Source organism: Caulobacter sp. DWR1-3-2b1, from assembly GCF_049895765.1.
Classification (GTDB): Bacteria; Pseudomonadota; Alphaproteobacteria; order Caulobacterales; family Caulobacteraceae; genus Caulobacter.
This window is the reverse complement of record NZ_JAFCSZ010000003.1, coordinates 56,390-113,421: the sequence shown is the minus strand read 5'-3', so window position 1 is coordinate 113,421 and position 57,032 is coordinate 56,390. Positions and strand designations below refer to the sequence as shown.

The window sequence follows — 57,032 nt, the reverse complement described above, 5'->3', positions numbered from 1 at the left end:
TGATAGGTTGCCGGGGTGTGCGGGCAGTTGACCGAGATGAAGTCCATCCGGGCCAGCATCTGGTCCAGGCTCTCCCAGTAGGTGCAGCCCAGCTCCTCGGCGATGCGCGGGCTGACGGGCTTACGGTTGTGATAGTGCACCTGCATCCCGAAGGCCTTGGCGCGGCGGGCCACGGCCTGGCCGATGCGGCCCATGCCGATAATGCCCAGGCGCTTGCCCCACAGGCGGCGGCCCAGCATCCAGGTCGGGGACCAGCCGTGGAAGCCGCCGGACTTGACCACCTCGGCGCCTTCGACGACGCGGCGGGACGCGGCCATGATCAGGGTCATGGTCAGGTCGGCGGTGTCCTCGGTGAGGACGCCCGGCGTGTTGGTGACGATGATGCCGCGCGCATTGGCGGTGGCGACGTCGATATTGTCGACCCCGGCCCCGAAATTGGCGATGAGCTTGAGCCGGTCGCCGGATCGCGACAGAAGGCGCGAGTCGATGCGATCGGTGATCGTCGGCACGAGCACATCGGCCCGGCTCATGGCGTCGACCAGTTCATCCGCCGTCAACGCTTTGTCGGTGACGTTGAGTTCGGTGTCGAACAGTTCGCACATCCGCGTCTCCACAGGGTCGGGGAGTTTGCGGGTGACGATGACTTTGAGCTTGCGGGCTGCCATGGGCGGTTTGAAAAGCTCTCTCTGACGGGCGTTTGAAAACCTGTAGCAAAGGGGCCCGATGGGGCCAAGCAACATGCCGCCGAATTGCAAACATCGTTCGTTCGGTATCGCGGCAGCACTGGCTCTGGCGAGCCTTGCTTCCAGCGCGGGCGCCGCGGGGCCGCCGCGTGTGACGCCGTCCGGCCTGGAGGTGCCGCGCTACGTCTCGCTGAAGTACGAGAAGGTCAACGCCCGCAATGGTCCGGACGAGGCCCATCGCATGCTGTGGGTGTATCGCGCCAAGGGTCTGCCGGTGCAGGTGGTGGCCGAAACCCGGGAATGGCGGCGCATCTGCGATCCCGAAGGCGGCCTGGCCTGGGTCCACAAGCGCACGACAGACGGCCGCCGCACGGCCATGCGCATCCAGCCCAAGCCGCTGGCCCTGCTGGCCAACCCCAAGGAGGGCTCCAAGATCAACGCTTGGCTGCGCGGCCGCTCGACCGCCGGTCTCGACAAGTGCGACAAGGGTTGGTGCCGGCTGAAGGCCGAGGGAGCGTCGGGCTGGGTCCGCGAAAGCGAGATCTGGGGCGCGGCTCCCCAGGCCCAGTGCAAGCCCTGACCGCCGAAGGGGGCGACCAGGGACCATCGAGCGATCACAAGCGTTACCGAAAGTAACATTGAGGCGTGACCCGGCGTCGTGCTAGGGCGTGACCATGCAACAGAGCTCCTACACCTTCGACGAACTCCTGGCCTGCGGCCGGGGCGAGATGTTTGGCCCCGGCAACGCGCAGCTGCCGGCGCCGCCGATGCTGATGTTCGACCGCATCGTCCGGATCGAATCCGAAGGCGGCAAGTACGGCAAGGGTTACGTCGAGGCCGAATTCGACATCAATCCCGACCTCTGGTTCTTCGCCTGCCACTTCATCGGCGACCCCGTCATGCCGGGCTGCCTGGGCCTGGACGCCATGTGGCAGCTGGTCGGCTTCTTCCTGGGCTGGTCGGGCGGTTCCGGTCGGGGCCGCGCCCTGGGCGTCGGCGAAGTGAAATTCACCGGTCAGGTCACTCAGGACGTCAAAAAAGTCGTCTACAAGATCGACCTGAAGCGGGTGATCATGCGTAAGCTGGTCATGGGCATCGCTGACGGCGTCTTGGAAGCCGACGGCAAGGTCATCTACGAGACCAAGGACCTGAAGGTCGGTTTGTTCACCGCCGAGCAGATGGCGTCCTGATCCAAGTCGCAGGTCGGCCGTTACAGAGCCGACCCCACTGGATCCGGGGGAGAGAAAGAGGAAAGTTCATGCGTCGCGTCGTCGTCACCGGACTGGGGATTGTCTCGTCCATCGGCAACAACGCCAATGAGGTGCTAGCCTCACTGCGTGAAGCCAGATCCGGCGTGGTCGCCGCGCCGGACTATGCGGAGCTAGGATTCCGCTGCCAGGTGCACGCCACGGTCAAGCTCGACTCGTGGGAAGCCCTGGTCGATCGTCGCGCGGCGCGCTTCCTCGCGCCCGGCACGGCCTATGCCCACATCGCCATGGAACAGGCGATCGCGGACTCCGGCCTTGAAGAGGCTGAGATCTCCAACGAGCGCACCGGCCTGATCGTCGGTTCGGGCGGTCCGTCCACCCGGGTGATCGTCGAGGCTGCCGCCACCACTCGGGAAAAGGGTCCCAAGCGCATCGGTCCGTTCGCGGTGCCCAAGGCCATGAGCTCGGGCCCGTCGGCGGTGCTGTCGACCTGGTTCAAGATCCGCGGGATCAACTATTCGATCAGCTCGGCCTGCGCGACCAGCACCCACTGCATCGGCGCGGGCGCCGAGCAGATCCAGATGGGCAAGCAGGACATCGTCTTCGCCGGCGGCTGCGAGGAGCTGGACTGGAGCCTCTCGAACCTGTTCGACGCCATGGGCGCCATGAGCAGCAACTTCAACGATCGTCCCACCGTGGCCAGCCGCGCCTATGACAAGGACCGCGACGGCTTCGTGATCGCCGGCGGGGCCGGCATCGTGGTGCTGGAAGAATATGAGCACGCCAAGGCGCGTGGAGCCAAGATCTATGGCGAAGTGGTCGGCTACGCCGCCAATTCGGACGGCTTCGACATGGTTGCCCCGTCAGGCGAGGGCGCGGCGCGCTGCATGCGCATCGCCATGGCCGAGGCCGGCGGTCGGACCATCGACTATCTGAACCCGCACGGCACCTCGACGCCGGTCGGCGACAGCAAGGAGATGGGCGCGGTCCGCGAGGTGTTCGGCGACAAGGCCCCGCTGATCTCCTCCACCAAGTCGCTGACCGGTCACAGCCTGGGCGCGGCCGGCGCTCAGGAAGCGATCTATTCGATCCTGATGCTGAACAACGATTTTGCCGCCGAGAGCGCCAATATCGAGACCCTGGATCCGGAGTTCGCAGACCTGCCGATCCTGCGCAAGCGCTCCGACAAGCCCCTGACCACCGTGATGTCCAACAGCTTCGGCTTTGGCGGCACCAACGGCACGCTGATCATCAGCAAGGCCGATTGACCCCGACGCTGGAGGGTTTCAGCGGCGCGCGGACCCTGATAGCTAAATTCCGAAGATGACGTGTGACGGCGGCCCGAGCGGGCCGTCCTTCATATCCCAGAGTACGGAGCGCTAACCCATGGCCGACGATTACGCATTTCCCAAGGGCGAGCTGATGCGGGGCAAGAAGGGTCTCGTCATGGGCGTGGCCAATCACAACTCCATCGCCTGGGGCATCGCTTCGCAGCTGGCCGCTCAGGGCGCCGAGATGATCTTCACCTACCAGGGCGAAGCGCTGGAGCGCCGCGTGCGGCCGCTGGCCGAGAGCATCGGCGTCACCACCCTGGTGCCGGCCGACGTCACCGATGACGCCTCGATGGATGCGGCTTTCAAGGCAATTGAAGAGAAGTTCGGCACGATCGACTTCGTGGTTCACTCGGTGGCCTTCGCCAACAAGGACGAGCTGAAGGGCTCGTTCGTCGACAACACCACCCGCGAGGGTTTCCTGCTGGCCTTGAACATCTCGGCCTTCAGCTTTGTGGACGTCGCCAAGCGCGCCGCCAAGCTGATGCCGAACGGCGGTTCGTTGATCACCATGACCTATCTAGGGTCGGAGCGGACCATCCCGAACTACAACACCATGGGTGTGGCCAAAGCGGCGCTGGAAGCGGCGACGCGCTATATCGCCCGCGATCTGGGCCCCAAGGGCATCCGCTGCAACGCCATTTCGGCCGGCGCCATGCGAACCCTGGCCCTGGCGGGCATCGCCGGCGGACGGGGCATGATCGCCCAGGGCCGGGCTTTCAGCGCCATGAAGGAAGACACCTCGATGGAAGGCGTCGCCGGCGCCGCCCTGTGGCTGGTCTCCGATCTTGGCCGCTCGACCACTGGCGAAGTCGTCCACGTCGACGCCGGCTTCCACATGATGGGCATGCCGGACGAAGTCGAAGCCTAAAAGCCTGAAGGGCCTATGCGCTAAGGCGCGTAGGCCCGCAGGAACCGTTCGGCGGCCTCGCTGGCGTGCCGGTCGAACTGGAGCTGCGTCTTGTCTGCGGGCAGACGCAGCAGGGTCCGCAGCTGGTTGTGGCCCATAACCATGCCCGAGAAGAACTCGGCGGCCTGGTCGAAATTTTCGACCTTCAGGCGACCCAGGCGCGTCTCGGTCTCCAGGAAGGCGGCCAGTTGCCGTCGCGCGTGGCGCGGACCGGCCTCGAACACCTCGTGGGCGACATCGGGCATTTCTCCGGCGCCCTGGATGATCACCCGCATCACCGAATAGCCGTTGGGGCTGGTCACTGTCTCCAGGATCGAGCGCGCATAGGCTTCCAGCGCCTCGCGGGGGTTTTCCTCGGCGCCGGGCAGACGTAGCGGCGCGGTGATCTGGGCCACCCGCCGGGCCATCAGGGCGCGGACCAGCTCAGCCTTCGACCCATAGTGATTATAGACCGTCTGCTTGGAGACCCCGGCCCGGCGGGCGATCTCCTCCATGGGGGCCGACAGGCCGCGCTGGCCGATCACCTCGACGGCGGCGTCAAGAATGGCCTCGGTCTTGGCGACGTCGATCTGTCCGGGAATCCTGGGCATCAGTGGGCGTCCGAAGGGGGCGGGGCGGCGCTGACCACCGGCTTGGCCAGCAGAGAGACGCCGGCGGCGATGAAGCAGCCGATGGCCAGCAGGGTGAAACTGTCGCCAAAGGCCAGAACCGTAGCCTGCTGCTGCATGAAGCCAGAGAAGGCCTTGCGGGCCGCGCCGTCGGGGTCGGACACGCCCAGCTGCGCCATGCGCGCGGCCAGGCCCGCCATCATGCTCTGGGCCTCCACATTGCCGTTCTGCAGCCTGGAGGTCATGTCGCTGTAATAGAGCGCGGTCTGTTGGGTGATGCTGGTGGCCAGCACGGCCAGACCCATGGCGCCGCCCGTATTGCGCGAGAGGTTCACGAGGCCGGAGGCGTTCTTGATCATGTGCGGCGGCAAGCTGCTCATCGTGATCTGCTGCGTCGCGATCATGGCGATCATGACGCCGACCCCACGGCAAGCCTGAACGCCGGCGAATTCCCAGAAACCCCATTCCTTGGTCACGCCGTGGGCCATGTACATGCCCCAACCGGCCAGAAGGAAGCCGATGAACAGCGGCAGGCGCGGATCGACCTTGCGCACCAGCCGCCCGGCGAGGGGGCCGGTGACGAACATCGACAGACCCGAAACGATCATGGTGGTGCCGACCTCGGACGCCGAATAGTGGCGCACCCGGCTCAGGAACTGCGGCAACAGGAAGGTGCCGCCAAACAGGCTGGCGCCCGACATGGCGGTCATGGCCACGCCGATGGAGAAGTTGCGGTTAGCGAAGGCCTTCAGCTCGACGATGGGGTTTCTGTAGGTCAGTTGCCGCCAGACAAAGACCACGCCGGTGACGGCGGCCAGAACCGCCAGGCCCAGGATGAGGTCGTCCTGCAACCAGCTGTTCTTGGCGCCTTCTTCCAACACGAACTGCAGGCTCATCAGGAAGGCGGCCATCACGCCAAGGCCGAGCCAGTCGAAGCCCTTTTTCAGGCTGGGATCCCCCTTGTCGAAATCACCCCAGCGGGCGACGCCGAACAGCACGATCAGGCCCAGCGGGACATTGATGAAGAATAGCCAGCGCCAGCTGAGCCACTCGGTCAGATGGCCGCCCAGGGTTGGGCCGACCGTCGGCGCCAGGGTGACGATCAGGCCCATGATGACGCTGGCGGTGATCCGGCGCTCAGGAGGAAAGGCGGTGAAGGCGACGGCGAACACCGTCGGGATCATTGCGCCGCCGATGAAGCCCTGCAGGGCGCGGGTGATGATCATCATGTCGATCGACGAGGACAGGCCCGTCAACACGCTCATGATCATGAAGCCGGCGCACGAGGCCAGATAGACCTTCTGGGTGCCCCACAGGCGCGAGAGGTATCCCGACAGCGGGATCATCACCACTTCGGGGATCAGATAGGCGGTCTGGATCCAGCTGACCTGATCGGCGCTGGCGCCAACGCCAGCCTGAATCTGCGGCAAGGAGGCTGCGACAATCTGGATGTCGAGAATGGCCATGAACTGGCCGATGACCATGGCGCCGAAGCCGAGGAACAGCTTGGTCCAGTCAGCCTGGCTCATGGCCTGGGCGGGTGCCGCCGGAGCGGCGATTGCGGCGTCGGTCATGGCCGCCGCCTAGCGCGCTGCGCCCTGGCGGGCCACCTGGGTCGGCGCCTGGCCCGCGTCGGCGAAGGACGCGCCCGAGCGGTCGCGCACATCGACCTTGACCTCGACCGACAGGCCCGGCCGCAGGGCGGCGCCCAGCCTGGAGGTGTCGACCACGATCTTCACGGGCAGGCGCTGGGTGATCTTGGTGAAATTCCCGACCGCGTTCTCGACCGGGATCAAGGCGAACTCCTGGCCGGTGGCCGGGGCGAAGCTGTCGACCTTGCCGTGGATGGTTTCCTTGCCGAAGGCGTCGGCCTTGATCTCGACGACCTGACCAACCCGCAGTCGCGAGACCTGGGTCTCCTTGAAATTGGCGACGACATAGCTCTGGCCCAGGGGCACGACCGACATCAGCGAGACGCCGGGTTGGACCAGTTGACCGGGCCGCGCCGAGCGGGCGCCGATCACGCCGGCGACCGGCGCGCGCAGGATGGTGCGGTCGAGATCGAGGCGGGCCTGGGCCACGGCGGCGTGGGCGCCGGCAGCCTGGGCCAGGACCTGGGCCTTGGCCGAGCCCAGCGACTGGGCGGCCCGGCGCTCGGCTTCGAGAGCTGCCTGGGCGCTGGCCACGGCCGCGGCCGACTGCGTGGCGCCGGCCCGGGTGGTCTGGACCTTCTGTTGCGAGACCCAGCCCTGGTGGGCCAGGCTGTCATAGCGTTCGAGATCGGCCCTGGCGCGGCCGGCGTCGGCCTGGGCGGCCGAGACGCCCGCCGCCTTCTGGGCGATCAGGGCTTGTTCTAGCGAGGCCTTGTCATCGACGGCGCGAACGGCGGCGTCCAGAGCCTGGGCGTTGGCGATGGCCTGGTCCAGGCGAGCCTGGAACGTGGCGGGGTCAATTCGCGCCACCACCTGGCCGACCTCGACGCGCTGGTTGTCGGCGACCAGGATCTCGGTGATCGCACCGGAAACCTGCGGGCTGATCTGCACCGTGTCGGCCTGGACGAAGGCGTTGTCAGTGGCTTCGAAACGCTGCTTGTCGATGAACCAGAGCACTCCGCCCACGGTGATCGCCACCGCGGCGACGCCGCCGACGATCATCGGAATGAGTTTCTTCTTTTCCGGCGCAGCCATGACCAACCCTGACTAATCCAACAGTCCGATCAGCCGGATAGAAGGGTCTGGGCGTCTCGGCAAGTGATAAATGGACGCATTAGTCCAAAAATCAACGCCTAGTGGATAAGAGGCTGACGGGTTCGAGGATCAGGCCGCACGGCTGGTCGAACGGACCCCGTTGTCGGGCGCCAGACGGAAGCGACCGACCAGCCGCGACAGTTCGGCCGCCTCGTTGGAGAGGGCGTGGCTGGCGGCGGTTGATTGCTCGACCATGGCGGCGTTCTGCTGGGTGGCCTGGTCCATCTGGTTCACAGCCGTGTTGATCTGGGCCAGGCCCGTGGCCTGCTCCTCGGCCGATGCGGCGATCTCGGCGACAGTGCGATTGATCTCGACGACACCGGCGGTGATGCGGCGCAGGGCCTCGCCCGTCTCGCCGACCAAGCTGACGCCCTGATCGACCTGCTGGGTCGAGGCGCTGATCAGGGCCTTGATGTCTTTGGCCGCTTTGGCCGAGCGCTGGGCCAGGGCCCGGACTTCCTGAGCCACGACCGCGAAACCACGACCGGCTTCACCGGCCCGAGCCGCTTCGACGCCGGCATTGAGGGCCAGAAGGTTGGTCTGGAAGGCGATCTCGTCGATCACCCCGATGATGTTGCCGATTTCGCGCGACGAGCCTTCGATCTGCCCCATGGCGGCGACGGCGCGGGCCACAACCTGACCGCCGGTCTCGGCGTCCTTGCGCGCAGCCTCGACCGAGCGGCGGGCTTCCCCCGCGCCCTCGGCGGCGCGGCGGCGCGGCGGCGCGGCGGACGGTGGCGACGATCTCGTCGAGGGCGGCGGCGGTTTCTTCCAGGCTGGCGGCCTGTTGCTCGGTGCGGCGCGACAGGTCGTCGGCGGCGTGGCTGATCTCGCCCGAGCCGGCGCTGATGCCGCCGACCGCGCCATTGATTACGGCCATGGTCTCGGCCAGCCGGTCCATGGCGGCGTTGAAGTCGCTCTGCAGCTTGCGATAGCTTTCGGGGAACACCTCATCGAGGCGGAAGGTCAGGTCGCCCTTGGCCAGGCATTCCAGGCCTTCGCCCAGGCGGGTGACCACGCCGGACTGCTCGCGCGCCGAGGCGCTGCGGCCGGCCTCGTTGGACTGGCGCTCCTGCTCGACCTGACGGCGCTGGCCCTCTGCTTCGTCGGCCAGGCGCAGTTTTTCGAGGGCGGCCTGCTTGAAGGTCAGGACGGCGGCGGCCATGCCGCCGATCTCGTCCTTGCGTCCGACGGCCGGCACGGCGACTTCGTTGTCGCCGTCGGCCAGGCGGCGCATGGCGGAGGTCATGGCGGTGACGGGCGCGGCGATGCTGGTCGACAGCAGCCAGCCCATCAACACCGCGATGCCCACTGCGACAGCGTCGCCGATCAACAGGGTGATGGTCGCCGAGGCGAAAGCCTTGCTCTGCTCTGCCGAGCGGATCGCCAGCTGGCGGTCTTCATCGGCGGCTATGTCCTTCAGAATCTTGCGGATATTGGTCAGGCGGCCGCCGGTTCCGATCTCGGCGCGGGCCTGTTCGAGGGTGAGCGGATCGCCTGCATTGGCAATCTGCTTGCTGGTCTCCTCGCGAATCACCGCGACAGCGGTGGCCAGCGCGTCGGTGCGGGTCTTTTCGTCGGCGTCCTCGATACCGGCGACCAGCTTCTTGAAGCCCTTGTCATAGTCGGCGCCGTACTTGCCGTACTTCTCGACGAACGAGGGATCCAGGCTGGCGACGAAGCCGCGGGTGGCGTTCTGTTGTTCGACCAGGGCGGCGGTCGTGTCATCCAGGGTGTTGATATAGACGTGGCCGTGATCGTTCAGCCGGGTGATCTTCTGGATCGAGGACAGGCTTCCGCCCACCATGGCGCCGGCCGTGGCGACGGCGGCGACAAGAATGGCGAACGCCAGCAAGAGCTTGTGCACAACCTTGAGGTTAGACATTCTAGAGTCCCGATCCCGATTCCGGGGAACTCTCTGCGCTCGCAAGTTTAACAAAGCGATAGGACAGTTTTCGCGATTAATGTTCGGCGAGGTAATCGGCCCTGAACACGCTTCCCTGTAAAGGGAACTGGCCATATCTGCACTTGCTGCGGCGTTTTGACGCTCAAACTGTACATGCAAGATAGCTACGGCAAGCAAGTCCGTGCTCGGACAAATTTTGATTACTGGCCGCGTCGCCCGCCGGACAACAACGCGGCTCGAATCGGGCGTGTGACATCCGGTCGCAATTTCGTCTTGCGCTAGAATCAATAGAGACTAAAAGCCGTCCCCCAATGCAACCAAGCACGGGGGAGCGCGTATCTCCCGTGCAGTCACAGTTCGCCGCGCTCGCTACGCCCGCGCCAGAGGATGCGCCGATGAACGTCCAACCGCCGCTTGGTCAGTCGCCTTTGGGTCAGTCGCCCCTCGCACAGTCGCCTCTGGGCATGTTCCGTCCCGTCCTGTGGCTCGCCGCCGCAGCTTTCGCCGCTGGCTTCGGCGGTTACATGGTCTTGGGCCTGCGCGCCATCAACAGCTAAGCGACTAGCTCGACACGCCGGTCGAGCCAAACCCGCCGGCGCCCCGGTCGGTGGCCTCAAGGTCGTCGGCCTCGACCAGGATCCATTGGGGCGCGGCCGCAATAATCCCTTGGGCGATGCGGTCGCCCCGGCGGATAGTGAAGTCTTCTTCGCCCAAATTGATCAGCAGCACGCAGACCTGGCCGCGATAGTCGCTGTCGATGGTCCCCGGCGCGTTGGTTACCGTGACGCCGTTCTTGAACGCCAGACCCGAGCGTGGGCGGACCTGCATCTCGTAACCATCGGGGATCGCCACCGAAAAGCCGGTGGGCGCCATGCAGCGCGAGCCCGGCTTGAGTACGATGGGCTCGTCTTCCGGCACATGGGCTCGAAGGTCGAAGCCGGCGGCGCCAGCGGTGGCATAGGTCGGGACCGGCAGGTCGCCATTGCCGTCCCAGCGCTTGAAGCGGATCGTTTGAGCGGTCATGCGGTGCTTCCTGCCATTGCCGTGCTTGAGGGCGGTCTAAAAGTCGAGCGAGCGGCTTTAGCTGATTTGGTCGCTGATGGGCCAGAGGCTCAGGCCAGGGCCTGGACGATCCTTTGGGCGATGGCGCGGGCCACCTCGTCCTTGGGCGCGCGCTCCCAGCGCTCGGTCTGCTCGCGGGTAACCAGCAGCACGGCGTTGTCCTCGCCGCCCATGACGCCGGGCTCAGTCACATCGTTGGCGATGATCCAGTCGCAGCCCTTGCGCGACAGCTTGGCCCGGGCGTGCATCTCGACATCGTTGGTTTCGGCCGCGAAGCCGACCACCAGTTTCGGCCGCATCGGACCCGTGGCCGAGACGGTGGCCAGGATGTCGGGGTTCTCCACGAAGGTCAGGGCCGGCGGTCCGCCCTTTTCCTTCTTCAGCTTGGTTCCAAAGGCCTCGTCCACCCGCCAGTCGGCGACGGCGGCCACGAACACCCCCACATCGGCGGGCAAGGCGGCCTGGCTTGCGGCCAGCATCTGACGCGCGGTCTCGACATCGACGCGCGTCACGCCGGGCGGTGTGGGCAGGAATACCGGGCCGGCGATCAGGGTGACCTCGGCGCCCAGCTCGGCCAGCGCCTGGGCAATGGCGAAGCCCTGCTTGCCGCTGGAGCGGTTTGTGATGCCGCGCACCGGATCGATCGGCTCGAAGGTCGGGCCGGCGGTGACCAGGGCGCGCTTACCGGTCAGCGGCTTGGCGGCGGGACCGTTCAGGGCATCCATGATGGCCGCCAAGATCGCTTCGGGTTTGGCCAGGCGTCCGGGTCCGAACTCGCCGCACGCCATGGCGCCCTCGTCAGGCCCCACGAAGCTGACGCCATCGGCCTTCAGGGTCGCGATATTGCGCTGAGTGGCGGGGTGCAGCCACATCCGCACGTTCATGGCGGGCGCCATCAGCACCGGCTTGTCGGTGGCGAGCAGGGTGGTGGAGGCCAGGTCTCCGGCCAGGCCATTGGCCGCCTTGGCGATCAGGTCGGCCGTCGCCGGGGCCACCACCACGAGGTCGGCAGAGCGCGACAGCTGGATGTGGCCCATCTCGGCCTCGTCGGTCAGGGAGAAGAGGTCGTCATAGACCTTGTCCTCGGCAAGAGAGCCCAGCGAAAGCGGCGTGACGAACTCGGCGCCGGCCTTGGTCAGGATCGGTCGCACGCCGATCCCCGCCTTGCGCAGCAGGCGCGTCAGCTCCAGCGCCTTGTAGGCCGCGATGCCGCCGCCGACGATCAGAAGAACCCGCTTGTCGCTCACGCCGGTCGGTCTCCATCCAGTTCGAGGTCCTTATGACCCATGCGCGGCGATCCGACAAAGGACAAGCTGATGACAGACTCGACTCTCGTTCCGCTTTCGTTCATTAAACGGAAAGGTTGATAAAACGGGGTGACGAGATCATGGGGTTGAGCAAACTTCACGGAGCCGGTGTGGCTCTACTGGCGACTGGCGCGCTATTCCTGGCTGCTTGTGATGGCGGGGCTTCCGCTGTGCCCGCGCCCAAGGCCGGTGAGCGCAGGGCTTCAGCCGAGACGACAGAGGCGCCCACGTCGTCCTCATCGTCCGCGCGTCGAGACGATCCGCGCGACGCGCCGGTTCGTCAGGTCTCGGGCAAGCCGTTCTGGGCGGCCAATCGCACGCGCACCGCCGAGGAAAACGCCGAGCGCGCCTTCGAACGCAATGGCGAGGCCTTCGGGGCCGTCACGGTCGATGACTATGTTGAGGTGGCGCATAAGTTCGTCGGCAATCCGCCCAAGGGCGTGGAAACGCTGAAGCGCGCCAATGGCGACACGCTGATCTACGACCCCAAGGGCAATGTCTTCGCGGTGGTCTCCCGGGAGGGCGCGCCTCGGGCGCTGTTCAAGCCGGATGATGGCGCAGCCTATTGGGATACGCAGAAGACCCGGGAAAGCCGTCGGTCAACAGCGGCGCGGGAGCGGGGGCAGGCCAACAGCGGGTGAGGCCGACGCCTAGCCGAACGCCAGCGCCCCGGCCGCGAAGGCCAGAACCGCCACGGCGGCTCCCGCCGCGAACCACGCCAGCGGACGGGGTTTCGGCGCGACCACCACCGCGACCGTCGCCGGCGGCGCCCCGGCCAGCCGCGCGATAGCCCGCAGCGCCTTCAGGGCCTCGTCGGCGAAATCGCGGACCTTGGCGACGGGGGACAGCTCGCGGGTGATCCAGCGACGGACCACCGGGTCGGCGGCGGCCCAGATGTCGTGAGCCGGGTCGATGCGGCGGGCCACGCCCTCGACCGTGACCATGGTCTTCTGCAGCAGCACCAGTTCTGGCCGCAGGGCCATGTCGAACAGGGCGGTGATCTCGAACAGCTGGGCCAGCAGCCTGCCCATCGAGATGTCGCGTGCATCCAGGCCGAACACCGGCTCGCCGACCGCGCGCAGGGCCTGGGCGAAGGCGTCGACGTCCTGGTGAGCGGGCACATAGCCGGCGTCGAAATGGATCCTGGCCACGCGCGGGTAGTCGCGGTTGAGAAAGCCGTAGAGGATCTCGGCCAGATATTTACGCTCGCCGGGACCCAGGCGTCCGATGATGCCGTAGTCGACGGCGACCACCTTGGCCGGAGCGGCGACGAACAGGTTGCCCTCGTGCAGGTCGGCGTGAAACAGGCCGTGGTCCAGAGCCTGGGCCAGGAAGCCCCGGGTGATGTTCTCGGCCAGCGCCTTGCGGTCCAGGCCCGGCAGGTCCAGCGCCTCGGGGTCCGACAGCGGTTGGCCCTCGGCCCAGGCCAGGGTCAGGACCCGCTTGCCGACGCCCTCCCAAACCACGACCGGGGCGGTCATGAAGGCGTCCTTGGCCATCACTTCACCCAGCTCGGCGCAGCCGGCGGCCTCGAAGCGCAGGTCCATTTCCAGATCCAGTGCCCGGATCACCACCTCGACAAAGTCACGCGGCTTCAGGCGGCGCGCCTCCGGGACCAGACGTTCGGCCAGATCGGCGGCCAGCCGCAGCACGGCGCTGTCTTGGGCGACCTGGCGCTCGATGCCGGGGCGTAGCACCTTCACCGCCACCTTGCGGCCGTCAAGCAACCAGGCGGGATGGGCCTGGGCGAGGGAGGCGGCGGCGACGGGCTCTTCCAGAGCTGAGAACAGGGTCTCGATCGGCCGGCCCAGATTACGCTCGATTTCGTCGCGGGCCTGGCTGAGCGGGAAGGGCGACAGGCGATCCTTCAGGCGCGACAGATCTTCGGCGAACGGCGTGCCGAAGATGTCGGCCCGGGTCGACAGGAACTGACCCATCTTGATCGCGGCGGGGCCGAGGCCCTCAAGGGCGGCTGCCAGTCGCTGGCCGGGGCGGCCCAGCCTGGCGCGGGGACCGGAAAACAGCCGCAGCGTCCGGGCCGCCAGCCGGGCCGAGGGTGGCAGGATCGGATCCAGCTCGCGTGGGACCAGGGCGTCGGCTCGGATCAAAACCCAGCCTGCGCCGACCAGGCGCCAGAACGCAGACATCTGTCCCATGGACTAGACGGCCCAGCCCTGGTGCATCGCCGCGACGCCGCCGGTGAAGTTGGTGATGGTCACCCGCTTGAAGCCGGCGGTCTCCATCATGGTCGCGAAGGTGCGCTGGTCGGGGAAGCGGCGGATGCTCTCGACCAGATACTGATAGGCCTCGCGATCCTTAGCCACCCACTCGCCGACCTGGGGGATGACCTTGAAGCTGTAGGCGTCATAGGCTTTCGCAAGCGCCTCGGTGACGGGGCGTGAAAACTCCAGGCAGAGAAAACGGCCGCCGGGCTTCAAGACACGCCGCGCCTCGCGCAGGGCCGCGTCGATGTCGGTGACATTGCGAATGCCGAACGAGATCACATAGGCGTCGGCATAGGCGTCCGGCAGCGGCAGGGCTTGCGCGTCGCCGACCGTCCAGGTGATCTCCGGCTCGCCGCCCTTCTCGATGCCGGCGGCGATCATCTCGGCATTGTAGTCGATGATATTGACCACGGCGTCGGGGCCGCCCCGGCGCTCCTGCGCGCGGCGCGCCATCTTGGCGAAGCGACGGGCCATGTCGCCCGTACCGCCGGCGCAGTCGATTATGATCTCGCCCGGCTGCGGGTTCAGGCGCGCGGCCACGGCGTCCTTCCACAGCCGGTGGACGCCCCCGCTCATCAGGTCGTTCATCAGGTCGTAGTTCTTGGCGACGCGGTCGAAGACCCCGCGCACCAGGCCGGCCTTCACCGAGGGATCGACGTCCTTGAAACCGAATGTGGCGGCGGGCTTGCTCATGACGTCTTTCGACCAGGCTCTCTATATGCTGGATCGCTCTTAGACCGCTGACTGCGTCGCGTCATCACCTTGAGGTCCGTCTTGCCTGAATTGCCCGAAGTCGAGACCGTCCGGCGCGGCCTGGAGCCCGTTCTAAGCGGCGCGCGCCTGAGCCGCGTGCGCGCCAACCGACCCGACCTGCGCTTTCCGTTGCCCGAGGGTTTCGTCCAGAGGCTGACCGGCGCGAAGATCCTGCGGCTGGACCGCCGGGCCAAATATCTGCTGGCCCCGTTGGATCGCGGCGACACCCTGGTGATGCACCTGGGCATGACCGGGCGTTTTGAGATTGCGTCGCCGGTGGGCTCGATACGCCCCGGCGACTTCGCCCGCGAGGTCAAACCGGACGACAAGCACGCCCACGTCGTCTTCGAGACCGAAGCGGCCGCGGTGGTCACCTATCACGATCCCCGGCGGTTCGGGTTCATGGACCTGATCGCCACCGACCGGGTCGACTGCCATCCCTGGTTCGCGACCATGGGTCCCGAGCCCCTGGGCGACGGCTTCGACGCCAGAACGCTGGTGAAAGCCTTCGCCGGCCGCAAACAGGGTCCCAAGACCCTGCTACTGGACCAGAAGACCGTCGCGGGTCTGGGCAATATCTATGTGTGCGAGGCACTGCACCGGGCGGGGATTTCGCCATTCAAGCCCTCGGGCATGATCGCCGGCAAGCGGCTGGAGCCTCTGACCCGGATCATCAAGGAGGTCCTGGCCGAGGCCGTCGAGGTCGGCGGTTCCACCCTCAAGGACTTCGCCGCCGCCGACGGCGCTCTGGGCTATTTTCAGCACCGCTTCCGGGTCTATGACCGCGAGGGCGAGCCGTGTCCGACCAAGGCCTGCAAGGGCGTCATCGCTCGCGAGGTCCAGGCGGGACGGTCGACGTTCTTCTGCCCGGTGTGCCAGGTTTAGGATCCCTCACCGCATCAGGCCGGCCGCGCGCAGGGCCTTTTCGATGACGTCCCGTACGCCGGGCGATACGTGGCTGGAAACCGCGTTCAGAACCTGAGCCGCGACGCCCGTCGGATTCTCATCGGTGGGAGGCCTAGACTTTGCCTCGCCGCTCTTTGGCGCGACGAGAGCGGTCGGCGTCGTGACCTTGGCCGGCGCGCTCTCCGCGCCCAGCCCCCAGAAGCCGGCGATCTCCAGTGTCGAGGACAGGCCCGCTTCAAGCATATAGGGCGCGGGCTGGCCCACATCGCCTTCGCCCTTGGTGGCGAGCGGCGTCCCGTGGCCAAGGCCGTGGACGATGTTCAGCTCGATGATCGAGCTGTTGGCGTCGTCTCTCCAGACTGAACGCGTTCTGGCGCCCAGCCGGACGACCTCGCTCGGGGCCTCTGACAGGCCAGTGGCGGACGTCCACTGCCGGGTCAGGTCCTGCGCGTTGGCGGCGTTGACCGTATAGTCCGCGTCGCCATGCCAGATCGCCAGCCGCAGGGCCGTTGCATCGCCGCGCTGAACCAGATCTCCCAGAGCTTCGGCGCCGCGACCATCGCCGCGTCCCATCACCCTGAGGGCGTCGGGCACCCCGCGCGCCACGCCATGCGCAAGGCCGGCGATGACAGCTCCGCCTGCGAACAGGTCTGGATAGGTCGCCAGCATGGCCGCCGTCATCGCGCCGCCGGCCGAGAGACCGGTGATGAAGACGCGGCGCGGATCGCAATCGTGAGCCTGAATGGCCGCGGCGACCATGGCCGCGATCGAGGCGGCTTCGCCCCTTCCGCGAGCGGTGTCGCCCGGCTCGAACCAGTTGAAGCACCGGTTGGGATTGTTGGTCGCGACCTGTTCAGGGGCCAGGACGGCGAAGCCCAGGCGGTCGGCCAGGGCGATCCAGCCACCGTTGACGGCATAGCTCTCGGCGGTCTGGGCGCATCCGTGCAGCACCACGACCAGCGGAGCCCCCGACGCTAGGCCTTTGGGCGCATGGGACAGCATTTTCAGCGCGCCCAGGTTTTCCCCGAACCCAACGGTCTCGACGAGTGTTCGATTGCCCGCCGTCATCAAGGGTGACGGTCCCGAGGCTTTGCGCAGGCGCGCCAGCATCGCGGTGGTTTCGGCCAGGCCAGGCATGTCCATACTCGCTACGGCCGCTACCCGGCCCGACGCGATAATGCTGCACTGCAGCATAGAGCTGCATCACGTTTGATTGCATCGTCGCGAAAGCCGGCCCGGTTCGCGATCAAACGGATGCTCGCGAAAGGGTTCTCTCAAACCACACCGCTCAGGGCTCCCCTTCGCCGCAGCGCGTTCTATAAAGCGAGCCGTTATTAAGGAGAGACCGCCGATGGCCTATCAGACCCTGATCGTCGAGACCGCCCCGGAAGGCGCCGCCGGCGTCGTCCTGATCCGGCTGAACCGCCCCGAGGCGCTGAACGCCCTGAACGCACTGCTGCTGGGCGAGCTGGCCCAGGTGCTGGAAAGCGCCCAGGTCGACGACGGCGTGGGCTGCATTGTCCTGACCGGCTCGGCCAAGGCCTTCGCCGCCGGCGCCGACATCAAGGAGATGTCGGACAAATCCTACGCGGAAATGTTCAAGGCCGACTTCTTCACCGCCGGCGCGCGCGCCATCGAGCAGTGTCGCAAGCCGATTATCGCCGCCGTGTCCGGCTACGCCCTGGGCGGCGGCTGCGAGCTGGCGATGATGTGCGATTTCATCATCGCCGCCGACACCGCCAAGTTCGGCCAGCCCGAGATCAATCTGGGCGTCGCGCCAGGCATCGGCGGCACCCAGCGCCTGACCCGCTTTGTCGGCAAGTCCAAGGCCATGGACATGATCCTGACCGGCCGGATGATGGGGGCCGAGGAAGCCGAGCGCGCTGGCCTGGTATCGCGGATCTTCCCAGCCGACATGCTGCTGGCCGAGGTTCTGGCCATGGCCGCCAAGGTCGCCAGCCAGTCGCCCCTGGCGGTGGCCATGAACAAGGAACTGGTCCTGGCCGCCTATGAGACGACCCTGACCACGGGCGTCGCCCTGGAGCGGCGCCTGTTCCACTCGCTGTTCGCCTTCGAGGATCAGAAGGAGGGGATGGCGGCCTTCGTCGAGAAGCGCAAACCCGACTTCAAGGGGCGCTGACCGGAAGATACGGGATTCCGTCTCCGGGCCGTTGACCACGGCCAAGGGTTCCCGTATATCCGCGCGCTCAAGATTTTCCCTGCTTCGCGGCTGTCCCGCGCGGCTGTCCGTTTGAAGGTCCTACCTATGGCCAATAATCCCGGCGCCAAGAAAGCGATCCGCAAGATCGCCCGTCGCACCGAGGTGAACACCGCCCGCCGTTCGCGCGTGCGTACGTTCCTCCGCAAATTCGAAGACGCGCTGGCGGCCGGCGATGCCGCCGTCGCCAAGACCGCCTTTATCGAGGCTCAATCGGAGCTGATGCGCGCCGTTTCCAAGGGCGTGGTTCATCCGAACACGGGTTCTCGCAAGGTCTCGCGCCTTGCCGCCCGCCTGAAGAAGCTGGATAAGGCCGCCGCCTAGTCCAGATTCAGGACGAACGCCGTTCGTTCAGCAAATTCAAGTATTTACAGTAGCCGGTTGGAGCAATCCAACCGGCTTTTGCTTTGCGCTCAAACGCACGCTTTACTAAAATAACAGTGTCCGAAAAATAGCTGACTTAACTATTCCCTTGCCAGGCGAGGGGCTCTCGCGAGTCAACAGAAATATCCGATCCCGGACGCAAGTTTTCCGTTTGACCAGCAGGGGCGGCTGGCTAGTTTAGGCGTCTCAGCGCTCTTCCAGTCTTTGGAAAAAACGGCGGCGGCAGAACCATGCGTTCTGTTGACTAAGCCCCCGTGTGCGTTGAGAAAACCGGTCGTTTGCCATTGGGGGGCGTGCGGCAGGCTTACGGGCGCGTTTTATCTATGAGGCGGTGGACTAATGACAATCAAGGGTGGGATGGCGAGCCAGGATTTTTCGGCTGCGATTCCAGCGGTTGCCTGTGAGCCAGCCGGCGGCGTCTGGCACAAGGTCTGCGTGGCGCTGAAGCGGGAACTGGGCGATGCGTCCTTCGGGTCGTGGATCGCTCCGGCTCTGCTGCGTGAAGGTCCCTCTGGCGATGTGGTTCTGGTCACGCCGACCGGGATCGCCCGCGACTGGATCCGTCGCAGCGCCTGGCGCCGTATCGGCGAGCTGTGGACCGCCAACGATCCGATGGCGCGTCGCATCGACCTGAAGTCGCGTCTGGAATTCGAAGCCTCGGCCGGCGCCTATGTCGACGCCGCCAAGGCCGAGCCTATCGAGATCGTCCTGCCCGTCTCCACCGATGCCCCCAGCGTGGCGCCGGTGTCGACAGGCAAGCCTTCGCGGACCCAGGGTCTGCAGGAACGCTTCACCTTCGAGACCTTCGTCCCGGGTCCCGCCAATGAATTCGCCCACGCCGTGGCGCGCCGGGTGTCGAGCTGGGCCGATGGCCACTTCAACCCGGTTCTGTTCCACGGCCCCTATGGCTTTGGAAAGACCCACCTGCTCAACGCCCTGGCCTGGGAGGCCATGCGTCAGGCCCCGACCAAGCGTGTGGTCTATCTGACGGCCGAGCGCTTCCTGTCGACCTTCGTGCGCGCCGTGATGGATCGCCAGACGGCGGCCTTCAAGGAAGAGCTACGGGCTGCCGACCTGCTGATCATCGACGACGTGCACTTCATCGCCGGCAAGCAATCCACGCAGGAAGAGCTGTTCCACACCCTGACCGCGCTGGTCGAGGAGGGCCGCCGAGTCGTGTTCTCGTCGGATCGTCCGCCGTCGGCCATGACCGAGATGGACGCTCATCTGCGCTCGCACCTTTCGGCGGGCCTGGTCTGCGGCCTGGAGCCGGCCGACCGCTCGCTGCGCCTTGGCATTCTGGAGCGCAAGATCCAGACCCTATCGGGCGCGCAGGGCTTCGAGCCGACCATGCGTCCCGAGGTTCTGCAGTTCCTGGCCGACCGCTTCACCGACAGCGTCCGCGAGCTGGAAGGCGCGCTCAACACCCTGTCGGCCCGGGCCGGCGAGGGCCTGTCGCGTCTGACCCTCGATGAGGTCCACGCGATCCTGCGTCCGCACCTGCGGTCGGGCGAGAAGCGCATCACCATCGACGACATCCAGAAGGCCACCGCCGACCACTACGGCATGAAACAGGCCGATCTGCTGAGCGAGCGTCGCAACCGCGCCATCGCCCGTCCGCGCCAGGCAGCCATGTGGCTGGCCAAGCAGCTGACCACCCGTTCGCTGCCCGACATCGGCCGCCGCTTTGGCGGCCGCGACCACACCACCGTCCTGCACGCCGTGCGCCGCATCGAGGCCCTGCGCGTCGACGACAGCGCCCTGAACCACGACCTGGAGGTCCTGGCGCGCAAGCTGCGCGGCTAGGCCGGGGGCGGGACGGGTCACCGGTTTCTGCTGTGTCAGGTTCGAGGTTGAGGGGGGTCGTCCGATGGGGCGGCCCCCTTTTCTTTTGACGCCCGCGATGTGCGACCCCTTGTAGGCGTCGAGCGTTGTGAGGTGAAAATCCAAAATAGCTCCGTCATCCCGGGGCTTGTCCCCGGGACCCGTCTCTCCGCCGCAGGTGCGAGAGGGGAGAGATGCGGCGCATCTCGCCGTCGCTTCACATGAAAGCTGAACCATGGGTCCCGGGGACAAGCCCCGGGATGACCGGATTTTATCGGGAAGGTGGGTGTGCCGGCCGCGCCCGCCGCAGCGTCAGATTGATCCGCCCCCCATCCGTGACAAGGCCAGAGGAACCAGCGAGGATCCGGTCCACGCCGTGAAAGGCCAGTCGCGCCGGCCCCGACAGGCGGCAGACATCGCCCGAAGCCAGTTTCAGGCTGCGGGTCGGGTCTTTGCGCGAGGTCCCGCCGATCCGGAACACCGCCGTGTCGCCTAGCGAGATCGACAGCACCGGAAAGCGCGGATCGGCCTCGTCCCGATCCTGGTGCGGACCCATGCGGGCGTCGCCGCGATAGAGGTTGATCAGGCAAGCGTCGGGCGGCGTGTCCGGGTCGCCCAGCTCCGCCCAGAGATTCAGCAGCGCCCGGGGCATGGCCGGCCAGGGCTGAACCGTGCCCGGGTGGGCCTCGGCATAGCGATAGCCGCTCGCGTCGCTGGTCCAGCCCAGAGGTCCGAAACTGGTCATGCCGACGCTCATCGTCTTTCCATAGGCGGTGGCGTAGTTGGTGAAGGGCGCGGTTTCGGCGGCTTCGAACACGGCGGCGACCAACTCCGCCTGGGCTCCAGGCGAAAGGAAGCCTGGCCAGAGATCGAAACCCGGAACGACAGAGAGCGGATTGATCATTACGTATATTTAACGCGCCGGATGCGGACGAAAGGTGTTGGTTTGCGCCCTTGGCCGATCTGGTCGATGAAATTTTCCACCTCAGGGCCGTTCATGCGTCGTCTCTTGTCTTCCGCGGCCGTCGCCGTGCTTCTTCTCGCCGCCACTGGAGCCACGAGCAGCGCTTTCGCAGCGCCCGCCAGCAAGACCCCGGGCGCGACCGCCCAGACCGTCACTACCCAGTTGCCGCGCACGGTCGTCCCTTCGCACTATGACGTGAACTTCACGCCCGACATCGCCAACCTGACCTTCACCGGCTCGGTCCGGATCACGGTCGCGGTGCTTGAGCCCACGACGACCATCGTCCTGCAGGCCAACGAGCTGACCTTCTCCAAGGCCTCGGTCAAGGGCGCCGGCGCGGCGACCATCGCGACGGACGAAAAGGCCCAGACCGCCAGCTTCACCTTCGCAAAGCCCCTGACCAAGGGCCGCCATGTGTTGTCGATCGACTATGCGGGCAAGATCAACACCCGGGCCACCGGCCTGTTCGCCCTCGACTACGAGACCGGCGCCGGCAAGAAGCGCGCGATCTACACCCAGTTCGAAGCGCCTGACGCTCGCCGGTTCATCCCTTCGTGGGACGAGCCCTTCTATAAGGCCATCTTCAAGCTGACGGCCACCGTGCCCACCGGTCAGATGGCGATCAGCAACATGCCGGTCGAGAAGACGGTCGATCTCCCCGGCGGCAAGAGCCGGGTGACCTTCGCCGCGTCGCCCAAGATGTCGACCTACCTGCTGTTCTTCGGCCTGGGCGAGTTCGAGCGTGCGACGACCACCGCCGCCGGCGCCGAGATTGGCGTGATCACCAAGAAGGGCGACCTGGCCCAGGCGCAGTTCGCCCTGAAGTCGGCCGGCCCGATCCTGGAGTGGTACAACGACTATTTCGGCGTGAACTATCCGCTGCCGAAGCTGGATCACATCGCCGCCCCGGGCCAGAGCCAGTTCTTCGCCGCGATGGAGAACTGGGGCGCGATCTTCTATTTCGAATACGCCCTGCTGCTGGATCCGGCCCTGTCGACCCAGGAAGATCGCGAAGGCGTCTACACTACCGTCGCCCACGAGACCGCCCACCAGTGGTTCGGCAATCTGGTCACCATGGCCTGGTGGGACGACCTGTGGCTGAACGAGGGTTTCGCGACCTGGCTTGAGGGCCGCACGACCGAGAAGTTCTTCCCCGAGTGGAACAGCGCCCTGAACGCCATCGCCGGCCGTGAATACGCCATGGGCCTGGACGCCCTGGTCACCACCCACCCGGTGGTGCAGCCGATGAAGACCGTCGAGGAGGCCAGCGAGGCCTTTGACGGGATCACCTACCAGAAGGGCCAGGCCGTCATCGGCATGCTGGAGGCCTATGCCGGCGCCGACGCCTGGCGCGACGGCGTGCGCAGCTACATCAAGGCCAACACCTATGGCAGCACCGTCACCGACGACCTGTGGGGCGCCGTCGAGACTGCGGCAGGCAAGCCGATCAAGGCCATCGCCCGCGACTTCACCCTGCAGCCCGGCGTGCCGCTGATCACCGTCTCCGGCGGGGCCTGCGTCAATGGCGCCTCGCAGCTGACCCTCACCCAGGGCGAGTTCACCAAGGATCGTCCGGGCAAGACGCCGTTGCGCTGGGGCGTGCCGGTCGCCTCGCGCGCCGTCTCGGGCGGCGCGCCGGTCCAGGCCCTGGTCGAGAATGGCGAGGCGAGGGTGGCCGTGCCGGGCTGCGGCCCCGTGGTCGTCAATGCCGGCCAGGCCGGCTATTTCCGCACTCTCTACACGCCGGAACTGTTCAAGGGTCTGGCGGGCAGCTTCGGCAGCCTGCAGCCGATCGACCAGCTTGGCCTGCTCAGCGACGTCTACGCCCTGGGCCTGGCCGGCTTGCAGCCGGCTACCGACGCCCTGGACCTGTCCATCGCCACGCCGATTTCGGCCGATCCGAAGATCTGGAGCCGCGTCACGTCCATCTACGGCGCCATCGACGGCTACTATGACGGCATGCCGACCGAGCAGGCCAGGTTCCGCAAGGTGGCCCTGGCCAGGCTGTCGCCGCTGATGACCCGGGTCGGCTGGACCGCCAAGCCGGATGAAAGCGGTCCGGAAGCCACCCTGCGCGGCGACGTGATCGCTGTCCTGGGCCGCTTGGGTGATCCGGCTGTCGCAGCCGAGGCCAAGCGCCGCTACGCCGCCGACAAGACCGACCCCGCCGCCGTGCCCGGCCCGCTGCGCAAGACCATCCTGGGCATCGTTGCGGCCCAGGCCGACACCGCCGGCTGGGACGCCATGCGCGCCCAGGCCAAGGCCGAGACCAACGCCCTGTTGCGTACCGAGCTCTACACGTTGCTGGGCGCCGCCCGCGATCCGGCCCTGGCCAAGCGGGCGCTGGATCTGGCCATGACCGACGAGCCCGGCGCGACGACCTCGCCCAACATCATCAGCAAGGTCGCCGGCGTGCATCCCGACCTGGCCTTCGACTTCGCCGTGGTCAACAAGGCGGCGGTGGAGGCCAAGGTCGACGCTTCGGGCCGTACCGGCTACCTGGCCTCGCTGGGTGCTCGCTCGTCGGATCGGGCCATGCTCGCCAAGCTTGACGCCTTGACCGCATCGGATCCGACCTTGGCGCGGGAAGTCGAGAAGGCCAAGGCGGCGGTGTCCTACCGCCTTTCGGTGCGCGAGGGCCAGTTGCCGCAGATCACCACCTGGGTGAAAAAGACCGGCGGCTGAACGCCACAGCGTCTCTGACCTGACGATGGCTGCGTCCGCTCAAGACCTTGGGCGCGCAGCCATTTTCCATTGCACAGCTTGCAGATTCCCCTTCGTAAGATGAGGGAATGGGCTTGCGGGGCGGTATGCATCCCCCATATCGGCTTCCAAGCGGGGTTGACGGGCTCGTCAACTTCGAGGAACGCACCTCTGCCCGCTCGACTTTCGTCGAGATGGGGAGGATTGGATCAACCGTTAGAGAGTTCGACCAGACGGGGACGGAGCGAGAAAAACCGGGGCGCTTGCGTCTAAGGCCCTTGTCACCGCCGTCCGCCAGCAGGAGCGACAGGTTTAATATGAGCAAGATTATCGGTATCGACCTTGGCACCACGAATTCGTGCGTGGCCATCATGGACGGCAAGACCCCCAAGGTGATCGAGAACGCCGAAGGCGCTCGCACCACCCCGTCGGTGGTCGCTTTCCTCGAGGACGGCGAGCGCCTGGTTGGCCAGCCCGCCAAGCGTCAGGCCGTCACCAACCCGACCAACACGCTGTTCGCGATCAAGCGCCTGATCGGCCGCAACTTCGCCGACCCCGTCGTGGCCAAGGACAAGGCCATGGTCCCCTATGACATCGTCAAGGGTCCGACCGGCGACGCCTGGGTCAAGGCCCAGGGCAAGGACTACAGCCCGCAGGAAGTTTCCGCCTTCATCCTGCAGAAGATGAAGGAAGCCGCCGAGAGCCACCTGGGCGAACCGGTCACCCGGGCCGTGATCACCGTCCCGGCCTATTTCAACGACGCCCAGCGTCAGGCGACCAAGGACGCCGGCAAGATCGCCGGCCTGGAAGTCCTGCGCATCATCAACGAGCCGACCGCGGCCGCCCTAGCCTACGGCCTGGACATGAACGAAGGCAAGAAGATCGCCGTCTACGACCTTGGCGGCGGCACCTTCGACGTTTCGGTCCTGGAAATCGGCGACGGCGTCTTCGAGGTGAAGTCGACCAACGGCGACACCTTCCTGGGCGGCGAGGACTTCGACCTGAGGATCGTCGATTACCTGGCCGACGAGTTCAAGAAGGAGCAGGGCGTCGACCTGCGCAAGGACAAGCTGGCCCTGCAGCGCCTTCGCGAGGAGGCCGAAAAGGCCAAGAAGGAACTGTCGAGCACCGCTCAGTACGAAGTGAACCTGCCCTTCATCTCGATGAACGCTTCGGGTCCGCTGCACCTGAACATCAAGCTGTCGCGCTCCAAGCTGGAAGCCCTGGTCGAAGACCTGATCACGCGCACCATCGGTCCGTGCGAACAGGCCCTGAAGGACGCCGGTCTCAAGAAGAGCGACATCGACGAAGTGATCCTGGTCGGGGGCATGAGCCGCATGCCCAAGGTCCAGCAGGCGGTGCAGGACTTCTTTGGCCGCGAGCCGCACAAGGGCGTCAATCCTGACGAAGTCGTGGCCCTGGGCGCCGCCGTTCAGGCCGGCGTTCTGCAAGGCGACGTCAAGGACGTGCTGCTGCTGGACGTGACCCCTCTGACCCTGGGCATCGAGACCCTGGGCGGCGTGTTCACCCCGCTGATCGAGCGCAACACCACCATCCCGACCAAGCGCTCGCAGACCTTTTCGACCGCCGACGACAACCAGTCGGCCGTGACGATCCGCGCCTTCCAGGGCGAGCGTCCCATGGCTGTCGACAACAAGTTCCTCGGTCAGTTCGACCTGCAGGGCATTCCGCCGGCCCCGCGCGGCATCCCGCAGATCGAGGTCACCTTCGACATCGACGCCAACGGCATCGTCAATGTCCACGCCAAGGACAAGGCCACCAACAAGGAGCACTCGATCCGCATCCAGGCCAATGGCGGCCTGAGCGATGCTGACATCGAGCGCATGGTCAAGGAAGCCGAGGCCAACAAGGCCGGCGACGAGAAGAAGAAGGCGCTGGTCGAGGCCAAGAACCAGGGCGAGGCCACCGTGCACGCCACGGAAAAGGCCATGGCCGAGCACGGCGACAAGGTCTCGGGCGACGACAAGACCGCCATCGAGACCGGCCTGACCGACCTGAAGACCGCTCTTGAAGGCGAAGACGTCGATCTGATCAAGGCCAAGACCGACGCCCTGCGTCAGGCCTCGATGAAGCTGGGCGAGGCCATGTACGCCGCCCAGTCGGACTCGACGGATGACGAGAGCCCCGCCGCGGACGATGGCGTCGTCGACGCCGAGTTCGAGGAAGTCGACGAAAACAAGCCGGCGAACTAGTTCGCCATGCGCGCGCCGCGGAACGTCTTCACCATGATCGTTCCGCGGCCGCGATCGCTTGATCCGCGCACTCGTGACGCCTTGCGTCGCGCGGCGGAAAACACCACCTCTCTTCCTATCAACGCCTCTCCCGTGGGCCTTTTGGGCGCCAGACGCTGACGATGCGCGACTATTACGAAATCCTGGGCGTGACCCGGACCGCCGACGACGCGGGCCTGAAGGCCGCGTTCCGCAAGCTGGCGATGGAACACCACCCCGACCGCAATGGCGGCTGCGAGGATGCGTCCGGCCGGTTCAAGGAAATCAACGAGGCCTACAGCGTCCTCTCCGATCCCCAGAAGCGCGCGGCCTATGACCGGTTCGGCCATGCCGGCGTCAATGGCGCGCAAGGCGGCGGCAATGGCGGCTTCGGCGGCGATCCCAGCGATATCTTCAACGACGTCTTCGGCGACGTGTTCGGCGAAATGTTCGGCGGCGGTCGTCGCCAGTCGAACGGTCCCCAGCGCGGCCAGGACCTGCGCTACGATCTGGAGATCTCCCTGGAGCAGGCCTATGCCGGCGCCGAGGTCGAGATCAAGGTTCCCGCCGCCATCACCTGCGAGGTCTGCGACGGCTCGGGCGCCAAGGTGGGCACCAGTCCTACGGTCTGCGGCACCTGCGGCGGTCATGGCCGCGTGCGGGCTACTCAAGGCTTCTTCGCGGTCGAGCGCGGCTGCCCCCGCTGCGGCGGTTCGGGCCGGCTGGTGCTGGATCCCTGCCAGAACTGCAATGGCCATGGCCAGGTGCGCCGCGAGCGCATCCTGTCGGTGCGCATTCCCGCTGGCGTCGATGACGGCGCCCGCATCCGCCTGTCGGGCGAAGGCGACGCCGGAGCCCGCAGCGGCCCGCGCGGCGACCTCTACATTTTCCTGTCGGTGATCCCGCACGAGCTGTTCGAGCGCGACGGCCTGGACTTGCTCTGCACCGTGCCGGTGCCGATGACCGTGGCCGCCCTGGGCGGCGACATCGACGCCCCCTGCCTGATGGGCGGCGAAGCCTGCGACGGCAATTGCAAGATCGCCGTCAAGGTTCCCGAAGGCGCCCAGACCGGCAAGACCGTCCGCCTCAAGGGCCGGGGCATGCCCTCCCTGCGCAGCCGCCAGCGCGGCGACCTGGTGGTGGAGCTGTTCGTCGAAACCCCGACCCACCTCTCGGCCCGTCAGAAGGAGCTCCTCAAGGAGCTGGCCGATCTGTGCGGCGAGAAACAGAACCCCAAGTCAGCCAACTTCGTCGGCAAGGCCAAGCGGTTCTGGGATGAGGTCACGGGGAGCTAGGGGTCGCTAGGCGGCCTATGGTTGAATTCAGAATCGTTCTATCATTGTTCTGAATTTGATCTGGAGGTGCATTTTGGCTGACGAAAATTCCAAATCTGGAAAGCTCGCGGGCATCGCCTTTGAGAGCGCGCTCGGGCAGATGGGTGATGATCCCATAGAACGTCTCATATCGAGCTTTGAAGACGCCGCTCAGGTTGATGATGGCGGGGTCGAGTTCTGGGATGCTCGCGATCTCCAGGAGCTTCTTGGCTATGCCAAATGGGACAGCTTTCTTGACGTGGTCGAGAAGGCAAAGGAATCCTGCCGCTCCAGCGGACAATCCGTCACAGACCATTTTGCGGACGTGCGGAAAATGGTCCCTATCGGTTCTGGCGCGGAGCGCGAGATCGATGACATGCGCCTCACCAGATACGCTTGTTATCTAGTCGCCCAAAATGGGGACTCGCGGAAAAAGCCCATCGCGTTTGCGCAAACGTACTTCGCAATACAGACGCGAAAGCAAGAAATCAGAGAAGAGGAAGAGAGCGACTATATCCCGCTTTCTGAAGATCAAAAGCGATTGCTTCTTCGAGACGAGATCAAAGAACACAATAGAAATCTTGCTAGCGCGGCGAAAGGTGCCGGTGTTGTTCAGCCACTGGATTTCGCGATATTTCAAACATTTGGCTATAGGGGTCTGTATGGAGGCCTCGATCGCTTAGGCATTCAGCGTAAGAGGGGGCTTAGAGCCAAGCAAAACATTCTTGACCACATGGGCAGCACCGAATTGGCCGCAAACCTCTTCCGCGCAACCCAAACCGAAGAAAAACTTCGGCGCGACGGGACTAAGGGCAAGGATGCCGCAAATGCGGTTCACTTCGAGGTGGGTAAAAAGGTCCGCGACGCCATTCGAGATATCGGCGGGACCATGCCGGAAAACCTGCCGCCATCTGAGGATATCGTAAAGGTCGAACGCAGGCTCAAAAAGGCCCTTGGCGGGGGCACGAAGAGTATCAAATAGTGTAGAGAAGGCCGCGCAGTCCATCGACTTGATCGTCTAGAAATTTGCCTGAATTGCAAATTGCTCTCTAACGCCTTTGCGAGAATCGCTCTTAACGCGGACCGCGACGCTCTGTAGTTTCCCGGGCGATGAACGCCCCCGCCGCTCCCCCCATCCAGACCTACGACGCCACCGGCGCGACGCCGGTGATGCAGCAGTTCTTCGAGATGAAGGCGCGGCAGCCGGACGCCCTGATCTTCTTCCGGATGGGCGATTTCTACGAGTTGTTCTTCGACGACGCGATCCGGGCGGCGGCGGCCTTGGGCATCTCCCAGACCTTCCGGGGCACCCATGCGGGCGAGCCGATCCCGATGGCCGGTGTGCCGCAGCACGCGGCCGAGGCCTATCTCTCCAAGCTGATCCGCCTGGGCTTCAAGGTCGCCGTCTGCGAGCAGATGGAAGACCCGGCCGAGGCCAGGAAGCGCGGCTCCAAGTCGATCGTCCGCCGCGACATCGTGCGGGTGGTCACCCCCGGCACCCTGACCGAGGACGGCCTGCTGGACGCGCGGGGCGCCAACCGCCTGGCGGCCGTGGCCGTGCGCGCGGGGCAGGCCGCCGTGGCCTCGGTCGAGCTGTCGACCGGCGAGGTCGAGGTGTTCTCGGTCACCAAGGACGGGGTGGCCGCGATTCTGGCGGCCTTGGCCCCGTCCGAGACCCTGGTCGCCGACCGATTGCTGTCCGACGACCAGCTGTCCCAGACCCTGAAGATCTGCGGCGGGCTGGTTCAGCCCATGCCGTCGGCCCTGTCCGAACCCCAGGCGTCCGAGGCGCGGGTCAAGCGGCTCTATGGCGTTGACACCCTCGATGGCTTTGGCGGTCTGTCGCCGGCCGAGATCGGGGCTCTGGGCCTGATCGCCGCCCATCTGGAAATGACCCAGGCGGGACGCCTGCCGGCGCTGCGGGCGCCGCGTCGGGCGGCCGACGCCGACGTCATGGCCATCGACCCCGCCACACGGGGCAGTCTGGAGATCGACCGCACCCAGACCGGCGCGCGGGACGGATCCCTGCTGGCCGCCATCGACCGCACCATCACGTCCGGCGGCGCGCGCCTGCTGGCCTCGCGGCTGGCGCGCCCGCTGCTCGACCCCGCCGCCATCGACCAGCGCCTGGACGCCGTCGAATGGTTCGTCGAGCATCGCTCGCTGCGCCAGCGTCTGCGCGAGGGCCTGAAGGGTTCGGGCGACATGGCTCGCGCCCTGTCGCGTCTGGCGCTGGGCCGGGGCGGGCCGCGCGACCTGGGCTGCATCCGCGACACGCTGAAGGTGGGCGAGCAGTTGGCCGCCATGGTCGCCAGCTCCGGCGACGCCCTATCGTCGCCGCCGTTCGAGCTGGAGCACGCTTTCCGCGCCCTGACGCCCGACCTGCATGAGGGGCTCGGCGGTTTTCTGGCGGCGCTGGAGGCGGGGCTAGGCCCTGACCTGCCGGCCCTGGCCCGCGACGGCGGCTTCGTCGCCTCCGGGGTCCGTGAGGAACTGGACGAGGCCCGCGCCCTGCGCGACGACAGCCGCAAGGTGATCATCGCCCTGGAGGCCCAGCTGGTCATGGACAGCGGAGTACCGCTGAAGATCCGCCATAACGGGGTGCTGGGCTATTTCGTCGAGGCCACGGCCGGCAAGGCCGACCCGCTGTTCCAGCCGCCGCTGAACGCCACCTTCATCCACCGCCAAACGCTCGCCAACCAGGTGCGCTTCACCACTGTGGAGCTGGCCGATCTGGACGCCCGCATCGCCCAGGCCGGCGAGCGAGTGCTGGCCATGGAGATCGCCGCCTTCGAGACCTGGCGCGAGGTCGCCCGCCTGCTGGCCGACGCGATCCAGATCGCCGCCGAGGCCTTGGCCCGGCTCGATGTCGCCGCCGCGCTGGCGGAGTGGGCGCAGGACGGCGGGGCCACGCGCCCCATCGTCGACCGCTCTCTGACCTTTGACGCCCAGGCCGCCCGCCACCCGGTGGTCGAGGCCGCGGTGAAGCGGGCGGGCGATCCCTATACGCCCAACAATTGCTGTCTGGACGCCTCGGGCGAATTTGGCCCGCGCCTGTCCATCGTCACCGGCCCCAACATGGCCGGCAAGTCGACCTTCCTGCGCCAGAACGCCCTGCTGGCGATCCTGGCCCAGTCCGGCTGCTTCGTGCCCGCCGCCCATTTCCGGCTGGGCGTGGTGGACCGGCTGTTCAGCCGCGTCGGCGCGGGCGATGATCTGGCCCGGGGCCGCTCGACCTTCATGATGGAGATGGTCGAGACCGCCGCCATCCTCACCCAGGCCACGCCGCGCAGCCTGGTGATCCTGGACGAGATCGGCCGGGGCACGGCCACCTATGACGGCCTGGCCATAGCCTGGGCTTGCGCTGAGGCTCTGCACGACACCAACCGCTGCCGCGCCCTGTTCGCCACCCACTATCACGAGCTGGCGACGCTGGAGGAGCGGCTGGACCACGTCTCCAACCTGTCCCTGCGGGCCAAGGAGTGGAACGGCGATCTGGTGTTCCTGCACGAGGCTGCCGCCGGTCCAGCCGACCGTTCTTACGGGGTGCAGGTGGCCAAGCTGGCCGGCGTGCCGGCGCCCGTTGTGGCGCGCGCCCGCGAGGTGCTGGATCGCCTGGAGACCAAGGACGAGTCACCGGCCAAGCTCGACGATCTGCCGCTGTTCGCGATGAGTCAGGCCATGCAGGCGCCCGCGAAGGCGGCGCCCAGTGTCATCGATACGGCGTTGAAGGACCTGGATGTCGATGGAATGTCGCCGCGCGAGGCGCTCGAGGCGCTATATCGCCTTAAGGGTCTCCTCAGGACCTGAGATTCTATAGTGAACGCGTGATGGTCGCCAAAAACCGGCCTCCACTTTTGGCTATCACGCTTGGGAAGACCATATCCCCATCATGCCCCGTCGCCTTCGCCCCACCCCGCTGGAACACGTCGTCGACGGACACGCCCTGCGCGCCCGTCTGTCCGCCGCCGCCCTCGACAGTCTTGGCGATGAGGCCGCCCAGCGGACCCGCGCCATCGAGATCCTGAAACAGGCGCTGTTTCGCGGCCGGATGATCGCCAAGGAGCGTCTGGAGAACGGGGCCGGGGGTCTTGAGACCTCGCGCCTGCTCAGCGGCGTCACCGACGAGGTGATCACCGCGCTCTATGATTTCACCACCGTCCACGTGTTCCGGGCCAGAAACCCGACCGAGGGCGAGCGGCTATGTCTGCTGGCTGTCGGCGGCTATGGCCGTCGGACTCTCGCGCCCTACAGCGACATCGACCTGCTGTTCCTGCGGCCCTACAAGACCACGCCGCACGCCGAGAGCGTGATCGAGTTCATGCTCTATGCGCTGTGGGACCTGGGCTTCAAGGTCGGCCACGCCTCGCGCACCATCGAGGAATGCGTGCGGCTATCGCGCGAGGATTTCACGATCCGCACCACCATCCTGGAGGCCCGCCGCCTGACCGGTGACGAGCGCCTGGGCGCCGAGCTGAAGAAGCGGTTCCAGGACGATGTGATGAAGGGCACCGGCGCCCAGTTCGTCGCCGCCAAGCTGAAGGAGCGCGACGACCGCCAGGCTCGGGCCGGGGCCAGCCGCTACATGGTCGAACCCAACGTCAAGGAGGGCAAGGGCGGGCTGCGCGACCTGCACACCCTGATGTGGATCGCAGAATATCTGCACCCGGTGGACCGCCCGGAAGACGTCTTCAAGCTGGCGGTGTTCGACCGCCGCGAGGCCAAGGCCTTCATCCGCGCCTTCGACTTCCTGCACGCCGTGCGCGCCCACCTGCACTTCACCACCGGCCGCCCCGAAGAGCGCCTGACCTTCGACCTGCAGCCCGAGATCGCCCGCCGCATGGGCTATGGCGATCGGGGCGACGCGCCGGCGGTCGAGCGTTTCATGCGTCGCTACTTCCTGATCGCCAAGGAGGTCGGGGCCCTGACCCGCGCCTTCTCGGCCAAGCTGGAAGCCGAGCATTTCAAGAACGAGCCCAAGGGCATTTCCCGCTTCCTGCCCGGCGGCGGTCGCCCCAAGCGCAAGGCGCTGGATGTCGACGGCTTCTATGAGGACGGCGGCCGCCTCAATATCGACGGGCCGGAGGTCTTCGAGGCCGACCCGGTCAACCTGATCCGGCTGTTCAAGATCGCCGACGAGCGGGACCTCGATCTGCACCCCGACGCCTTCACGGCCGTCACCCGCAGCCTTGGCCTGATCACCTCGCGCCTGCGCCGCGACCCTGAGGCCTGCGAGGCGTTCCTGCACCTGCTGGCCCGGGGCAAACGGTCCTACCGCACCCTGACCCTGATGAACGACGCCGGGGTGCTGGGCCGGTTCGTCCCGGAATTTGGCCGCATCGTCGCCCAGATGCAGTTCAACATGTACCACTCCTACACGGTGGACGAGCACACCCTGCGGGCCGTGGGGGTGATCGGCGACATCGCCGCCGGCCGCCTCGCCGACGAGCATCCGCTGGCCGTGTCGATCATGCCGCTGATCGAGGACCGCGAGGCCCTGTTCCTGGCCATGCTGCTGCACGACACCGGCAAGGGCGGAGTGGGCGGCCAGGAAAAGGCCGGGGCCCGCAGCGCCCGCAGCGCCTGCGAGCGCCTGGGCGTCGACCGGCTGAAGGTCGAGCTGGTGGCCTGGCTGGTCGAGAACCACCTGGTCATGAGCGACTTCGCCCAGAAGCGCGACGTTTCCGATCCCGGCACCGTCGCCGCCTTTGCGCGCATCGTCGAAAACCCCGAGCGCCTGCGTCTGCTCCTTGTCATCACCGTCGCCGACATCCGCGCCGTGGGGCCGGGCGTCTGGAACGGCTGGAAGGGCCAGCTGCTGCGCGAGCTCTATAACGCCACCGAGGCGGTTTTCCGGGGTGGCCGGGGCAGTGACGCCGCCGCCAGCGTCCAGCGCCATCAGGAGGCCGCCGCCGAGGCCGCGCGCGAGGCCCTGGTCGCCGACGACCCCGCCGCCAAGGGCTGGGCCTCGGCCATGGAGGACGCCTATTTCGGGGCCTTCAACATCCAGGAACTGAAGGACCACGCGGCTCTCGCCCGCCGCGCGGCCATCCAGGGCGGAGCCGCCGCCGAGGGCCAGGTGACCCCGGGCTCCAACGCCGCCGAGATCGTGGTCGCCGCCAAGGACCGTCGCGGCCTGTTCGCCGACTTGGCCCTGGCCATCTCATCGCTGGGCGGCAATGTGGTCGGCGCGCGGGTGTTCACCTCGCGCCAGGGCCAGGCTCTGGACGTCTTCTATGTGCAGGACGTCACCGGCGCCCCGATGGGCTGCGAGAACCCCCGCGCCCTGCGCCGCATGGCCGACGCCCTGGAAGCCGCCAGCCGAGGCGAGACCATGAGCTTCGAGCCCCGTCGCGGCGCCGAGCAGTCGCGCACGGCGGCCTTCACGATCGCCCCCAGCGTGGTGGTCGACAACGACGCCTCCAACGACGCTACCGTGGTGGAAGCCTCGGGCCGGGATCGCCCGGGTTTGCTGCACGCTTTGGCCCAGACTCTGGCCCAGAGCGGCCTGTCGATCCAGTCGGCCCATATCGACGGCTATGGCGAACGCGCGGTCGACGCGTTTTATGTGCAGACGTCCGAGGGCGGGAAGCTGACCGAGACGCGCAAGGTCTCGGCGCTGAAGGCGGATCTGCTGTCGGCGCTGGAGGCGAACGAGGCCGGGGCGCCGAATACGCGGCCGGGGCTGAAGCGGGCGCGGGCCAGTGTGGCGCGGTAGGAGGAGCGAGGCGAGGTCCCTCTCCTGATTGTTCATTCGCATAGCCAACACTTGCAGACTCATGCAGCTATTGTAACGACTAGCTTGAGTTGGGGCGCTGACTGATGAGCAACGATCAAGGGTCGAGGTTAATCTGGGCGCCGTTAATCGGAAATGGATTTGCTTTGATCACTCTTGGAGGGATCGTTGGCAACGTGCCCAGTCCCGACACGGCCTTGAAGGCCCTGGCACCTGCTCTCGCATTGTTCGCCGCGGGTCTACTCGCCGGGGCTTGGGCAGCGTCCATAGAGTCGGATATCCAGTCGCACTGGGAGCGTTTGCCGGACTTCAGATCGACTACGTATCAAATCGGTGAGCGCAACGCGAAGGTGGCTAGTGAGCTCGCCGAACTCAGATGGCGGGATCAGCATAATATAACAATCCGAGACAAAGTTCTTCTTGATGCAAGGATTGCTATACTTGGTAATGAAATGTCGACCTTAATTTCTATGTCGAACAAATTAGATAGAGACGCTTCTCATTCTGAAAGGACAATTACCCCAATTTATTTGTCTTTCTCTACATTTATCAAAAATGTCGCTCTTGTATGTTTCGCAATGGGCGTAATTTCTATCGTCGTTCCTGTTAGCCAGGAAGGGCTGCATTTGGAACGCAATGCTGTTTCAGCCGAAATTGGGCCTCCGCCACGAGTACTACATAACTCGCGCGTAGCTCATCCAGAGATGTAGTTTACCCGAGGCGCCCTCGCGCAGAGCCAGCCATTCATCTCTTGGAGGCTGCAGCGTGCCGGGCTGGACAGGTCTCTCAAGGACCGGTCTGCGACCGGCCGCGCCGCGGCGGCCCGGAGGGCCGTCCTTGAGAGACCTGTCCAGCCCGGCGATCGTCTCGCCGTGAGATGAAGGGATGGCTCCCTTCGGCGCGAAGGTGGGCGGGACGCCCTTCCAATAAATCACCGTCATCCCGGGCCTTGTGCCCGGGATCCCTTTGTCCGCCGCAGGTGCGGAAGGGGCGACGTGCCCGCGCACGTCGCTGGCGCTTCACGTGCAAACTGAACGAGGGGTCCCGGGCACAAGGCCCGGAATGACGGAGTTTAAAAGAGGAGTATGGGGATTGGCTGCCCTCTATCCCCGCTGTTTTCGCAAGAAAGGCCAGCAACGTCAGAGCGATGTAAAAAACTTCATCGCCCCAATCCTCGGCGCTCAAACCACCCGCATACTGATCTCACCTGACAGCACGGGAAGGGCGTCCGGCCGGCGACCAGCGACGGCTGTCAGGGGTGATCGAGCGGGGTTTGCCGGAGTCGCGAGAGCGGGGCTGGCAGGCTTAAAGGAGGACAGGGGACGTAAACCTGTCCATCGGGGATCTGCCAGGGTCCCCGCCCGTCCGAAGGTCCGCTCCGGGTCCGCCGGGAGAGCCGAGGCTCAGCCAAGCGCTGGGTCCGGTTCCGAAGGAGGGTAAGCCCGGGTGGGGCAAAAGGCTGAAAAGGCCTGCGCACCCCGGCCAGAGGGATAACGATCACGCGGAGCGTTCGTCTTCGTCGAAACGGTATTCAGCTACTCACACATCCGGGCGAGGCCCGGACGCTCCGCGACCCTTCCCACCAACTCGGCGGTTTTCCGCGCGGGGCTGCGAGGTTGTGTGGGCATGGCTCGGCGCGACTCGGCCCGGCCCAGATTGCCGTTACCCCGCCTTCGCGTTACGGGTGGCGCGCACAAGGACAAACACGGTGTCTAGACCCAAGGGCTCCAAGGACGCCGATCACGAGACCAAGCGGCGTGATCTGCTGACCAAGATGACCACCCGCCTGATGCAGCGGCAGGCGGCGCGTCCGAGCCTGCGCGATCTGGCCGGGGCCGCCGAAGTAACGGTCCCGACCCTGCGCCACTATTTCGGTGGCCGTCAGGCCGTGATCGACGCCGTGCTGGCTGACTGTCTGCGAGTGGGCCGCGACGGCCTCGATGCCCAGCGCACCTCCGACAAGCCTTTCAGCGAGTCGATCCGGGGCTATGCCGACGCCCTGATCCGGGCCTTGCAGGCGCCGCGTCCGGTCAAGCTGGGCGACATCTTCGCCATCAGTCTGGCCGAAGGCTTTCTGGACCCGGACATCGGCGTCTCGACGCTGAACCATATCGTCGAACCGACTCTCCAGGTGCTGGAGGCGCGGCTGGAAGAGCATATGCGACGCGGCGACATGATCCAGGCCGACGCCCGCGCGGCGGGGCTGATGTTGCTGTCGCCGCTTCTGATGGCCTGCCTCCATCAGGATCAGCTGAACGGAACCCACGTGCGGCCCCTGTCGACCGAAGCCCTGGCCCAGACCGTGAGCGAGGCTTTCGTGCGCGCCTATGCCGTCAGGGTTCCGGCCTGACCGCCCAATTGGGCAGCCGATGAACTCTCTGCTTTTCTATATCTCAAGTGAGATATAGAACGCTTGGCGACGCCGGGTAGCGGCGTGGAGAACGGGCATGGCGAGTCAAATTCAAGGCAACTCCTCCCTTCGCGACTGTTCGGTGGCCCATCGCCCCAGCCAGGCCCAGGCCGAGGCGGCGGTCCGCGTGCTGATCGAATGGGCCGGCGATGACCCCTCGCGCGAAGGCCTTGCCGATACGCCGGCCCGCGTGGCGCGCTCCTATGCCGAGCTGTTCAGCGGCTATGGCGAGGACCCGCGCAGCCACCTGGAACGCACCTTCGAAGAGGTCGGCGGCTATGACGACCTGATCGTTCTTTCCAATATTCGGGTGGTCAGTTTCTGCGAGCACCACATGCTGCCGGTGATCGGTCGGGCCCATGTGGGCTATCTGCCGCGCAATCGCGTGGTGGGCATTTCCAAGCTGGCCCGGGTGGTGCGCGGCTTCGCCAAGCGTTTGCAGATCCAGGAAAAGCTGACCGCCGACATCGCCCAGGCCATTCAGGATGTTCTCGATCCCCTCGGCGTCGGCGTGGTGATCGAGGCCGAGCACAGCTGCATGACCCTGCGCGGTGTCGATACGCAGGGTTCGGTGCTGTCGACCAGCCGCATGCTGGGCGTCATCCGCGACGACGCCCGCACGCGCGACGAGTTCCTGCGCATGGTTCGGCAGGCCTGAATCCGGTGACGGGCGCGCCTGCCTCCATGCCGCCGCCCGCCGTCACTGTATGGTTCGATGGCGACTGTCCGCTATGCGTCCGCGAGATCGCCCTGATGCGCCGGCTGGATCGCCGGGGCGCCATCGCTTTTGTCGACCTGGCGGGCGGCGGCGGATGTCCGGCGGACCGCGCCGCTCTGCTCGAGCGATTTCACGCGCAGGAATCTGGTGGAGAGATGGTCTCGGGCGCCGCGGCCTTCGCCGCCCTGTGGCGAGCTATTCCTGTGCTGGCGCCGTTTGGTCGCATGGCGCGCAACCCCGTTCTGCTCTGGGGGCTGGAGCGAGCCTATCGTGGCTTCCTCAGAATAAGGCCCAGGCTGCAGGCTCTTGCCCGCCGATTTTCGAAGATCCCGCCGGGAGAGCGCGCGTGACGCTGACTCATGGAACGCCGCGCGTGGTGCTGGTCTATGGCCTGCTGGGTCTGATCCCTTTCCTGGCTCTACCGGTGATCGGCGTTTTGCTTCCGGGCTATGCCGCCCTGTCGGCGCGGGGGCTGGCTGTCTATGGCGCCCTGATCCTGTCCTTTCTAGGCGGCGCGCGCTGGGCGCTGGCGGTGAGAAGAACAACGATCGACGCCGGGGTCGTATCATTGGCGATGACCCCGACCCTGGTCGCCCTGGCGCTGTTGCTGCTGCCGAGCGATCTGAGAGCAACGCAGTTGGCGATCCTGGCCTTGGCCCTGCTGGTTCACGGCGCCTGGGATATCTGGTCCACGGGTTTGCCTGACTGGTATCCACGCCTGAGACTGATCCTGACGCTGGGCGGTACGGGCGGTTTGTCGGCTGGAGCCCTGTTGCTGCATGGATGAGCCTGTTTCGACGCCGGCGAGGCTGGCTGTGGTGGTCGGCGGCTCGGGGGGCGTTGGCGGCGCCTTGGCCAGAGCCCTGGTCGAGAACCCGGCCTATGACCAGATTGTCGTCCTGTCGCGCCAGCGACCCGCTTACTGCTCCGCGCCGGAAAGTCAGGGCCGCCTGGTCTGGATCGCGGCCGATATCCTCGATGAAGACAGTCTTGCCGAGGCCGCGCGGCGCATCGGCCTGCTGGGGGCGCCTGCGCTCATTCTCATCGCGACAGGCATTCTGCACGACGAGAGGCTGACGCCCGAGAAGACGATGCGAACACTGAACGCCGAGGCCCTGTCGCGCATTTTTCTGGTCAACGCCGTGGGCCCCGCGCTGGCGGCAAAGCATCTGCTGCCGCTGACCCCGCGCGACCAGCCCAGTGTTCTGGCGGCCCTGTCGGCCCGGGTAGGCAGCATCGGCGACAACCAGTTGGGCGGCTGGTACGGCTATCGCGCCTCCAAGGCTGCGCTGAACATGCTGATCCACACCCTGGCGATCGAGCACCGGCGCACACGGCCGCTCGGTATCTGCGTCGCCCTGCACCCCGGCACTGTCGACACCGCCCTGAGCGCGCCGTTCCAGGGCCCCGGCATGGCGCAAAGACTTTTCACGCCCGAGCGCTCGGCCGCCGCGCTTCTGGCGGTGGTTGACGGCCTGGGTCCCGACGCCAATGGCGGCTTCTATGCCTGGGATGGAGCGCCCATACCATGGTGATCAGGCCCCGCACCGCTGTGATCGGCGCCGGCATGGCCGGCCTGACCTGCGCCACCGACCTGCGGGCGGCCGGTCATTCCGTCGTGGTGTTTGACAAGGCGCGGGGTCCAGGTGGGCGGATGTCGACGCGCCGGCTGGCCCTGGAGACCGGCGAGGCCGCCTTTGATCATGGCGCATCCAGCTTCACGGCGGCGGGAGCCGACTTCCGGGCTCAGGTCGAGGCCTGGATGCTGCAGGGCCTGGCTGCGCCATGGGCTGCCGCCGGTCCTGGCTGCTTCGTCGGCCTTCCGGCCATGAACACTCCGCTCAAGGCGATGGCGGCGGAGTTGGAGACACGCTGGACCTGTCCCGTCGCCGGCCTGTCGCGCGAAGGATCCGCCTGGCGCCTGGAAGGTGCGGCAGAGGTCGAGGGGCTGTTCGACCGCGTGGTTCTGGCCATCCCCGCTGAACAGGCCGCGGTGCTGCTGGCGACGGTACAGCCCGCCTTCGCTGCTCTGGCCCAGGCTTCGCCGTCTGCGCCCTGCTGGAGCCTGATGGTGGTCTTTGAACGACCCGTTGAGAGCCCCCTCGCGGTGCTGACGGGCGGCGAGGTCGTTGCATGGGCGGGGCGCGAAGCCAGCAAGCCGGGGCGCGCAGGTCCGGAGGCATGGGTGATCCAGGCCTGCCCCATCTGGTCGCGGGAGAACCTGGAGATCACCGCCGAGGAGGCTGCGTCCCGACTGCTGCGCGGTTTTGAGGTCCTGCTTGGACGGGCCTCGCCGCGGTCCGTGTCAACCGTGGCCCATCGCTGGCGGTATGCGCGACCCGAGGGCCCGCCCCGTGACGTTCTCTGGGACCCAGAGACGGGCCTTGGCGTTTGCGGCGACTGGCTCGGCGGCGGTTCGGTGGAAGGGGCGTGGCGTTCCGGTCGCCAGTTGGCGAGCCTGTTGACGGAACGCTGAGAGAACCCAGCGGCCGGGCTCCCTTGACGCTTCCCGCTCAAGCCCCCAGAAGCCGCTGGTGACCGACACCTCGCCCCCCGCCGCCGCCCCGAAAAAAGCCCCCGGCATGATCCGGTCGTCGGCGATCTATTCGGGCCTCACTCTGATCAGCCGGCTGATGGGGTTCGTGCGCGATCTGGTGATCTCGTACTTCCTGGGGGCCAGCGCCAATTTCGCGGCCGACGCCTTCAACACCGCCCAGATGTTCCCCAACCTGTTCCGGCGGATCTTCGCCGAGGGCGCCTTCGCGGCGGCCTTTGTGCCGGCCTATTCCAAGACCCTGGACCGCGACGGCGCCGCCGTGGCCGACAAGCTGGCCGCCGACGCCATGGCCACCATCGCCGCCTTCACCGTGGTCCTGACCCTGATCTCGCAAGCGGCCATGCCGTGGCTGATGATGGTGATCAGCCCGGGCTTTGGTTTCGGCACTGACAAGTACAAGCTGGCCGTGATCCTGACCCAGATCACCATGCCCTACCTGCCCTGCATGGCCATCGTCGCGCTACTGTCGGGCGTATTGAACGCCCGGGGCAAGTTCATCGTCTCGGCCGCCGCGCCGATCCTGCTGAATCTCGTGACCCTGATCGCCGTAATCCCGACCCGCAACGCCCACGACGCGGCAGTGGCGGCCTCGTGGGGGATATTGGCGGCTGGCGTCTGCCAGGTGCTGCTGCTGGTCTGGGCGGTCCGCAAGGCGGGCGCCACGATCCGCTGGCGGCTTCCGCGCCTGACGCCGGAGATCAAGGCCCTGATCGCCCTGGCTGTGCCCGGGGCCATCGCCGCCAGCGCCAGCCAGATCAACATCACCATCTCGGGCGTGCTGGCCAGCCATGTGAACGGCGCGCGGACCTGGCTGGCCTATGCCGACCGCCTGTACCAACTGCCGCTGGGTCTGGTGGGCGTAGCCATCGGCGTGGCTTTGCTGCCGCGCCTGTCGCGGGCCGTGGCGGCCGAGGATCGTCGCGAGGCCCAGACCGCCATGGACCAGGCCATCGTTTTCGCCCTCGCCCTGACCCTGCCGGCCGCCGCAGCCCTGTTCAGCATCCCGTTCTTCCTGATCGACGGCCTGTTCACCCGGGGCGAGTTCACGGTGTTCGACGCCCGCCAGACCGCCAACGCGCTGATGCACTATGGCTGGGGCACGCCTGCCTTTGTGCTGGCCCGCATCCTGTCGCCGGCCTTTTTTGCGCGGGGCGACACCAAGAGCCCGATGCGGTTTGCTTTGGTTTCGGTGGCCGTGAACATCGGCCTCGGTCTGGCTCTGTTCCCGTTCATGGGCGTGCCCGGTCTCGCCGCCGCGACCAGCGCCGCCTCGTGGATCAATGTGCTGCAGATGGTGCTGACCCTGGGCAAGCGCGGCGACTACACGCCCAGCAAGGTTGCCTGGGGCAAGATCTTCAGGGTGCTGGCGGCCAGCGTCGCCCTGGGCATGATCCTGGCGGCCCTGTCCCACTTGCGCGCCGCCATCGAGGCGCCGATCCTTGGCCTGGGTCTCGGCTCGGCCAAGGAGCTAGCCATTCTGGCGACCTGCGCCCTGGCGGCCGGGCTCTATCCGCTGCTGCTGCTACTCTCCGGCGGGGTGACCATCGCCGAGGCCAAGACCGTGCTGCGGCGCGGGCGAGGTCGCTGAGCCGGCTTGCCCTGCGATGCGCGGAGCGGTAACCAGCGTCCATGGCTTCGATCGGTCCCTTCGCGCCGCGATGGCGCGGCTCCCGCTGACCCTGATCGCCGCATCTCCAGATGCGGTTGGCGCTCCCGCGCTCGCCATTCCAAGTTTCGATATCCCCTTTCCTGAGTTTCAGGGCTGAAGCCATGACTGACCAAACCGTCGCCGCCCCCCCTTGCGCCTATGCGGGCCCCGCCCGCGTGCTCTCCGGCGTGCAACCCTCCGGCGCCCTGCACCTGGGCAACTATCTGGGGGCGCTGGTGAAGTTCGCCCGCCTGCAGCACGAGATCGACACCTTCATTTTCGTGGCCGACCTGCACGCCATCACCGTGTGGCAGGAGCCCGCCGCCCTGGCCCAGCAGACCCGCGAGATCGCCGCCGCCTATCTGGCCGCCGGTCTCGATCCGGCCAAGGCGACGATCTTCCCGCAATCGGCCGTGCCCGAGCACGCCGAACTGGCCTGGATCTTCCAGTGTGTCGCCCGCCTGGGCTGGCTGGACCGCATGACCCAGTTCAAGGAGAAGAGCGGCAAGAACAAGGAGCGCAGTTCGGTGGGGCTCTACACCTATCCGGTGCTGCAGGCCGCCGACATCCTGATTTACAAGGCCACCCATGTGCCGGTCGGCGAGGACCAGAAGCAGCACCTGGAACTGACCCGCGACATCGCCGCCAAGTTCAACCACGACTTCGGCATTCCGGGCGGCGCGCCCAACTTCTTCCCGCAGCCCGACCCGCTGATCCAAGGTCCTGGCGCCCGGATCATGAGCCTGCGCGACGGCTCGGCCAAGATGAGCAAGTCCGATCCGTCGGACTATAGCCGCATCAACCTGACCGACGACGCCGACGCCATCGCGACCAAGGTCAAGAAGGCTCGCACCGATCCCGAGCCGCTACCCGAAACCCTGGAAGAGCTGGCTACCCGCGCCGAGGCCGACAATCTGGTCGGCATCTTCGCGGCGCTGGACGGGCGGACCAAGGCCGAGGTCCTGGCCGAATATGCCGGCAAGGGCTTTGGCGCCTTCAAGCCGGCCCTGGCCGAGCTGGCCGTCGAGAAGCTGGCCCCGGTTGGCGAGCGGATGCGGACCCTGCTGGCCGATCCGGCCGAGATCGACCGCATCCTGGCCAAGGGCGCGGAGCGGGCACGCGAAGTCGCCGCTCCGACCGTGGCCGAGGTGAAGAAGCTGGTCGGGTTCTGGGGGGCTTAGCCTCAATCTGAAAGCGGAGGGCGGCCATGTCCAAGTCGCAGCGTGACTACACCCAGCAAGCTACGGAGCTGTTTGGGCGTTTCGCCGACCGTCACGGCCTTCGGTACGAGATCGGTTCAGATGCACCGGTCGAGGTCTGGTGGTCGTTTCCGCGACAGGACAAACTTTCAGAGGAGCTCACGCTCGCTCTGCAGAACAATGATGAACTAAACTTCGGCGTCGGAAAATTCTGGTCCTATTTTTTCCCGTTCGACAGCGTGTGCTCAGATTTCGAGGCGTTGCTGGATGATTGGATCGCAGGCCAAGCACGAATTCAGGATTACGCCTTTGGGACGAGCGTCTTGGAACACCGGCGTGACGGATCTTGGCTTGAAATCTATAGCGCACATTCGCTCTGGCCTTTCCGGGGGAGGCTCGTGAGAACCCTTCAGAACAGAGCCGCTTAAACCCGCTCGGGGATCCGCACCGTCAGGGTCTCATAGCCCTTCACGAAGCTGGAATGGACCCGGCGGGGTTCGTCCAGCACCTCGATCTTCGGGAAGCGCTTGAGGATCTCCTCCCAGACGATCTTCAGCTGCATCTCGGCCAGGCGGTTGCCCACGCAGCGGTGGATGCCGAAGCCGAACGACAGATGGCGGCGGGGGTTTTCGCGGTCGATGATGAAGGCGTCGGCGTTCTCGATCACCGTGTCGTCGCGGTTGCCCGAGACGTACCACATCACGACCTTGTCGCCCTTCTTGATGGTCTTGCCGCCCAGTTCCACGTCTTGTAACGCCGTGCGGCGCATATGGGCCAGCGGCGTTTGCCAGCGGATGATCTCCGACACCATCGACGGGATCAGTTCGGGATTGGCCCGCAGCTTGGCTTCCTGCTCCGGATTTTTGGACAGGGCGTAGAGGCCGCCGGTCAGGGAGTTGCGGGTCGTGTCATTGCCGCCGACGATCAGCAGGATGATGTTCCCCAGATACTCCATGGGCGGCATGTTCTTGGTCGCCTCGCCCTGGGCCAGCATCGAGATCAGGTCGCCGCCCGGCTCCTCGGCATTGACCCGCTCGTTCCAGAGATTGGTGAAATAGCCCAGGCATTCCAGCAGCTCGGCCCGGCGGGCGTCCTCGCTCTCGACGATGCCGCTTTCCGGCGAGGCGGTGGCGACGTCGGACCAGCGGGTCAGCTTGCGGCGCTCTTCCCAAGGGAAGTCGAACAGGGTGGCCAGCATCTGGGTGGTCAGCTCGATGGAAACCCGGTCGACCCAGTCGAAGGGCTCGCCAATCGGCAGCTCATCGAGGATCTGGCCGGCCCGCTCGCGGATCACACCTTCCAGCTTGGCCAAGTTCACCGGCGAGACGATGGGGCTGACGGTCTTGCGCTGGATGTCGTGCTTGGGCGGATCCATGGCGATGAACATCGGCAGGACGAAGTCCTCGTCGAAGTTTCGGATCGTGATCCCGCCCAGATGGGCGTCGCTGGAGAACACCGCGTGGTTGGTGTCGACCGCCATGATGTCGTTGTACTTGGTGATCGACCAGTAGGGGCCGGTCTCCTCGTCGCCCTTGGAGAAGTGGACCGGGTCTTCCTTCCGGAGGCGCTCGAAATACGGCCACATGGCGTCGGCCTTGAACAGGGCCGGGTCGGCGACGTGATAGTCCTCCAGCGGAATGGACCAGGCCTTGGCGCGCGCTTCGTCGCCCAGATCAATCGAGCCGTCGCTCATGATAGTCTCCCGCGGATCATTGTTTTCCGTATGACGCCAGAAAATGACGCCTGTGTCACCTTTCTTTGTGGCGATGCGGCGCACTTGCGCGGCGAGGTCCCCGGGTCCATTTATTCGCCATGTTCATCCAGACCGAAACCACCCCCAACCCTGAGGTCCTGAAGTTCCTGCCCGGCCGCGAAGTGCTGGGTGAAGGCGCGCGGGAGTTCAAGACGGCGGAGGAGGGCGAGTCCTCGCCGCTGGCCAAGGCCCTGTTCCAGCTGAGCGATGTGATGCGGGTCTTTTTCGGTCCCGATTTCCTGACCGTGACCAAGAACGGCGACGCCGAGTGGCCGCACCTGAAGGCGCCGATCCTGGCCGCCATCATGGACCACTTCACTAGCGGTCGGCCCCTGCTGCTGGACGCCACTGAGAGCGGTCACGACGACGACGGCGTCTATGACGAGGAAAACAGCCAGATCGTCGCCGAGATCAAGGAACTGCTCGACACCCGCATCCGCCCTGCCGTGGCCCAGGACGGCGGCGACATCGTCTTCAGCAAGTTCGAGCCCGCCACCGGCGTGGTCTGGCTGCACATGCGCGGCGCCTGTTCGGGTTGTCCGTCCTCGTCGGCGACCCTGAAAGCCGGCGTCGAGAACATGCTCAAGCACTATGTGCCCGAGGTCACCCGGGTCGAGCAGACGCTCTAGCTTTTCCACGCCGGCCGGGTTGCGCGCCCAGTCTGAAAGGCTATATTGCAACCCTACAAGTTGCTAATAGACCGCTTGAGGATCCCCAATGGCCAAGCTCGACGCTCCGGCGCTCGCCCAATTGTTCACGCAGGCGCGCACGCGCAATGGCTGGAAGACCGATCCGCTTCCCGAAAGCCTGATGCGCGAGCTGTATGATCTGGTGAAGTTTGGCCCAACCGCCGCCAACTCGACGCCGGCTCGCTTCGTCTTCGTAACCAGTCCGGAAGCCAAGGCCAGGCTGGCGGCGCTGTCGTCGGGCTCGAACGGTCCGAAGATCCTTCAGGCCCCGGTCACGGTGATCATCGGCTACGATCTGGATTTCCCCGAGACCCTCGACAAGCTGTTCCCGCACGCCCCCGGCGCCAAGAACTGGTTCGGCGACCCCGTGGCCAAGGAGTGGAGCGCATTCCGCAACAGCTCGCTGCAGGGCGGCTATTTCATCCTCGCCGCCCGGGCGCTCGGCCTGGACGTCGGCGCGATGTCGGGCTTCGACAATGCCGGGGTCGACGCGGAGTTTTTCGTCGGGACCAAGATAAAGTCCAATTTCATCGCTTCGATTGGCTATGGCACTGAAGACGGCCTCTTCCCGCGCAGCCCTCGTCTCGACTTCGAGGAAGCCGCGAAGATCATCTGACTTCAGGCCCACTTGCTTGGAGCGTGACGGGCGCCGAAACCGGCATCCACTTTCGGCTGTCACGCTCTCGAAGTTTCACCCGGTCCGCGTGAGTAGGGATCGCTCCGAACCTGAGCCTCCGGTCGTTTCGCGTCCGGAGGCGACGGTGGCTTTGTGCATCCCGCGCGCACGCGCTAAAACAAGCCCATGACCCAGCACCTCGCCCTCATCGCTCTGCCCTTCCTGCTGCTCGCCGCCTGCGGCCCGGTGGAAAAGAAAGCCGATCAGGCCGGGACCGCCCCGCCGCCGGCCGAGGAAGGTCACAGCGGCTCGGTCGCCGTCGCCGTGACGCCCTACACAGAAGGCCCGCTGACCATCACCGCCCAGAGCGTTGGCCCGATCACCAGCGGCACGGCCTTTGACCCGCCGACTCTGGCGGCCCTGTTTCCCAAGGCCATGGTCAAGAGCGCGTTCCTGCACTCGGGCCCCGGCCCCGCCGCGCCGATCATCACCGTGGAGCAGAACCAGATCCCGCTGATGGAGATCTCCAAGAGCGAGGATGGCGACCTGGGCTCGATCCGCCTCGAAGGCGGCGACGTGCGCGGTCCAAAGGACGAGACCCTGCTGACCAAATGGTCGGCTCTGGGTCTGGATATCACCAATTGCCGGGCCGGCGAGGGCCGCGACGTCAACACCTTGGTCTGCGTCCGTCCTGAGGCGCCCAATGTCACCTACTTGATAGGTGTGCCCGGCTGGACCAAGGGTGGCCTGCCGTCGGCGGAGATCCTCAACGCCAAGGGGCAGTTGAACGGCTTTGTCTGGCGTCCTGTCGAAGGCGCGGCCGTCGGTTCGGCCTGAGGTCGCATGATCCTGGCCATCGACACCTGTCTGGGCGCGAGCTCCGTCGCGATCCTGGACGGCGACCGCGTGCTGGCCGCCCGCAGCGAGCCCATGACCCGCGGCCACCAGGAACGCATCGGCATTCTGGCCCGCGAGGTCGCGCTGGAAGCCGGTGTGAAGTTCCCTGACCTGACCCGGATCGGTGTCACCGTGGGTCCGGGTTCGTTCACCGGCCTGCGCGTGGGCCTGGCCTTCGCCAAGGGTCTGGCCACCGCGCTGTCGATCCCTTGCGTCGGGGTCAGCACGCTGGAAGCTCTGGCTTTTGGCTCGCCTGGCTTCGTCGCGGCCGCGCTCGATGCGCGGATGAGCCAAGTCTATCTGCAGGTTTTTGATAATGGGACCGCCCTGATGGCGCCGGACGCTCTGGACCTGGGAGCGGCGGCCGCGCGGCTGGCTGAGCTGCATGGCGGTCAGGCTGTCTCGCTGGTCGGCTCGGGCGCGCCGCTGCTGGCTGAGACCTTCCCGAACGCGACTGTCCTTACTCCTGTCTCGCCTGACCCGGTCGCCGTGGCGAAATTGGCGGCCGCCAAGCCCGCGCCCACCTATTCGCCGCGGCCGCTCTATCTGCGCGCGCCCTACGCCACCCTGGCTGCCGCCCAATCCGCAACATGATCCTGCGTCCTGTCGGCCTCGAGGCCTGTTTTATCCTGGCCGACCTTCACGACCGCGCCTTTCGGGCGCGGGGCGACAGGCCGTGGGACGCCATAGCCTTCGAAGAGTTGCTGAAATCGCCCGGCGTTTTCGCCGTGCTGGGCGAGGCGGGTGAGCCGGCCGTCGAAAAGGGCTTCATTCTGTGCCGGTCCATCGCCGGCGAGGCCGAGGTTCTGACCATCGGCGTCGATCCCGCCGCTCGCCGTCGCGGCTGGGGCGGCGCTCTGGTCGAAATGGCAGCTGGAATCGCGACCGAGACCGGCTCCGAAGCGATGTTCCTGGAGGTCGCGGCCGACAACGCCGCCGCCATCGCCCTCTATGCGGCCACGGGCTTCGCCAAGGTCGGGCTGCGCAAGGGCTATTATCCCCGTCCGGATGGCGCTAGGGACGCGGTTGTCATGCGTCGGGCGCTTAACAGCTAGGGTCCGACCGCCTATCTTGCCATCGACTCAGACGGAGGCGCCGCCTTGGATCGACTTGAAAAGCTCTGCATCGAAAAGGGTATGCGCATGACCGACCAGCGCCGCGTCATCGCGCGCGTGCTGTCGGGCGCCGATGACCACCCGGACGTCGAGGAGCTGCACCGCCGCGCCCACGCCGTCGATCCGCACATCTCCATCGCCACGGTCTATCGAACGGTTCGCCTGTTCGAGGAGAGTGGCATCATCGAACGCCACGACTTCCGCGATGGCCGCTCGCGCTACGAAGAGACGCCCGACCATCATCACGACCACCTGATCGACATGAAGACCGGCAAGGTCGTCGAGTTCGTGGACGAGGAGATCGAGGCCCTGCAGAACGCCATCGCCCAGCGGCTGGGCTACAAGCTGATCGACCACCGGCTGGAGCTTTACGGGGTTCCGCTGGAGGAGTGAGCGGATGGAAAGATCCTCCCCCTAACGGGGCAGGCGGCCGAAGGCCGGAGGGGGAAGTCGGCAATGATTGAGCCGATACTTCCCCCTCCGTCGGCTTCGCCGACACCTCCCCAGCTAGGGGAGGATTTACCCAGCGATCTTGCGCCCGCGTCCCCGCGCGCTCATAACCTCGCCCGATGAGCGAGACCCCGCAAAAGCGCCTCTACATCAAGACCTACGGCTGTCAGATGAACGTCTATGACAGCGAGCGCATGGCCGATGTCCTGCGCCCCCTGGGCTATGGCGTCGTCAGTGACCCGGAGGGCGCCGATCTGGTGGTGCTCAACACCTGCCACATTCGCGAGAAGGCCACCGAGAAGGTCTATTCGGAGCTGGGCCAGATCAAGCTGATGAAGGAGCGCAAGGCGGCGGGCGGCGGTCGGATGACCATCGCCGTGGCCGGCTGCGTCGCCCAGGCCGAAGGCAAGGAGATCATGGCCCGCCAGAAGGCGGTCGATCTGGTCGTCGGTCCGCAATCCTATCACCAGCTGCCCGAGCTGATCGCCCGCGCCCACAGGGCGACCGGCGAACGCCTCGCGACCAGCTTCGCCGCCGACGAGAAGTTCGACGCCCTGCCGGCCGAACGCCAGGTCAATGGCGTCACCGCGTTCCTGACCGTGCAGGAAGGCTGCGACAAGTTCTGCACCTTCTGCGTGGTGCCCTATACGCGCGGCGGCGAGTGGTCGCGGCCGGTGAACGACATCGTCGAGGAGGCCCGGCGCCTGGCCGACCAGGGCGTACGCGAGGTCACCCTGCTGGGCCAGAACGTCAACGCCTACGACGGCGGCGGCTCGACACTGGCCAAGCTGGTCCGCCAGCTGGCCAAGATCGATGGCCTCGACCGCATCCGCTACACCACCAGCCATCCGCGCGACATGGGCGATGATTTGATCGAGGCTCATGGCGAGCTGCCGGAGCTGATGCCCTATCTGCACCTGCCGGTGCAGGCGGGCAGCGACAAGATCCTCAAGGCCATGAACCGCGATCACACGGCCGAAAGCTATGTGCGCCTGGTCGAGCGCATCCGCGCCGCGCGGCCGGATATCGCCATGAGCGGCGACTTCATCGTCGGCTTCCCCGGCGAGCGCGACGGCGATTTCGAGAAGACGTTGGAGCTGGTCCGCGAGGTCGGCTTCGCCAGCGCCTTCTCGTTCAAATATTCCCGCCGCCCCGGCACCCCGGCCTCGGCCATGACCGGCCAGGTCGACGAGGCGGTGAAGGCCGAGCGCCTGGAGCGTCTCAACCAGCTGCTCGACGAACAACAAAAGATGTTCAACGCCGGCCAGGTCGGCAAGACCATGCCGGTGCTGTTCGAAAAGAGCGGCCGCCACGCCGGTCAGATCGTCGGCCGCAGTCCCTATCTGCAGGCCGTCCATGCCGAGGGCGCGGAACAGCTGATCGGAACCGTCGTTCCGGTTCGTATCGTAAGCGCCGCCAAGATGAGCCTGGGCGGCGTTCTGGAAGCCTCTGTCGTTCTGGAGACCGCTTGAGCCGCTCCCCTGAGTTCCTGCCGCTGTCGGATGACGCCGTTCACGCCGTCTCCGGCCCTAGCGGCCGCCACGCCGCCCTGATCGAGGACGCCTTCAGGGTGCTCATCGAAACCCCCGGCGGCGGCGTCACCATCACCGGCGACGTCAAGGGACGCACCGGCGCCAAGCGGGCGCTGAATGATCTGGCCAGCCGCGCCGACGCGGGCGAGGAAGTGGTCGAAGCCGATGTGCGGATCGCCGTCGGCGAGGCCCAGAGCACAGGCGGCCAGGCCTCGGCCCGCACGGTGCGCAAAGGCAACGTCTCGCCCAAGACCAAGGGTCAGGCCCGCTACATGGAGGCCATGGGCAACCATCCGCTGTCCTTTGGCCTGGGTCCCGCCGGCACCGGCAAGACCTTCCTGGCTGTGGCTCACGGGGCAGGCATGCTGCTGCGCGGCGAGGTCGATCGCCTGATCGTCACCCGTCCCGCCGTCGAGGCCGGCGAAAAACTCGGATTTCTTCCGGGCGACCTGAATGAGAAGGTCGATCCTTATATGGCGCCCGTCTGGGAGGCGCTGACCGACATCATGGGCGCCGACCAGCTGCGGCGTCGTCGCGAGAAGCTGGAGATCGAGGTCGCCCCGATCGCCTTCATGCGCGGCCGAACCCTGGCCCACGCCTTCGTCATCGTGGACGAGGCCCAGAACTGCTCGCGCCTGCAGATGAAGATGGTCCTGACCCGGCTGGGCGAGGGCTCGCGCATGGTGGTGACGGGCGATCCGACCCAGATCGACCTGCTTAACCCCCGGGATTCCGGCCTGGCTCACGCCGTGTCGATCCTGGAAGGCGTCGAAGGCGTGTCGGTCTCGCGCTTCACCGCCGCTGACGTCGTCCGCCATCCTCTGGTCGAGCGCATCGTCAGGGCCTATGACGCCGACGCCCTGCAGACGACGACCCGCTAAATGACCATGATCCCCCAATGATGACCGTCGACATCGAGATCGAGGACGAGGCCTGGATCCAGGCCGAGCCCGAGACCGAGGCCCTGGTCTGGCGCGCCGCCCAGGCCGTGCTGGACGCTCATCAGGACATCGAAGGCCAGGGGATCGTCATCCTGCTGGCCGACGACGACAGCGTTCGAGCCCTGAACCGCGACTTTCGCCAGAAGGACTACGCGACCAACGTCCTGTCCTTCCCCTCGCCGCCCAATCCCGAAGGTCAGATCGGCGACATCGCCCTAGCATTTGGGGTCTGCCAGCGCGAAGCGATCGAGCAGGGCAAACCTCTTGCGCATCACTTGCAACATCTTGTGGCGCACGGGGTGTTGCATCTCTTAGGATACGACCACGAAGGTGACGAAGAGGCTGAGTCCATGGAGGCCCTGGAACGCGAGATCCTGGCCACCCTGGATATTCCAGACCCTTACGCCAGTGAGCAGGGGTAGAACTCCAAGGCCATGCCAAGCGACGACTCTAGTCCACAGCCCGCCGGCCCAGCTCGACAGAGCCGGGGCGTGCGGGCGTTTTTTCGCAGGATGCGCAAGCAGTTGTCGGGGTCCGTCGAGGCTGTCCGCCAGCCCGAGCCCGCCCAGGACGGCGCAGTCGACATCGTCGATCAGGCCGAGGCCTTCAAGACCCTCCGCGTCGCCGACGTGATGACGCCGCGCGCCGACATCGTCTCGGTCGAGCTGTCCACCCCCTTCGAAGTCCTGATCGCCCAGTTCACCGAGGCCGAGCACTCGCGGATGCCGATCTATCGCGAGACCCTCGACGATCCTGTGGGCGTGGTCCACGTCAAGGACGTGTTCCGCATGCTGGCCGCTGGCGAGAAGCGCCCGAGCGGCGCCGACGTTGTTCTGCACAAGGTCCGGCGCGAGGCGCTGTATGTGCCCGCCTCGATGCGAGCCGCCGACCTGCTGCTGCGCATGCGCACCAGCCGCATCCACCTGGCCTTGGTCATCGACGAGTTCGGCGGCACCGACGGCCTGGTGACCATGGAAGACCTGATCGAGGCGGTGGTCGGCGACATCGACGACGAACATGACGACGCCACGGTCGCCGGCATCGTCGCCCGGCCCGGCGGGGTCTACGAGGCCGACGCCCGCGCGCCGCTCGAGGAGCTCGAAGCCGCCCTGGGTCGCGAACTGGCGCCGCCCGACATGGAAGAAGACATCGACACGGTCGCGGGTCTGGTCGTGGCCCTGGCCGGCCGGGTGCCGCAGCGGGGCGAGGTGATCGCCCATCCGCACGGCTTCGATCTGGAAGTGGTCGAGGCCGATCCGCGCCGGGTGCGACGGGTGCGCGTGCGGCCGGCCGCCATACCAGGCGCGACCCCTCAACCGGCGGAAGTCGCCGCCTCGTGAACTTCAAGCTCGCGACGCTGTGGCGCGAACGGGTCCTGGCCCTGCTCGCAGGTCTCGCCGCCGCCCTGGCCCATCCGCCGTTTGGCGTCCTGCCGGGCCTGCTCGGCTACGCCCTGCTGCTATGGCTGCTGGACACCCTCGACGGCCCGCGTCGGCTGCGGTCGGCCTTCCTGCGCGGCTGGCTGGCGGGACTGGGCTATTTTGGTCTGGGCACATGGTGGATCGGCGAGGCTTTCATGGTCGATGCCGCCAACCAGGGCTGGATGGCGCCCTTCGCGGTCGCCGCCATGGCGGGAGGGCTCGCCCTGTTCTGGGGCGGGGCGGCGGTGCTCTATCGACTGATCCGGCCAGCCGGCGTGCGCCGGATTTTGCTGTTCGCCGGCGCTTTCGCGGCGCTGGAGTGGGCGCGGGGCCACGTCCTGACCGGCTTTCCCTGGAACCTGCCCGGCGAGACCTGGAAGGCCGGCTCGGCCCCGTCCCAGGCCGCCGCCCTGGTCGGCGCCTATGGCCTGACCTGGATCACCCTGGCCATCGCCGCCGCTCCGGCTGTCTGGCGCGAGGGTCTGGCCGGCCGCAAGGCCATCGCCGCAGCCGCAGCCTTGCTCGCGGCCCTCTACATCAATGGCTGGACGCCGCCGACCGCGCCGACCCCGAAGGCCTCGTCGCCCTCCGTCCGCATCGTTCAGGCCGACATCAAGCAGGAGGCCAAGTGGGACGCTGATCGCTTCGCCCAGGTGGTCCAGGCCTATGTCTCGCTGACCGCCAAACCCCACGAGAACGGCAAGCCGGCCGACATCGTCGTCTGGCCCGAGGGGGCGCTGCCGGCTGCCATCAACGACTATCTGGCCCCGGGAACCTGGGTGCGTCAGGCCATTGTCGACGCCTTGCAGCCGGGTCAGCTCCTTTTGATCGGCGGCTATCGCTACGAGGGCTCGCCCGACAAGCCGGTCTATTACAACAGCCTGATTGCCCTGAAGCGCGGGCCGACCGACATCGAGTTGGTCGGGATCTACGACAAGCACCGACTGGTGCCGTTCGGCGAATATCTGCCGATGGACGCCCTGCTCACCAGGCTGGGCGTCAAGAGCCTGGCCCACCTGGGCGACGGCTTCGCCACGGGGCCCCGCCCGGCCCCTCTGCAGGTCTCGCCGGACCTGATCGTCCAGCCGCTGATCTGTTACGAGAGCCTGTTTCCGGGGTTGGCCAAACCCGACCCCCGTGTCCGTGCTCTGATCAATGTGTCGAACGACGCCTGGTTCGGTGTGACTTCCGGGCCGCTGCAGCACCTGAACCTGGCCAGCTACCGGGCCATCGAAACTGGCGTTCCGATTATCCGCGCGACCCCGACCGGCGTTTCGGCCCTGATCGACGCCAGGGGCAAGATCGTGCGCGGCGAGCGGCTAGGCCTGGGCGAAAGCGGCGTTATAGACGGAATATTGCCCGACATGGGGGCGTCTACACCCTTTGGCCGGCTCGGCGATTTTCCGTTTTTGCTGATGATTTTGATATCGGCTTTGGCGAGCTTTCGCCGGAAAGCGGGCAAGGGCTTTTTAATTATTACCAATCCGTTAGACATAGGGCTGAATAAAAACCGCAATTTCAGCTATCAAGCGTAGGCATGAGCGCTCCTTCCGACCAAGACCGTCACCCCAATCCGATCGACCTTCACGTCGGCGCGCGTATCCGAATGCGTCGCAAGATACTGGGCGTCAGCCAGGAACGACTGGCCGAGGACCTGGGCCTGACCTTTCAGCAGGTGCAGAAGTACGAGCGCGGCGCCAACCGCGTCAGCGCCAGCAAGCTGTACGAGATCGCCCGCAGCCTGCAGTCATCGGTGGCCTATTTCTTCGAGGGCCTGGCCGATCCGACCGACGCCGAGGGCATGGCCGAAACCGGTTCCGAGCAGTTCGTCCACGACTTCCTGATGACCCCCGAGGGTCTGGAACTGGCCAGCCTGTTTCCCAAGATCAATCGCGGCAAGGTGCGTCGCCGGATCCTGGACCTGATCCGCTCGATGGCCGACGACGAAGCGGCGGAAGTCGAAGACTAGCTCTGCTCCGGGTCGCGACGACCAGCGCCGCTTGCCGACATAAACATATCTTTATATGCTGTCCGGCTAGTGGGATGGACGTGTTGTCCATTCCTGCGACTTCTATGGCCGGAGCTGTCCCTTGAGCCGTTCGTCCTACATCTTCACCAGCGAGAGCGTCTCCGAGGGTCATCCCGACAAGGTCGCTGACCGTATCAGCGACACCGTCGTCGATGCCTTCCTGAGCGCCGATCCCGAAGCCCGCGTCGCCTGCGAGACCCTGGTCACCACCAACCGCATCGTGCTGGCCGGGGAAGTCCGGGCCGGAAAGCCCGATGGCGACAAGGCCGCCAACAAGCAGCTGACCAAGGACATCCTGAAATCGCTGGAGCCCAAGGTGCGGGCCGCGATCAAGGACATCGGCTACGAGCAGAAGGGCTTCCACTGGGAGAAGGCCAAGTTCGCCAACTACCTGCACGGCCAGTCGGCGCACATCGCCCAGGGCGTCGACGCCAGCGACAAGAAGGACGAAGGCGCCGGCGACCAGGGCATCATGTTCGGCTATGCCAGCACCGAGACCCCGGAGCTGATGCCGGCCACCCTGCAATACAGCCACAACATCCTGAGCCACTTGGCCAAGCTGCGTCACAGCGGCGAGCTGTCGGCGCTGGAGCCGGACGCCAAGAGCCAGGTGACCCTGGAATATGACGGCGAGGGCAAGCCTGTCCGCGTCGTCTCCATCGTGGTCAGCCACCAGCACAAGAAGAAGATCGACGGCAAGGCCGCGACCTCCAAGCGCGTGCTGGACCTGATCAAACCGCACATCCTGCCGATCTTCCCCGAAGGCCTGATCACCAAGAAGACCCAGTGGCTGGTCAATCCGACCGGCCGTTTTGAGATCGGCGGCCCGGACGGCGACGCCGGCGTCACCGGTCGCAAGATCATCGTCGACACCTACGGCGGCGCGGCCCCGCACGGCGGCGGCGCGTTCTCGGGCAAGGATCCGACCAAGGTCGATCGCTCGGCCGCCTATGCCTGCCGGTACCTCGCCAAGAACGTCGTGGCCGCCGGCCTGGCCGACCGCTGCACCATCCAGATCGCCTACGCCATTGGTGTGGCCAAGCCGGTCTCGTTCCACGTCGATTTGCACGGCACGGGCAAGGTCGATCCGACCGTGCTGGAGAAGCTGCTGCCCGAGCTGATCGGCGGCGCCACCCCGCGCTCGATCCGCGAGCACCTGCAGCTGAACAAGCCGATCTATGCCCGCACCGCCGCCTACGGCCACTTCGGCCGCACGCCGGACAATGAGGGCGGCTTCTCGTGGGAGAAGACCGACCTGACCAGCGAGCTGAAGGGCTTGGCGTAAGAAAATCCTGTCATCCCGCACGGCCGAAGGCCGATCCGGACCACGGCAAGCGTCGGCGCTTCCTGCGGTCCCGGCTCGACGCTTCGCTTTGGCCGGGATGACAGCTAATACGGCCGCCATGACCTCCGCTCCCATTCCCCACGGGCCACTGCGCTCGTTCGGCCGTATCAAGGCGCGGCCGGTGAAGCCGCGCCAACAGGCCCTGCTCGACACGCTGTTGCCGCAGATCGCCGTGCCCGACGCGGCCTTCGAGCCCCGCGACCTGATGCCCGCGGCGACCGAAGCCTGGCTGGAGATCGGCTTTGGCGGTGGCGAGCACATGGCCGCCCAGGCCGGCCGTCATCCGCACGCCCTGATCATCGGGGCCGAGCCCTTCGTCAACGGCGTGGCCAGCGCGGTCCGCCATATCGAGGAGCAGGACCTCAAGAACGTCCGCATCCACGAGGGCGACGCCCGAGATGTGCTGGGCTGGCTGCCCGACGCCTGTCTGACGCGGGTTTTCATCATGTTCCCCGATCCTTGGCACAAGGCGCGGCACAACAAGCGTCGCCTGATCCAGCCGGCGGTGGTCACGGAGCTCGCCCGTGTGCTGAAGAGCGGCGGCTGTCTGCGTTTCGCCACCGACTGGGCCGACTATGCCGAATGGACCATCGAGCGGATGCTGGCCGATCCGGCCTTCCGCTTCGAAAGCGAGACCGCCGACCGCAACGTCCCGCCGGCCGACCATGTGACCACGCGCTACGAGGAAAAGAAGCTGGGCGACTGCGCGCCGGTGTTCCTGGATTTCGGGCGCGTCTGATCCGCCGCGTTTTCTGTTAAGCTTGCCACCAGCCCGCGTCATGACGGGTGGGGAGGCGACCATGTCCTGGATTATCGAGCACTATCAGCTGGTTCTGGTGGTCAGCGGACTGCTGACCTTGACCATGCTGCAATTTGTCTTCGCCCCGACGCGCTCGCAGCGCTCGACCTATGGCGAGGCCCTGGAAGGGCCGCTTGCCGATGTGGTGGTGCGGGGCTGGGGTCTGCTGATCGGGCTGACCGGCGGCATGCTGGTCTGGGCGGCGTTTCATCCCGAGACCCGCGAGCTGGCCGTCGGTGTCGCCGTGATCAGCAAGGTCTTCTATCTGGGATCGTTGGTCGCCAAGGGCGGCCGTTTCATCAAGGGTTTCGCCGGCGTGACCGTGCTGATCGACGCCGTGATGATCGTCCTGCTCGCAGCCGGCCAGATGGCCGGCCACGCAGGCTAGTTCCTAATAGTTATCGTCGTGGCGTTTAATCGCCGCGCGGATGATGTCGGCGGTTTCTTCCAGATCGGCCCAGCCGGTGATTTTGGTCGACTTGCCTTTTTCCAGATCCTTGTAGTGCTGGAAGAAGTGGGCGATCTGCTCGGTGAGGATCACCGGCAGGTCGCGCCAGCTGTTCACGCCCGTATAGAAGGGGTGCAGCTTGTCGACCGGCACGGCCAGGATTTTTTCGTCCGAACCGGCTTCGTCGACCATCATCAGGGTGCCGATCGGACGGCAGCGGATGATCGCGCCCGGAACGACCGGGGTCGGGCCCACCACCATGATGTCGGCGGGATCGCCGTCATCGGCCAGGGTGTGCGGGATGAAGCCGTAATTGGCCGGATAGAACATCGCCGTATGCAAGAAGCGGTCGACCATCAGGGCGCCGCTGGCCTTGTCGATCTCGTACTTAACCGGCTCGCCGCCCTGCGGGATCTCGATGACGGCATTGAGGTCGTAGGGCGGGT

Annotated in this window: 53 protein-coding genes and 2 pseudogenes (2 of these 55 running past the window's edge); 42 read left to right on the top strand and 13 right to left on the bottom strand. The window is 66.3% G+C overall.

Annotation, left to right across the window (positions count from 1 at the left end; translation table 11 throughout):
* A protein-coding gene (locus ACP69S_RS04310) for a 2-hydroxyacid dehydrogenase (protein WP_425995202.1) crosses the window boundary here: on the bottom strand, positions 1–665 show its 5' portion. It extends 322 nt beyond the left edge of the window; only the first 665 of its 987 coding nucleotides appear in the window; the start codon lies at positions 663–665; its stop codon lies beyond the left edge, outside the window.
* Positions 666–723: 58 nt separating this feature from the next.
* Here ACP69S_RS04310 and ACP69S_RS04305 point away from each other — a divergent pair, with 58 nt between their 5' ends.
* From ACP69S_RS04305 to ACP69S_RS04290, 4 genes are all read left to right on the top strand, one after another.
* Positions 724–1,263 carry an SH3 domain-containing protein gene (locus tag ACP69S_RS04305; protein ID WP_425995200.1) on the top strand — a complete coding sequence of 180 codons (540 nt, stop codon included), beginning with the start codon at positions 724–726 and terminating at the stop codon, positions 1,261–1,263.
* Between the two features lie 94 nt (positions 1,264–1,357).
* On the top strand, positions 1,358–1,873 hold the full coding sequence (fabA, locus tag ACP69S_RS04300) for a 3-hydroxyacyl-[acyl-carrier-protein] dehydratase FabA (RefSeq protein ID WP_425995198.1): 516 nt from the start codon (positions 1,358–1,360) through the stop codon (positions 1,871–1,873).
* Between the two features lie 68 nt (positions 1,874–1,941).
* Positions 1,942–3,159 carry a beta-ketoacyl-ACP synthase I gene (fabB, locus tag ACP69S_RS04295; protein WP_425995196.1) on the top strand — a complete coding sequence of 406 codons (1,218 nt, stop codon included), beginning with the start codon at positions 1,942–1,944 and terminating at the stop codon, positions 3,157–3,159.
* Between the two features lie 118 nt (positions 3,160–3,277).
* Positions 3,278–4,093 (top strand): enoyl-ACP reductase FabI, encoded by an 816-nt coding sequence (locus tag ACP69S_RS04290; RefSeq protein ID WP_425995194.1) that lies wholly within the window; start codon positions 3,278–3,280, stop codon positions 4,091–4,093.
* A gap of 20 nt (positions 4,094–4,113) precedes the next feature.
* On the opposite strand, the gene ACP69S_RS04285 is transcribed toward ACP69S_RS04290, so the two are convergent.
* From ACP69S_RS04285 to ACP69S_RS04270, 4 genes and pseudogenes are all read right to left on the bottom strand, one after another.
* Positions 4,114–4,722: a TetR/AcrR family transcriptional regulator gene (locus ACP69S_RS04285; protein ID WP_425995192.1), complete on the bottom strand. Its 609-nt coding sequence runs from the start codon at positions 4,720–4,722 to the stop codon at positions 4,114–4,116.
* On the bottom strand, positions 4,722–6,314 hold the full coding sequence (locus ACP69S_RS04280; RefSeq protein WP_425995190.1) for a DHA2 family efflux MFS transporter permease subunit: 1,593 nt from the start codon (positions 6,312–6,314) through the stop codon (positions 4,722–4,724). The genes ACP69S_RS04285 and ACP69S_RS04280 overlap by 1 nt, the downstream gene beginning before the upstream one ends.
* Before the next feature lie 9 nt (positions 6,315–6,323).
* Entirely contained in the window at positions 6,324–7,433 is a 1,110-nt protein-coding gene (locus ACP69S_RS04275) for an HlyD family secretion protein (protein WP_425995188.1), read from the bottom strand.
* Between the two features lie 123 nt (positions 7,434–7,556).
* Positions 7,557–9,372, bottom strand: a pseudogene (locus ACP69S_RS04270) (methyl-accepting chemotaxis protein).
* A gap of 449 nt (positions 9,373–9,821) precedes the next feature.
* Here ACP69S_RS04270 and ACP69S_RS04265 point away from each other — a divergent pair.
* A complete protein-coding gene (locus ACP69S_RS04265; protein WP_425995489.1) occupies positions 9,822–9,950 on the top strand; it encodes a hypothetical protein in 129 nt (42 codons plus the stop codon).
* Between the two features lie 4 nt (positions 9,951–9,954).
* On the opposite strand, the gene dut is transcribed toward ACP69S_RS04265, so the two are convergent.
* Positions 9,955–10,416, bottom strand: a complete 462-nt coding sequence (dut, locus tag ACP69S_RS04260) for a dUTP diphosphatase (protein WP_425995186.1) — start codon at positions 10,414–10,416, stop codon at positions 9,955–9,957.
* An 89-nt stretch (positions 10,417–10,505) separates the two neighbouring features.
* Positions 10,506–11,702, bottom strand: a complete 1,197-nt coding sequence (coaBC, locus tag ACP69S_RS04255) for a bifunctional phosphopantothenoylcysteine decarboxylase/phosphopantothenate--cysteine ligase CoaBC (protein WP_425995184.1) — start codon at positions 11,700–11,702, stop codon at positions 10,506–10,508.
* 146 nt (positions 11,703–11,848) lie between these two features.
* Here coaBC and ACP69S_RS04250 point away from each other — a divergent pair, with 146 nt between their 5' ends.
* Entirely contained in the window at positions 11,849–12,403 is a 555-nt protein-coding gene (locus ACP69S_RS04250; protein ID WP_425995182.1) for a hypothetical protein, read from the top strand.
* Between the two features lie 9 nt (positions 12,404–12,412).
* Here ACP69S_RS04250 and ubiB read toward each other — a convergent pair whose 3' ends face one another.
* Positions 12,413–13,918, bottom strand: a complete 1,506-nt coding sequence (gene ubiB / locus ACP69S_RS04245) for a 2-polyprenylphenol 6-hydroxylase (RefSeq protein WP_425995180.1) — start codon at positions 13,916–13,918, stop codon at positions 12,413–12,415.
* 3 nt (positions 13,919–13,921) lie between these two features.
* A complete protein-coding gene (locus tag ACP69S_RS04240) occupies positions 13,922–14,680 on the bottom strand; it encodes a class I SAM-dependent methyltransferase (protein ID WP_425995178.1) in 759 nt (252 codons plus the stop codon).
* 81 nt (positions 14,681–14,761) lie between these two features.
* Here ACP69S_RS04240 and mutM point away from each other — a divergent pair, with 81 nt between their 5' ends.
* Positions 14,762–15,625, top strand: coding sequence for a bifunctional DNA-formamidopyrimidine glycosylase/DNA-(apurinic or apyrimidinic site) lyase (mutM, locus tag ACP69S_RS04235; RefSeq protein ID WP_425995176.1), 864 nt, complete (start codon positions 14,762–14,764; stop codon positions 15,623–15,625).
* A 6-nt stretch (positions 15,626–15,631) separates the two neighbouring features.
* Here the strand turns inward: mutM and ACP69S_RS04230 are convergent, their stop codons facing one another.
* Positions 15,632–16,783, bottom strand: coding sequence for an extracellular catalytic domain type 1 short-chain-length polyhydroxyalkanoate depolymerase (locus ACP69S_RS04230; protein WP_425995174.1), 1,152 nt, complete (start codon positions 16,781–16,783; stop codon positions 15,632–15,634).
* Positions 16,784–16,997: 214 nt separating this feature from the next.
* Here ACP69S_RS04230 and ACP69S_RS04225 point away from each other — a divergent pair, with 214 nt between their 5' ends.
* The 3 genes from ACP69S_RS04225 (at position 16,998) to dnaA (ending at position 20,054) form a co-directional block, all read left to right on the top strand.
* Positions 16,998–17,786, top strand: a complete 789-nt coding sequence (locus ACP69S_RS04225; RefSeq protein ID WP_425995172.1) for an enoyl-CoA hydratase-related protein — start codon at positions 16,998–17,000, stop codon at positions 17,784–17,786.
* Between the two features lie 126 nt (positions 17,787–17,912).
* On the top strand, positions 17,913–18,188 hold the full coding sequence (gene rpsT, locus ACP69S_RS04220) for a 30S ribosomal protein S20 (protein WP_425995170.1): 276 nt from the start codon (positions 17,913–17,915) through the stop codon (positions 18,186–18,188).
* A gap of 399 nt (positions 18,189–18,587) precedes the next feature.
* Entirely contained in the window at positions 18,588–20,054 is a 1,467-nt protein-coding gene (gene dnaA, locus ACP69S_RS04215) for a chromosomal replication initiator protein DnaA (RefSeq protein WP_425995168.1), read from the top strand.
* A 289-nt stretch (positions 20,055–20,343) separates the two neighbouring features.
* Here the strand turns inward: dnaA and ACP69S_RS04210 are convergent, their stop codons facing one another.
* Positions 20,344–20,976: an alpha-ketoglutarate-dependent dioxygenase AlkB gene (locus ACP69S_RS04210; protein WP_425995166.1), complete on the bottom strand. Its 633-nt coding sequence runs from the start codon at positions 20,974–20,976 to the stop codon at positions 20,344–20,346.
* Between the two features lie 93 nt (positions 20,977–21,069).
* On the opposite strand from ACP69S_RS04210, the gene ACP69S_RS04205 reads away from it, so the two are divergent.
* The 16 genes from ACP69S_RS04205 to ACP69S_RS04130 all read left to right on the top strand — a co-directional run bounded on the left by ACP69S_RS04205 (position 21,070) and on the right by ACP69S_RS04130 (position 42,979).
* Positions 21,070–23,721: a M1 family metallopeptidase gene (locus ACP69S_RS04205; protein ID WP_425995164.1), complete on the top strand. Its 2,652-nt coding sequence runs from the start codon at positions 21,070–21,072 to the stop codon at positions 23,719–23,721.
* A 335-nt stretch (positions 23,722–24,056) separates the two neighbouring features.
* The gene (gene dnaK / locus ACP69S_RS04200; RefSeq protein ID WP_425995162.1) at positions 24,057–25,952 is read left to right on the top strand and encodes a molecular chaperone DnaK; all 1,896 of its coding nucleotides are present in this window, start codon (positions 24,057–24,059) and stop codon (positions 25,950–25,952) included.
* 161 nt (positions 25,953–26,113) lie between these two features.
* On the top strand, positions 26,114–27,265 hold the full coding sequence (gene dnaJ / locus ACP69S_RS04195; RefSeq protein ID WP_425995160.1) for a molecular chaperone DnaJ: 1,152 nt from the start codon (positions 26,114–26,116) through the stop codon (positions 27,263–27,265).
* A gap of 73 nt (positions 27,266–27,338) precedes the next feature.
* On the top strand, positions 27,339–28,265 hold the full coding sequence (dinD, locus tag ACP69S_RS04190; protein ID WP_425995158.1) for a DNA damage-inducible protein D: 927 nt from the start codon (positions 27,339–27,341) through the stop codon (positions 28,263–28,265).
* Between the two features lie 128 nt (positions 28,266–28,393).
* The gene (gene mutS, locus ACP69S_RS04185; RefSeq protein WP_425995156.1) at positions 28,394–31,093 is read left to right on the top strand and encodes a DNA mismatch repair protein MutS; all 2,700 of its coding nucleotides are present in this window, start codon (positions 28,394–28,396) and stop codon (positions 31,091–31,093) included.
* Between the two features lie 82 nt (positions 31,094–31,175).
* Entirely contained in the window at positions 31,176–34,001 is a 2,826-nt protein-coding gene (locus ACP69S_RS04180; RefSeq protein ID WP_425995154.1) for a [protein-PII] uridylyltransferase, read from the top strand.
* 104 nt (positions 34,002–34,105) lie between these two features.
* Positions 34,106–34,729 (top strand): hypothetical protein, encoded by a 624-nt coding sequence (locus ACP69S_RS04175; RefSeq protein ID WP_425995152.1) that lies wholly within the window; start codon positions 34,106–34,108, stop codon positions 34,727–34,729.
* 998 nt (positions 34,730–35,727) lie between these two features.
* The gene (locus ACP69S_RS04170; RefSeq protein WP_425995150.1) at positions 35,728–36,369 is read left to right on the top strand and encodes a TetR/AcrR family transcriptional regulator; all 642 of its coding nucleotides are present in this window, start codon (positions 35,728–35,730) and stop codon (positions 36,367–36,369) included.
* A gap of 97 nt (positions 36,370–36,466) precedes the next feature.
* Positions 36,467–37,087, top strand: a complete 621-nt coding sequence (folE, locus tag ACP69S_RS04165) for a GTP cyclohydrolase I FolE (RefSeq protein ID WP_425995148.1) — start codon at positions 36,467–36,469, stop codon at positions 37,085–37,087.
* Positions 37,088–37,113: 26 nt separating this feature from the next.
* Positions 37,114–37,497 carry a thiol-disulfide oxidoreductase DCC family protein gene (locus tag ACP69S_RS04160; RefSeq protein WP_425995146.1) on the top strand — a complete coding sequence of 128 codons (384 nt, stop codon included), beginning with the start codon at positions 37,114–37,116 and terminating at the stop codon, positions 37,495–37,497.
* Positions 37,494–37,934, top strand: a complete 441-nt coding sequence (locus ACP69S_RS04155; RefSeq protein WP_425995144.1) for a DUF3429 domain-containing protein — start codon at positions 37,494–37,496, stop codon at positions 37,932–37,934. The genes ACP69S_RS04160 and ACP69S_RS04155 overlap by 4 nt, the downstream gene beginning before the upstream one ends.
* Complete coding sequence (locus tag ACP69S_RS04150) at positions 37,927–38,682, top strand: SDR family NAD(P)-dependent oxidoreductase (protein WP_425995142.1); 756 nt, start codon at positions 37,927–37,929, stop codon at positions 38,680–38,682. Before ACP69S_RS04155 ends, ACP69S_RS04150 begins: the two co-directional genes overlap by 8 nt.
* Positions 38,676–39,623, top strand: coding sequence for an NAD(P)/FAD-dependent oxidoreductase (locus tag ACP69S_RS04145; RefSeq protein WP_425995140.1), 948 nt, complete (start codon positions 38,676–38,678; stop codon positions 39,621–39,623). Before ACP69S_RS04150 ends, ACP69S_RS04145 begins: the two co-directional genes overlap by 7 nt.
* A gap of 58 nt (positions 39,624–39,681) precedes the next feature.
* The gene (gene murJ / locus ACP69S_RS04140) at positions 39,682–41,292 is read left to right on the top strand and encodes a murein biosynthesis integral membrane protein MurJ (RefSeq protein ID WP_425995138.1); all 1,611 of its coding nucleotides are present in this window, start codon (positions 39,682–39,684) and stop codon (positions 41,290–41,292) included.
* Between the two features lie 182 nt (positions 41,293–41,474).
* A complete protein-coding gene (gene trpS, locus ACP69S_RS04135) occupies positions 41,475–42,533 on the top strand; it encodes a tryptophan--tRNA ligase (RefSeq protein ID WP_425995136.1) in 1,059 nt (352 codons plus the stop codon).
* Between the two features lie 26 nt (positions 42,534–42,559).
* Positions 42,560–42,979, top strand: a complete 420-nt coding sequence (locus ACP69S_RS04130) for a hypothetical protein (RefSeq protein ID WP_425995134.1) — start codon at positions 42,560–42,562, stop codon at positions 42,977–42,979.
* Here ACP69S_RS04130 and ACP69S_RS04125 read toward each other — a convergent pair.
* Positions 42,976–44,244, bottom strand: a complete 1,269-nt coding sequence (locus tag ACP69S_RS04125; protein ID WP_425995132.1) for a cytochrome P450 — start codon at positions 44,242–44,244, stop codon at positions 42,976–42,978. The genes ACP69S_RS04130 and ACP69S_RS04125 overlap by 4 nt on opposite strands.
* A gap of 119 nt (positions 44,245–44,363) precedes the next feature.
* On the opposite strand from ACP69S_RS04125, the gene ACP69S_RS04120 reads away from it, so the two are divergent.
* The 16 genes and pseudogenes from ACP69S_RS04120 (at position 44,364) to ACP69S_RS04045 (ending at position 56,526) form a co-directional block, all read left to right on the top strand.
* Positions 44,364–44,933, top strand: coding sequence for a NifU family protein (locus ACP69S_RS04120; protein WP_425995130.1), 570 nt, complete (start codon positions 44,364–44,366; stop codon positions 44,931–44,933).
* Positions 44,934–45,021: 88 nt separating this feature from the next.
* Positions 45,022–45,609 (top strand): malonic semialdehyde reductase, encoded by a 588-nt coding sequence (locus tag ACP69S_RS04115; RefSeq protein ID WP_425995128.1) that lies wholly within the window; start codon positions 45,022–45,024, stop codon positions 45,607–45,609.
* 186 nt (positions 45,610–45,795) lie between these two features.
* Entirely contained in the window at positions 45,796–46,446 is a 651-nt protein-coding gene (locus tag ACP69S_RS04110; RefSeq protein ID WP_425995126.1) for a DUF1131 family protein, read from the top strand.
* Between the two features lie 6 nt (positions 46,447–46,452).
* Entirely contained in the window at positions 46,453–47,100 is a 648-nt protein-coding gene (gene tsaB, locus ACP69S_RS04105) for a tRNA (adenosine(37)-N6)-threonylcarbamoyltransferase complex dimerization subunit type 1 TsaB (protein ID WP_425995124.1), read from the top strand.
* Positions 47,097–47,561 carry a GNAT family N-acetyltransferase gene (locus ACP69S_RS04100; protein WP_425995122.1) on the top strand — a complete coding sequence of 155 codons (465 nt, stop codon included), beginning with the start codon at positions 47,097–47,099 and terminating at the stop codon, positions 47,559–47,561. The genes tsaB and ACP69S_RS04100 overlap by 4 nt, the downstream gene beginning before the upstream one ends.
* Before the next feature lie 45 nt (positions 47,562–47,606).
* Positions 47,607–48,014: a Fur family transcriptional regulator gene (locus tag ACP69S_RS04095; protein WP_425995120.1), complete on the top strand. Its 408-nt coding sequence runs from the start codon at positions 47,607–47,609 to the stop codon at positions 48,012–48,014.
* 5 nt (positions 48,015–48,019) lie between these two features.
* Positions 48,020–48,136, top strand: a pseudogene (locus ACP69S_RS04090) (hypothetical protein); the annotation flags it as partial.
* A gap of 54 nt (positions 48,137–48,190) precedes the next feature.
* On the top strand, positions 48,191–49,543 hold the full coding sequence (miaB, locus tag ACP69S_RS04085; protein WP_425995118.1) for a tRNA (N6-isopentenyl adenosine(37)-C2)-methylthiotransferase MiaB: 1,353 nt from the start codon (positions 48,191–48,193) through the stop codon (positions 49,541–49,543).
* On the top strand, positions 49,540–50,484 hold the full coding sequence (locus ACP69S_RS04080) for a PhoH family protein (protein ID WP_425995116.1): 945 nt from the start codon (positions 49,540–49,542) through the stop codon (positions 50,482–50,484). The genes miaB and ACP69S_RS04080 overlap by 4 nt, the downstream gene beginning before the upstream one ends.
* A 32-nt stretch (positions 50,485–50,516) precedes the next feature.
* A complete protein-coding gene (gene ybeY, locus ACP69S_RS04075; RefSeq protein ID WP_425995488.1) occupies positions 50,517–50,966 on the top strand; it encodes an rRNA maturation RNase YbeY in 450 nt (149 codons plus the stop codon).
* 12 nt (positions 50,967–50,978) lie between these two features.
* The gene (locus tag ACP69S_RS04070; protein WP_425995114.1) at positions 50,979–51,884 is read left to right on the top strand and encodes a hemolysin family protein; all 906 of its coding nucleotides are present in this window, start codon (positions 50,979–50,981) and stop codon (positions 51,882–51,884) included.
* The gene (lnt, locus tag ACP69S_RS04065; RefSeq protein ID WP_425995112.1) at positions 51,881–53,500 is read left to right on the top strand and encodes an apolipoprotein N-acyltransferase; all 1,620 of its coding nucleotides are present in this window, start codon (positions 51,881–51,883) and stop codon (positions 53,498–53,500) included. Before ACP69S_RS04070 ends, lnt begins: the two co-directional genes overlap by 4 nt.
* Before the next feature lie 2 nt (positions 53,501–53,502).
* Positions 53,503–53,934, top strand: coding sequence for a helix-turn-helix domain-containing protein (locus ACP69S_RS04060; RefSeq protein WP_425995110.1), 432 nt, complete (start codon positions 53,503–53,505; stop codon positions 53,932–53,934).
* A gap of 121 nt (positions 53,935–54,055) precedes the next feature.
* A complete protein-coding gene (metK, locus tag ACP69S_RS04055) occupies positions 54,056–55,279 on the top strand; it encodes a methionine adenosyltransferase (protein ID WP_425995108.1) in 1,224 nt (407 codons plus the stop codon).
* 118 nt (positions 55,280–55,397) lie between these two features.
* Entirely contained in the window at positions 55,398–56,078 is a 681-nt protein-coding gene (gene trmB / locus ACP69S_RS04050; RefSeq protein WP_425995106.1) for a tRNA (guanosine(46)-N7)-methyltransferase TrmB, read from the top strand.
* A gap of 61 nt (positions 56,079–56,139) precedes the next feature.
* Positions 56,140–56,526 (top strand): hypothetical protein, encoded by a 387-nt coding sequence (locus ACP69S_RS04045; RefSeq protein WP_425995104.1) that lies wholly within the window; start codon positions 56,140–56,142, stop codon positions 56,524–56,526.
* A gap of 3 nt (positions 56,527–56,529) precedes the next feature.
* Here the strand turns inward: ACP69S_RS04045 and ppa are convergent, their stop codons facing one another.
* Positions 56,530–57,032, bottom strand: the 3' portion of a protein-coding gene (gene ppa / locus ACP69S_RS04040; protein ID WP_062142568.1) for an inorganic diphosphatase. 31 nt of this gene lie beyond the right edge of the window; the window shows 503 of its 534 coding nt (coding positions 32–534); the start codon falls outside the window, past its right edge; it ends in the stop codon at positions 56,530–56,532.

Coding starts and splice junctions, on each gene's coding strand:
- ACP69S_RS04305 (WP_425995200.1), top strand. CDS start 724: ATGGGGCCAAGCAACATGCCGCCGAATTGCAAACATCGTTCGTTCGGT.
- fabA (WP_425995198.1), top strand. CDS start 1,358: ATGCAACAGAGCTCCTACACCTTCGACGAACTCCTGGCCTGCGGCCGG.
- fabB (WP_425995196.1), top strand. CDS start 1,942: ATGCGTCGCGTCGTCGTCACCGGACTGGGGATTGTCTCGTCCATCGGC.
- ACP69S_RS04290 (WP_425995194.1), top strand. CDS start 3,278: ATGGCCGACGATTACGCATTTCCCAAGGGCGAGCTGATGCGGGGCAAG.
- ACP69S_RS04285 (WP_425995192.1), bottom strand. CDS start 4,722: ATGCCCAGGATTCCCGGACAGATCGACGTCGCCAAGACCGAGGCCATT.
- ACP69S_RS04280 (WP_425995190.1), bottom strand. CDS start 6,314: ATGACCGACGCCGCAATCGCCGCTCCGGCGGCACCCGCCCAGGCCATG.
- dut (WP_425995186.1), bottom strand. CDS start 10,416: ATGACCGCTCAAACGATCCGCTTCAAGCGCTGGGACGGCAATGGCGAC.
- ubiB (WP_425995180.1), bottom strand. CDS start 13,918: ATGGGACAGATGTCTGCGTTCTGGCGCCTGGTCGGCGCAGGCTGGGTT.
- ACP69S_RS04240 (WP_425995178.1), bottom strand. CDS start 14,680: ATGAGCAAGCCCGCCGCCACATTCGGTTTCAAGGACGTCGATCCCTCG.
- ACP69S_RS04230 (WP_425995174.1), bottom strand. CDS start 16,783: ATGCCTGGCCTGGCCGAAACCACCGCGATGCTGGCGCGCCTGCGCAAA.
- ACP69S_RS04225 (WP_425995172.1), top strand. CDS start 16,998: ATGGCCTATCAGACCCTGATCGTCGAGACCGCCCCGGAAGGCGCCGCC.
- rpsT (WP_425995170.1), top strand. CDS start 17,913: ATGGCCAATAATCCCGGCGCCAAGAAAGCGATCCGCAAGATCGCCCGT.
- dnaA (WP_425995168.1), top strand. CDS start 18,588: ATGACAATCAAGGGTGGGATGGCGAGCCAGGATTTTTCGGCTGCGATT.
- ACP69S_RS04210 (WP_425995166.1), bottom strand. CDS start 20,976: ATGATCAATCCGCTCTCTGTCGTTCCGGGTTTCGATCTCTGGCCAGGC.
- ACP69S_RS04205 (WP_425995164.1), top strand. CDS start 21,070: ATGCGTCGTCTCTTGTCTTCCGCGGCCGTCGCCGTGCTTCTTCTCGCC.
- dnaK (WP_425995162.1), top strand. CDS start 24,057: ATGAGCAAGATTATCGGTATCGACCTTGGCACCACGAATTCGTGCGTG.
- dnaJ (WP_425995160.1), top strand. CDS start 26,114: ATGCGCGACTATTACGAAATCCTGGGCGTGACCCGGACCGCCGACGAC.
- mutS (WP_425995156.1), top strand. CDS start 28,394: ATGAACGCCCCCGCCGCTCCCCCCATCCAGACCTACGACGCCACCGGC.
- ACP69S_RS04180 (WP_425995154.1), top strand. CDS start 31,176: ATGCCCCGTCGCCTTCGCCCCACCCCGCTGGAACACGTCGTCGACGGA.
- ACP69S_RS04175 (WP_425995152.1), top strand. CDS start 34,106: ATGAGCAACGATCAAGGGTCGAGGTTAATCTGGGCGCCGTTAATCGGA.
- folE (WP_425995148.1), top strand. CDS start 36,467: ATGGCGAGTCAAATTCAAGGCAACTCCTCCCTTCGCGACTGTTCGGTG.
- ACP69S_RS04160 (WP_425995146.1), top strand. CDS start 37,114: ATGCCGCCGCCCGCCGTCACTGTATGGTTCGATGGCGACTGTCCGCTA.
- ACP69S_RS04150 (WP_425995142.1), top strand. CDS start 37,927: ATGGATGAGCCTGTTTCGACGCCGGCGAGGCTGGCTGTGGTGGTCGGC.
- ACP69S_RS04145 (WP_425995140.1), top strand. CDS start 38,676: ATGGTGATCAGGCCCCGCACCGCTGTGATCGGCGCCGGCATGGCCGGC.
- trpS (WP_425995136.1), top strand. CDS start 41,475: ATGACTGACCAAACCGTCGCCGCCCCCCCTTGCGCCTATGCGGGCCCC.
- ACP69S_RS04130 (WP_425995134.1), top strand. CDS start 42,560: ATGTCCAAGTCGCAGCGTGACTACACCCAGCAAGCTACGGAGCTGTTT.
- ACP69S_RS04125 (WP_425995132.1), bottom strand. CDS start 44,244: ATGAGCGACGGCTCGATTGATCTGGGCGACGAAGCGCGCGCCAAGGCC.
- ACP69S_RS04120 (WP_425995130.1), top strand. CDS start 44,364: ATGTTCATCCAGACCGAAACCACCCCCAACCCTGAGGTCCTGAAGTTC.
- ACP69S_RS04115 (WP_425995128.1), top strand. CDS start 45,022: ATGGCCAAGCTCGACGCTCCGGCGCTCGCCCAATTGTTCACGCAGGCG.
- ACP69S_RS04110 (WP_425995126.1), top strand. CDS start 45,796: ATGACCCAGCACCTCGCCCTCATCGCTCTGCCCTTCCTGCTGCTCGCC.
- tsaB (WP_425995124.1), top strand. CDS start 46,453: ATGATCCTGGCCATCGACACCTGTCTGGGCGCGAGCTCCGTCGCGATC.
- ACP69S_RS04100 (WP_425995122.1), top strand. CDS start 47,097: ATGATCCTGCGTCCTGTCGGCCTCGAGGCCTGTTTTATCCTGGCCGAC.
- miaB (WP_425995118.1), top strand. CDS start 48,191: ATGAGCGAGACCCCGCAAAAGCGCCTCTACATCAAGACCTACGGCTGT.
- ACP69S_RS04070 (WP_425995114.1), top strand. CDS start 50,979: ATGCCAAGCGACGACTCTAGTCCACAGCCCGCCGGCCCAGCTCGACAG.
- ACP69S_RS04060 (WP_425995110.1), top strand. CDS start 53,503: ATGAGCGCTCCTTCCGACCAAGACCGTCACCCCAATCCGATCGACCTT.
- trmB (WP_425995106.1), top strand. CDS start 55,398: ATGACCTCCGCTCCCATTCCCCACGGGCCACTGCGCTCGTTCGGCCGT.
- ACP69S_RS04045 (WP_425995104.1), top strand. CDS start 56,140: ATGTCCTGGATTATCGAGCACTATCAGCTGGTTCTGGTGGTCAGCGGA.